Here is a 50,194-nt window from a genome sequence, read left to right on the forward strand (position 1 = left end):
TTCATGATAACTCTCTAAATTGAGATAAAGCTGTTTTTAGGGTACTAAAGTCTAAAATGAAAATTTATGAGGAACTGCAAAATTCTTAGAAGTTTTGTGATTTAAAAAACTTTTAGTCGGCTACTTAATGACTGGCTTTATCTAAATTATTAACGAGTTCAAGCGTATCATTGGTTCCTTCAGGAAGTTTAAAATTTGGGTTTTGATTTGAATAATCTATAACCAATTTGATCGCTGTTGAGAGGGGCAAAATTAGTGAAGCATCAATTTCATTACTAGCGTTATTAAATGCATCTACAGTGGTTAATTCTTTCCCTTCGTTGTTATTTTGTATTAGAGCGCCAATAGCTGTTGTTACATTGGTGATATTTACTGCAAAGAGTTCATTTTTTTTAAGTGTTCCGTCATCACCTGCTGACTTAATAGCACTATCTAAGCTTCCGAGGTAAGATATTAGTTTTACAGGACTGCCAGATTCGACTCCTGTTGCTGTTATTTTAATTAAATCACCAAGGTGAGAATCATCTAATGAAATTGGCAGGGAATAATTGCCGTCTTTATCAGCTTGTCCTTCAATCACTTTGTCATTAATTATGGCTTTCAGCTTCGCATTAGCAATAGGTCCATCCAGAACTTTACCCATTAAAGTTACTTTGACCATTTTTGCTTTTACTAAAACTCTACCTGTTGCTGAAGTCTTCGCCCCTTTATTATCGGTAACAGTGACCTTAAATGATAGCTCAGTGTCTTCAGTTACAATAGGAGTACTCAAGGCTAAGCTTTTTGATTTTGTATCTTTCAGTTCAACATTAGGACCAGAAACTTGTTCCCATAAATAAGAAGTGATGCTTCCGTCTGGATCACTTGCATCAGCACTAACATTGGTTGCGGTGTTTTCAGGAACAGAAATATCGTCTATAGATACTATGGGGGGCTTATTCGCAAGTGGTTTTGGCTCTTGCTTGTTATCAGCCCCCCCACACCCCACAAGCAAACTTAATATTACAATGCTTAATGCAGTGTTATTTACCGTAACAGTTTTAAATTTTGATAAATCCATTTAAAAATCCTTTTATTTCCGAACTTAACCCCCCGCCTGAAAAACGGGGATTACTTTAGCTGTATACATTTTAAACAGACTCATATAATTTCGTCTAGCCCATAGTCTGAAATACTGTAGTAGGGAAAACAAAGTTTCATATTGATTCGCTCTTAAAGTTGTGTTCATAAAAGAGGTGGAGTTATAAGAGTCATGCAGAACGAAACACGGTATGGGGCAAAAGCTTGATAGCGGAAAGGAAGTTCTTACAAATATGATGAACAGTGATTTCTAATTGGTTGAGTATATATCAATCCTTTTCCGCCCTTTCTCCTAGAAAATTCAAAAGTTGCACTTCACCCTCAAGAACAGCAATGATTATCTTGTTTGATTTGAAGCTGTCCGGCAACTTGACTCTATAACCTTGCTTTTGATACGGAAGGTTTTTAAGAGTTTCTGCCTTGATCTCAAGATTGGCCAGTTCTGAGTAATAAAGCACCGTTACTGTTTTAGTCTTCAATTTTTTATCTCTATCCATGAGAACAATTATTATTTACTTTTACTAAAAAACCTGACTAGAGCAATAGGTTAAAGTTTGATCGGTTGTTAATTGTACTTTTTCTTCGAATCGTTGCTCTTGGCATTCAAATGAGAGGAAGGTTGTTGGTTATTGAATGTGTGTGAACTTTTTATGGGGTAACAGGGGTGATCAAATATTCTGTGCAGTCATAATGGACTGAAAATAAAGAATTTATGTCATAACCTCTAAAAGGTGATGTGCAGTTACCCTAAAGGTGATCTTATTGATATTCATAGATTTTATATTTTACAGATATTATGTGTAGTAGGGTGATCTGATTACCTATATATTACCCTCAAGATTACCCTAAACTAATTGGCTAACAAGCTTAAAAAGCCAATCAAATCAGAAGATTACGTAAAGTGGTTAAATTCAATCACCCTAGTTACCCGAAGTCTATGATTTTCGAAAAGGAATCCGTCTAGATAGGAATATTCAGGCTTCGTATCTAAAATTTCGTGTAAGTTTCGAACTAATAGAGTTCATACCTTTTGAGAAAATTTACGTTGATGAAAGAGATAGGAGGGTGTAAGTTACAAATGAAGTTGCGCAAAACTGGCTGCTAACTGTTTGATTTATGAAATGTCTTATTTGTCGATTTTAACAAGTTTTTCTCTGAAAATTTTATATTGTTTTACTTTATTTTCAGTGTGTTACACGCCACGGCTAGAAATCATGGGGTGTCAGGGGTCGGAGGTTCGAATCCTCTCATTCCGACCATTTTTCTTCTTGTTTTATAAGCAAAAAATCCATCATACCGTACTCGTGATTTTTAAAATGCGCGAGATTTGCGCGAGATTCGCGCGACGCCTTATCGAGTTTTAGACCTTTTTCTTTTCCTGAGCGTGCTGATATATATTGAGTTTGTTATAATACTTCGTTGATTATTTTGATTATTAATTCATATCTCGATTGCAGTTATCCAGAAAATTTTTTTCGTTCCACTTTACTTTTAATAAGTTGTTGAATTTCTGATTTAGATGTAATCAAGTAAGTGTAGGTTTTTGTTTTGAAAATACTTTTTGATCTAGGTGTAAATTTCTTATTAGTCATAATTTTTACTTTTCTATTTACTGATTTTTTTACAGGAAAGGTGAGTAACTATCCAGTGAAGTATTACAATGTACATTTTATTAATAATGACTCTGGAGGCAGAAGTGGCAGTGTTTCTATCTTTAAAGATATTAAGACGGGCTCTAGAGTAGTTGTTACCAACAACTTGTATTTGTCTGATGTTTCGGATTTACATGGCAGTGACAATGTTCGAATCGGTGTTTTGTGCCCTCCAACCTTTATTAAGTCTCGATGTGAGCTTGCATATGTGTCTGAAGGCGGGAAAACCATTATAAGCCTTAGCGAAACAGTCGAAACTCTTTCTGATATAAAGAATGAAAGCGATTTCATCTATATTCTTTGTTTTTTCATATATTTATTGGCCTATCTTTATGGGAAAAGAATACTTTAACCATTTTCTCCTTAGGGCTGGTAAGCATTGAAAGTGAAGCTGTACTTTTGTGAAATTGTCGTGGAGTGATCATCTTGTATAAATTTGAATAGCCCTAAGAATTTCATTTTAAGTTTTGTCAATCTGTCTGCCTAATCGAACCTCCACAATCTTATCGAAAAAAGGTAACCTTGGTTTCACCATCTACAAAACAGCCCTAACCATTTGAGCAAACAATACAAATCTCAAATGCCCAAAAGTAACTTTTTAGGTAACCAATAAGGAACCAAGTTACTTTTTGCTTTTGTGTCCAATACCCGTTCCAACATCACTTAACTTTAATTTCAGCAAAGGGCACTTCAACCCATTGAACATGATTTTCAGTGTAGATTTTGGTGCTTTTGGCATCGGTGTGCGCCATGCGTGATTGTGGATCGATACCTTGCTTATCAAACAAGTGTGCGGCTAAGGCTCTGATCTCATGGAATGTTGGACGTTGTGATAGCGTGAGGTGATCACAGCAGCCGACTTGATCACGAACTTTAGAAAAAGAACGGCTGATGTAGTCAGGTGCAACTTGGGTTAAGTGTGATACTTCTTTACTGAGCGTGTTACTGCAGCGCTCAGGTAAACGGTGAACAACAAAGTTACTGATCAAACTGTCACGGCTACGATCAATAATTAGCTTTAACGTATCACCAATGGGTATGGCGACATGTGCCGCTTCTTTATGTTGTACTTTTTGCCTGTGAATATAGAGCTTGCCATAGACCAGACCGCTAGCAGTCAGTTCTGGCTTTTTAAACCAATAACAGCCACAGGTTTTGGAGTCAGGTGTTTTCAGGTTGTAGCGTATGCGTGAGATCTCTAGCCGTGCATGAGTGGTTTGCAAGCTTAAATCCATGGCGGTTTGTAGCCATAATGGTGCTGCTGCATGGATCTCGTGATACCAATCTAACTTTAATCGCTGGCGTTTCTTCTCATTGAGACGTTTTCGCTTTTTAAATGAAGCGGGATTCACCGTCATTAAGCTTTCGTCAATGGCGTAAGAAAACAGCTTTTTAAGCCATGCTACCTTGCGGTTCTGAACATTGGGGCTGGCTTCTGGGTGATATTCTGCAAGGTAGTCGTTAACGTGTTGCAAGCTGATCTCAGATGCTGGCACATTGATGAAGAACTCTTTAACTCTGAGTGCATCTTTTTCCATGGTACGTTTAAAATCATCAGATGGCTGTTCTTCTTTAAAAATCCGTTTTAATAGTCCATCCACATGATGACCAAAGTAGCTTTCTGTTTCACTGTCAGCATTAAGCAGCTTATCAACCGTGATGCCCACTTTAGGTCGAGCAATACGGTTGTATTCTTTAGCAACAGAAATGGCGACTTCTCTGTCTTTTCCTAACTGCTTGTAGCGACCGTCAACTAATTTAATGCGATAACTACCACGTCGAGCATCATAGTACACATGCTCTGGTAAATGTTTAGTTAGCTTACGTTTGCGAACATCAGCCATTACGCCCTCAACAATGCACTCACATCATCTGAAACTTTTGACATCATTCCGGCTCTTTCGTTGGCAAAGACGTAAGCTTTGCCATCGATAAAGCGTCCCTCAATAATGCCAGATTTTATCCAGCTACGGATAGTTTTTGCTGTTGGCATAGAGCCTTGATCAAATTCTCGTTTTGCCCATGCAGAAGCGCGCATAAGTTTATGGTTCATAGTAAATCTCCTCGTTGAAATACCCAACATTTCACACAGTTCGATTTTTTCATGGTTGGGAATGATTGATTTAAGCGATGGTTCACCGCACTGTTTACGGTTTTTTGTCCTATAAAGGAATGTATACGGCTTATTTTTAATAGCCTTTTTAGCTCACTAAGCAGCGGTATATGTTGTTTTCTTGCCGCAGCGGCTTCAGCAAATTGGTTCAGATTGATGGCGATAAGCTGCGGATCTCTTGCGTGATTAACAGAATTAACTTGCTCTGATTCTAAAAACTCATAAACGTCCCAAAACAATTGCAGTTGAGGGTGATCACGACTGGTCGCTTGCTGTCTTTCTTTCGCTATGGCTTCAAGTAACTGTTGAGTTTCTTCTACTTGCCATTGAGGGAGCTGAAATATGATTGCCATGGCTTCCATTAGTGAGCAGAGTTGAGCATGATTTTTAGCAATGCGATTACTGCGAATATTGCACTCTTGTTTCAGCCGCTTTCGATGCAAAGGCATTCTTTCTTTAACGATAGAAAGAACCTGATCTTCATTCAAAATGGCTTTGAGCATAAATCCTGATACTTGCTCGATTTCAGCTGACTCTAACCACTCAGCCGCTTCAAGGCTTTCAGCAGTTTGGCTTTTGCTATCAACAGATAGTTTTACAATCCGCTGCAATATGGCTTTGTCGGCTTGAACATCAAAGTTTTGCTCAATAAGAATGGCACCACGAAATTTAGGGTTACGAGTTTCATTGTCGTTACTTTTTATTCCACGAGTGCAAGTAGGTCGCCCGTTGTACAGCATTTTAAATTCTTCCCAATCAAAGCGAGCAAACTTGGAATCTTTAGCGGGATCTCTTTCAGCTTCACTGATCACCAAAGGAAGATTGCCCACTTGCGCTAATGTTCTTGCTCTACCTGATGGTGTGGCATTGTTGGGATCAAAGCCCTCGTAATCTGAGCGGCCACAACACTTCCATAAAAACTCAATAAGAGTGGTTTTACCGCCACCGGGTTCACCCGATAACTCGAAGAAGCAGTAAGTTTTTTGTAGTTTTCGGATCTGCTCAGCAAACAAACTGCCAAACCAAAACACCAGAGTGACAAATGCCTTTGCTCCAAAGGCTTGCCATAGCTTGTTAAAACAGTCTGAATTGAACTGCTCAAGGTCGGTATTAATATTTAGTTGTAGTGAGTAAATGGATTTAACAGTGAGCGGTGGAATGTCGAAATACTCATCTTCATTGAGGTGATAAATCCGTCCTTTTTTAACGGCAATATCATTAAAAATATAAGACTCGTGTTCAACGCTGTAGCCCATGTAATCGAGAGCTTGAACTTGCTTGATGTCATAAAGCTGCTTTTCTACTAAATGATCCAACTGGTGCGTATTTCCTCGAAAAATCGCACCTGATGCTACCGTTAATAAGCGCCTTTTAAACTCATAGCTGGAGCTGAGTTGGCAGCCTGAAAACGTCGTTTTAATCGAATAATTTTGGTGAGGAAAGTCAATTCGAAAGGCATAGCGAACTTCTTTGGTATCGTTGATTTGATATGAATAAAGCGCTTTAGGAAAGCACTTGGCTAGCATTTTTATTTTGCTGGATTCTCTCATTGCCTGAGCCTTTTTTTCAGCCTGATTACTTTTATTCGAATCATTATCTGATAGCTGTTCTTCTACCTTACGGCAGTTTTTCACATCAATGGTGAACCAGTACAAAGAGCAATTAAAATCAAAAGTAAATTCGGTATAGCTCTGCTTTTGATAAATCAATAACGCCTTATCCATTGCTGATCTTGCGACCAATAATTTGCCTAGGTGTCGGTAATGCTCAAGATGTTCAGCAGTCAATTTTTCTCTTAGCAGCAACTCATTCCAATCGAGCTTTATTTTGGCTGTGTAGGGTTGAGCTGCTGTGGCTTGCCAACCAAGTTTTCTAGCTCTATCAACAAATTTTTGAGTAAAGGATTCACCTGCATTACCCGTATCAAAGGCGAAGACTAAAGTAGGTTTGGGCTTACCAGCTAGTAACACCTCAAGATGTTGGAGTGCTTTTTCAGGAAAATTGTTACAGCTCATGGTGCTAACGGCAGTTAAGCCGGAATGGAGTAGGGCGATGGCATCAAATATTCCCTCAGTTAGCCATAACTCTTGCGGTAGGGTATCGACGCAAAAATTGGGTGCTTGCCACCATTCTCCTTGGTACTTGCCTTTAAATACCGCTTTTTTACTACCAAAACGATCAGGTTTATCAATTAACCTTTCCCAAGTGGTGCCATTGGTTAATGTGAATTTGACCGTAGAACTACTAAAGCCAGTAGTTTTATCAGTATAAAAACCTTGTTGATACCAACCTTTGATAAGGTTGAGTGTGAAACCTCGTCCGTATTTTAAGTAAGCATTAGCGGTATCAGTTGAACCATGATTTTCATCGTTGACAGGAAAGCGTTCGCTCCAAGAGTTAAATAGATCAGGATAAAGCTGTTTGATATGCAGTTCATGTCCGCATTTGTTTAATCGTCCACAGCGAAGTAACCAAGGTTCATTTTTAGAGGTGTAAAGCTCTCTTTTACCGCAGTTAGGACAAATGCCTTGTTGTAAAAAGTCGGTACTTTGCTTTTTGAAATCAAAGTCTCTCGGTAATCGGCGTAACACTTCTTGATATAACTCTGGATACATCTCAATACTCCACAGCTAACGATGAATGAAAATTACAACTTTGATTGTAAAAACAATTCAACTTTACGGACATCGTATCTAACAAGTCCAATATACTTTCCTTCGGGGCGAGGAAACTCTCTGTGTCTTTTCCAGCGCCACAGTGTTGCTCTATGGATACCAAAGTGATCACATAGCTGAGAATTAGTAAACCAAATTTGCCTGACGATAATTGTTGGTTTTGTTCTCATAAAAAACACCTTTATACAATTTAAGTTGTATTTGGTGGTTAATATGAGTACATGATGACCAATTACTTGTAAAGCCCACTTTTATCTAAAATGACCTCATTTACCCAAAAGTGCGCTAACTACTTGATTTACCGTGTAGAGAATGAGTTTTAGACAGCTTCTATTAAGCTTGTAGAAATTAGCCTTAATACCATCAATCAACGGTAGGTAAGGTATTAAAGCTATTAATCTTTTTGCGTTATTTAGATTAGGTGTTCGATTTAAAACCCACTTTGTCAGGGGCGTAACTCGTATTGTCTTGGTGGTGTTGCCATGGTGACATTTACTAAGTTGAAACCATCAGAATTAAAAGTGGTAGGCATTGCTGCACTTGGTGGCGCATTAGAGTTTTATGACTTCATGATCTTTGTGTTTCTTGCCAATACCGTCAGCCCACAATTCTTCCCTGCTACACAGCATATCAACTCACTATTAGGACTCTTTAGTGCCTTTACTGTTGGGTATCTTGCAAGGCCAATCGGTGGCTTGGTATTCAGTCATTACGGAGATTTACGAGGTCGAAAAAAGGCGTTTTATGTCTCCATTTTATTAATGGCTGTTCCATCTTTGCTGATAGCAATTCTACCTAATTATCAGCACATTGGATTCATAGCACCTGTCATTCTTGTTTTACTGCGCATAATACAAGGGCTAGCTGTAGGCGGTGAAATACCCGGAGCGATAACCTTTACGTTTGAGCATGTAGATGTAAACAAACGAGGTCGAGCAATTGTCATTGTGTTCTTTGCCCTAAGCTTGGCAGTTTTATTTGCTCAAGGTATTACAGCCTTGCTGCATTCATTGTTAACTCAAGAGCAATTTTACCATTGGGGCTGGCGTATAGTCTTTCTAATCGGTGCGATTTTGGGTGTGGTCGGTGGCTATATGAGGAAGAACGTATCGGAAACACCTCTGTTTAACTCAATAAAAAGCCAGCGTAAAGAAAGCTATGTCCCTGCTGCGTATCTATTTAAAAATCATTTACCGCAGCTTGCTCAAGGCTTGTCGATCTTATGCTTGGATGCTGTCAGCATGTTCCTACTGTTTCTTTACATGCCCACCTTTTTAGTGAACTTCAAAGTGCATAATCCAATTCCGGCTGATGAGGTGCATGTAATAAACAGTATCAGCTTAGGTATATTCTCAGTATTTATGCTGCTGTTTGGCTACCTTTCAGATCATCTTGGCAGAAAAAAGCTGATCCTTATCGGCTCGATTCTATTAATTCTCTTACCTTATCCAATGTTTACTATTCTGCTAAGTGGTTCGACTAAAGCGGTATTGGTTTCACTCATTATTCTTGGCGTGTCCTTTTCTTTAGTGGCATCAAGCTATGGTGCAATGTTAGCCGAACTCTTTCCAGCCAAAGTTAGGTACACAGGCGTTGGGCTTGCTTACAATCTTGCCTTTGCTGCGTTTGGTGGAACCACGCCACTCATTGTCACTTACCTGATAAAAGTCACCAAGAACCCTTTAATGCCTGCGTATTACCTAATGCTACTTGCAGTGCTAGGTCTGTTAGGAACATTAACGATAAAGCCAAACAAGCTTTATTGAACCATCTTTTTTAGCCGTGGAGTCATCATGCTTCCTGTAAACGATATGATGCTGTTTGTTGATGTGGTTAAGTACAAAAGCTTTACCGCAGCGGCAGAGAAAAATGAAAAAACGGCAGCGGCTGTCAGTAAACGCATTTCACAGTTAGAAGCTTCTCTAGGTGTTGAGCTGTTAAAGCGCACGACTCGAAACTTAGCACCGACAGAAGCGGGTGAAATTCTCTATCGGCAATGTGCGAATATTCAGTTAGAACTTGGCTCTGTGTGCGATCAAGTCATTGATGTTCACAACAACCCTAAAGGCAAGATCAAGATATCAGCGTTACAAAACTTTAGTAACTTAGTGCTATCCGACATACTGGAAAAGTTCTTAGCTAAGTACAGTGATGTTGAACTTGAAATCACACTCGATGGCGCACTCGGACCTCTACCACCCATAGGTGAATATGATGTTGCCTTTAGATGTGGACGGTTAGAAGATTCATCAGCGATATCAAGATTGGTTTTTACACACGACTATACCGTCTGTGCCAGTCAGTCATACTTGCAGCGAAATGGAACGCCGAAAACCCTCAATGAGCTTACAAAGCACAATTGCCTTGATTGTCATCATGGTATTCAACCAAAGGAAAGAGTTTGGACATTTTTTGATGGTGATGAAGCTTATAATATTCCAGTCAAAACCAATGTGTTCACCAACAATGCTCTCTTTGTAAAACACCTTGCTTTGAGTGGTGTGGCTTTAATCTATGCTCCGACCTTTATAGTTGCCGATGCCATAAATGCTGGCTTGTTAGTACCATTACTGAGTCAGTATAAAACAATCACAAACTCAATCTATCTGATCCACCCTCATACCAACAAGAACTTACCCAAACGAATACGATGCTTTATTGATTTTGTATTCGAGAACTTATCAGTGCCGTCTATACAACGTGACCAACAAGGACGATGAGAAGTTTATGCCTTTTTTACTGGATCATGTATTAATTTGGAGTCGCTCATTTGATGAGTACCAAAAGATATTTTCACTTACTATTGATGACCTAGGTAAAAAGATCTTAGGTTGTGCTGATGGCGCGGCATCATTCAATGTGACAGCAACATCATTAGGGTTTGATGTTACTTCTTGCGATCCCTTGTATGGCTTAGAGCCAAAGGATATCGCTAACAAAATCAGGACATCTTGCGAGTTAATTTATCCCAAAATTGTCAGTTGTGCAGATGATTTCAATTGGAGCTACTTTAAAGATCCTCAAGAGTTAAAGGCCAAACGGCTATTGGCATCAAAGACCTTTTTAGATGATTTTTCGAAAAGTGGAGATAGTGGAAGATACATTAATGCAAAGTTGCCAAGACTGCTGTTCAAGGATAATAGTTTTGACCTAGCACTATGCGGAAACTTCTTATTTTTATACTCAGAAATTTTGTCGACAGACTTTCATATCAATTCAGTATTTGAGTTGATAAGAGTCGCAAAAGAAGTTCGCATCTTTCCGTTGATTGGCAATGATAGAAAAACACCTATACAGCTAAAGCAGGTTCTTAAAGCACTGGATAAGCTGCCCGTTGAATATCGGATTGTTAAGGTCAATTATCACTTTACCAAAGGTGCAGATCAGATGTTGCAAATCAAGAAAAGACTAAGGTGATCCAAATGCCACAAGAAATGCTAGATGAAAGCACAGGCATCAATATTGTCTACCAATACAATCAGAATGCAATTGCTGATATGTGGCTGATACATGGATTCACAGAGTGCAGTGATAGCTTATCGGGAGTATTCGAAACATCAATCACTGAACAACTGAACATATTCATTCCCGATCTCCCCGGATTTGGTAAAAGCCGATTCGAAGAACAATATCGAGATCTAAACAATGTCGTCACTTTGCTTGAGCAACTAATTTCAAAGTATTCAGCAGGTAGAATGCTCATTATCCTAGGTCATTCATTAGGAGCAACCATAGCCACTATTCTTACATCTAAATTAGATAATGCAGTGTTATTTTTGAATGTCGAAGGGATGCTGGTTGAAGACAAAATTAACGCCCGCTCCCTAACCAAAGCTTGCGAGTTCGAGTGCTCAAATATATTTGTCGAATATATGTGTTCTCGATTAAAAGCAGGCACTGAGTCAGATAGGTTTATCAAACGGTATCTGGAAAATGTTAAAAAAGCCGACCCTGATATTATTCATGCTTGGGCAAAATCTTCTACAGAGTTATTAGTCGGAAATGCCATTGATTCTATCTATAGGGATTTGAAGTGTGAAAAGCTATACGTTTATGGCGAGCATAGTATGTCTAGGCTTGAGGTAGCTCATGTTGAAAAGGCTAAGTATAAGAGAGTTATAATTCAAGATTCTGGTCATTGGTCAATGCTGGATCGACCTGAATCGTTTTGGTTAGTTATTAGTGAAGCTGTTTGGGTTTTAATTTGCTGATATTATTGCAAAAAGTAATGATGGTTATTCTCTCTTTTGGAGAATAATATCTTAACCAGCATTAGTACAATCATATTCAGTAGGACATAACTTGTTCGCTATTCTGTCTAGATCTGAAGCAGCGCTAGCCAAGTTTCCATCTATATTATTTAAAATATCCATTTCATTCTTGTGGCTGCCATCGTATCCATTTGAGCCTGAGTTATCACAGGCTGCAACAATAAGAGAAACCAATAAAAAAATGATTACATATAAAGCATGTTTTATCGCTTGAGCTTGTTTGTATGTTATTTGATTAGGCATAAGTTTATTCCAGAAAAAGTCATCACTATCTTGTTATGTTCGGTAGAATGTATTCTCAATGTTTGGGATTATCAGGGGCTTTGCTTAGCCAGTATTGCATTCTTTTTTTTGGATTAATTGATAGTTGGTGACACATATCACCATAATGTTTAGTTAAGAAATCAACTTCAATGTTTGTTGCATTTTCAGCTCCACCAAGATCATCAACACCGCCACTGATATCTTTCATTACTTGTTTTGGTTTTTCATGGCTGAGCATTCCATAAAGTTGTGCGTAATATTTTAAATTTCGATAAACGTCACGACCTAACGACAATGAGGCGGATCTCATGCCTTTTGATATTTCTTTTTGATCTTGGTATTGATTATAAACACCATTCAGATAGCCAATCATGTACGTGCTGTAAACTGCACAATTTAGTGCATCACTGGCTAAGTGCTTAGGGACTTCTTTTTTAGGTATGGCATAAATAGAAATTGAACAGAAAGCCATTGAAACTATAAAGATAAAGTTAGAAATCACCTTTTTCATTAGCTTGGCTCCAAAGCTTCCAAGTTATGTAACTCTGTGGGGACAGCCTTGGATGTATAGCAGAACATATCTTTGTCTTTAAATACTATGTTCTATTCACTTATGCATTAATGATATATCTAAAAGAAATCACGTCGGGCAATATCAAATATTATTTATACTGCTCTTAACAGCGAGCTTCATGCGCAAAACCCAAGACAAACCAAGGCAGATGATCTGAACAACAACTGGCAGCATAAAACTCACTTTATAGCTGCTAGCTAAAGAGAGGTACTGATTTGATAAAGTGACGATTAACCCAATAAGGTATTGGAGCAGAAAAACCGAAGTAAATACCACAACATTCAATGCCGTATTTGCCCTACCGGAATGTGTCTTTTGAAAGTGTTGAGTTAGTGCTGCATAGGATAAATTAAAAATTTGTGATACCAAACTTAACAGTACCCACCATATCCACTCATAACGACCATGCATACTGATAATCATCAGCTCAATAACGATGTAAACGATCACCAGAGCAGCCAATATATTCTCAAGTGGTTTTTGATAAAAGTGGGCAACTCTGGCTATAAAACCAGTCGATAATAGGCTTACGGTCATTGCTATGCCCATTAGCATCAAGTAATCATCAATTGTACTTTGCTTAGCATTTGAAACTGTCTGTAGCCAGTTCTCAATCCAAAGCCCATGAACCGCCATAAAGCTCGGTAAAACACCTGCGGTGATAAGGGCTATCGTCCAAAAGTAGTTAGATTTAAAAATTATGGAGATGCCTTTGAGTTGGCTAGAAAAACTGGATTTTTCAGTAGCAACTTTGCTCTCGGGCACAATGAAAAAGATAATTAAGGTAACAATGAACGCCAATAAGCTAAAGCCGATGTTTAAAGCCTGCCAACCCAAATTCGTTACCAGATAATCAGTGGGAGTGGCTGATAAAAGGATTCCAGCTCCACCAAACGTCATCATGATGCCGTTCAACATCGGGATCTTTTCACTTGGAAACCACTGCACGATCATTTTAAATGCAGCCATTAATCCACCTGACATTCCAATGCCGAGCAAAGCGTGGCCGATAGCGATTACCTCAATGTGATTTGTGATCCCAGATAGCAACAACCCAAGCCCACCGATAACGAATAGGCAAGACTGAACGTTCTTTGCACCATAGTTATCAAGCAATGTGCCTAGCGGGATCTGAAATAGGGCGTAAGCAAGAAAGTAAGTGGCATTTAATAACCCAAGCTCAGATGGATTGGCTTTAGTTAATTGCAGCAGGGTAGGCATTAAAACCGCATTCATTGTTCGAAACAGGCAGCTGAGGATAAAGGCGAGAGCAAACGGTAAAAAAACGATAGCAAAGGCTTTTTTGAAAGTGATGTTTTTAGACTCGTAAGCAGCGTTTAACTTCAATGCTGTCATAACTATTACCTTGTTTTTGTTAAGAGTCTTATTCCGTCAATCACCTTAATCTTGATAACAAACTTAACTAACATAGTTTTCAATGGCTTATAGAACAGTTGGTTTTTATAAATAAATTCATTCAACGAATTAATAGGTTATGAATTAAATCTAGCCATTGTTAGTGAAATTCAGTCAGCTTAAAAGCTAGCGTTCCTTTTAGTCAATGAGCTAGAAATTAATCTTTGGTTAACTTTGATTGTGAAGTGGTAAGAAAAGAGTTAACAGCAGAAACAGAATGGACTCACTATACGAGGTGGTCTATGACTCAAATTATCCAGTTGGCACTATCAACCAGCAGCGTTGATGAAATACTAGAGCAATGGCGAATAACATATCCAAATTTATCGCCTAAACTAACCCTATTTTTAATCGAATACCCAGAAGCCGAAATCCCTCTAAAGCTGTTTGCCTATTACCTTTCTGATGCCATTAGAGTATTCGATGAACCACTGTTTGGGATCTGTTTAGCTCAAGCAATCAAAAGCTGTGAACGTTCAGAACAGCAAGACGATGAACTTGTTTACGATAGATTTTTTGAAGCCTTAACCTACATAGCCGCTGATCTCTTACACAATATAAAAATAGAAGATCTGCAAGGTTCAGAATGGCGAATAGCTGATGGCAATTACTTCACCGATTGGTTTGTATTGAATCCAATAAGGTTAAAACAGCATGAGCTGCGACAGATCTGTATTAAGCCTTTGTATTCAGAAAAACAGACCGTCAGGCGCGCTCAGCAGATGTTAAATAACAAGATGTGTTTGACAATTGAGTAACTCCTAAACTCTGAACGAAACTTGCTTATAACAATGTGTTTTTATGTTTTCGTTATTGGCTTGATAGAGTATTAAAATCTGTTGTGCTGAAGAAAGGTTGGAAGTGAATACTATGTCGCTTAGTGATGAAGCTATCAGGACTTATGTAAAAAACTCATTTGAGTATGGTCTATTTGAGCCATGTAAACGTAAGAGTGAATTAAAAGTAGAGGATAACGTTTTTACAATTCGGACTTCTTGGATTTTTATGAGAGTTACATTCAAGGTAATTCCTCTTGAAAAAGGCACCGAAGCCACTGCTAAGGCAATCGAAAAATTTTTAAACAAACCGTTACCCGGAACACATAAGAAGTCTTTTAAACTTTTTACAAAAAAGGGTAGTTATCAGATTTTGAACTAATTTTTAGCGAATTTCTAAATTAGCTAGCAAATGAAGTAACGCGTTAATAATACTCATAAATAGCTTGCTTAACGACACCTAGCACTTGTCCATCTTCAAACTTGATCAACGGGTAATTTGGATTAAAAGATTTCAAGTAGGTGGCATCAGCTTCATCGACGATTTGCTTAAAACAAGCAGATGATGAGGTTGGTAGTTTAGCGATAACCAAGTCACCCGATTCGTATTCTGATGTGGATTCAACAATGAGAATACAGCCCTCAGAAATACAGCGATGCCCTTGACCTTCCATTCCGTCACCACGAACTTTAATCGCGTAGCCATCCTCACCGACATTGGTACTGGATACTTCCCACCAAGCATCAATCATATCATCTGTGATTTCAGCTTTGTTATGTGACCAATTTATGACTTGCTTGAGCGTTAATAATGGAACACGACGGATAACAGAATCGGTTTTCAGATCTCTTGAGTAAGTTTCACCAATACCTTCCATCAACCATTTAGGGCTAACGCTTAGTTCATTACATATAGGCAAGAAGTAACGAGAATTTTTAGTAATGCCAGTGAGCATACGGCTGATTGCTTGTTGCCTGATCCCAATACGAGATGCAAGTTCAGACTGATTAATACCAGCCTCTTTCATGACAAAATCAAGCCGTTCTGCAAGTGTATTCATACTCAAACCTAACATCATCTAAACAAGTGAAAGTGTAGAAAAATGGATAGCTACTCAAAAAATAGTAAAGATTAAACTTTTGTTTCCCGAATCGAGATAAATTATCACATAACGTGGTAATTCACACATTTAAGAGTCTTAATCTTGGTTTAAGAAAGCTCATTTCACCTGCAGACTTTACTTGCTGGTGGATTGTTTATGTTCTTCACCCAAAAAGAGATAAATACGGTAAAAGTGAAAAGCCCTTTCTAAAAACTAGTGCAGGATTCGCAAAATGATGGCGTTTGCATGCAAACCTGCTGGCGTATGCGCGCAAAGTTGCTGGCATTTGCATGCAACACCATTTTTAGCCTTATTTATCTAAAAAAACGCCTTTCTCGCTCTGTACATTTTTTATTCATGGCGATAAATTAAATCCATGAGTTTCTGAGGGTTGAAGTTTATGCCAAAAACAGAAGTACATTTAGAGCCGGATGAAAAATCCCATTGGCAAGAGTATTGTCGTTCTCACTCAATGAGTGAAGCCCAAATGCTCCGTATGCTCATCAATAAAGCCTCCCCTCTTGCTGCCAATACCGATAACTTCAAAGAGAGCAGAACCAATAAAGTGACCATAAGGCTCGACAGCCAAAATCACAAAAAGCTATCAATGCTCGCCAAAGAAGAAGGCTACTTTTCACAAACTAATTGGGTCACCTCTACTGTACTCGCTCACCTGCATAGATCACCCGTTTTATCAGTAGAGGAAATGCAAGTTTTAAGAGAATCCAACCGCCAATTATCGGCCATAGGTCGCAATCTCAATCAAATAGCCAAAGTGCTGAATATCGAATTTAGAGAGAGTGACAAAATCACCAAAGAAATGATTGAAATGCTCAGTCATAGAATTGATAAGCATAAAGACAAAGTTTATAAATTACTCGACAAAAACCGTACTCGTTGGAGCATTGATCATGAGTCAACTACTGAATGACAGAATATCAGGTTTACTCAATAATGACGTTTGGCACAAGGCCAACCGCATCAAATCTTCAAAACGATATACTCGCAAGCCGCCAGAAGTCATGGTCAAAATCAGCGGCCATTGTAAAAGTGCTGCCCACATCCAAGCCCACTTCGATTACATCAGCCGAAAAGGACAGCTGGAAATAGAAGACGAACAAGGCAACAGTTACCAAGACACCTCTGCCCTACATCAACTCGCCCAAGAATGGGGAGCCGATACAAACAGCAATAAAAAGAATGCCCGTCACAGTACTCACATCGTTCTATCCATGCCTGATGGAACCGAACCTAAAGCTGTTAAAGACGCAGTAAGATCATTTGCTAAAAAGACCTTTGCCCACAATCATCAATACGTTATGGCGTTGCATACAGATACTGATAGCCCTCATGTTCATCTAACGGTTAAGAATTTAGGGTTTGATGGAAAGCGACTGCATGTTCGTAAAGGGTTGCCGCAAGTATGGCGTGAGCGTTTTGCTAAAGAAATGGAAAGGCAAGGTGTTGCAACTGAGGCAACTAGATATTTTAGCTCTTGGCCTTCTTATATCAATAAAACAGAAATTCAAGAGTGTAATTATCTTGAGTAGTAGCAACTCAAAATTATTAAACTCTTGAAGTTTTCTCTATTTTAATACAATCTACTGTGTAAGAGTGGAAATTCATAATAGCCTGAATTTTTTACGATCATAGTCAGACGAAATAGCCTGACCTCTGGATTTTAAATAAATAATAATCAGTCAATTCTGTTATGGATTTCTAATGGGATGACCTTTATTAAAACTTGTATTTTATGATGTATTTATGGATGATTTAAACAGCATTAAAAGATTGATTTCAAAATTAAAACCGATTGAGACCTTAGGGGTTCTAGCTATTTACTCTGGCGTGTTTCGAAAAAAGAAATTGCAAATTACTGAACCTGGTCTGGAATTAATTCAATACCTATTTTTAACAACCAAACAAGTTAAATCACCACAACTACCAAGTAGTGAACAGATAATTAAACTTATTGATTATTCAAATTGTGTTCTAGAAAGCTTCGTGAGCAATCGAGCACAAGATGTTATAGAACATAAAAATACCAATTTAAAAATGGCTGCAGAGCTTGCTCGATTAGGAGCCCAAAACTATAGAAACTGGAGCTACACCTCTGAAACCATTGAAATAATTAGTGAAATGATAAATCCTATTAGTGATTATGTAAATAAACAATCAGGTTACAATTTAGAGGGCTTATCGATTATAGTTAAACATATATTCACTAGAAATATAGGTGAAACACACTTTTTTTCAGACCTGAAAGAAAATCACCTAGATGATTTATCCGAAGATGAATTCATTAATTTGATATTACTAGATGAAAATCTATATCGGCTAATAAATAGGTATTGGCTAGATTTAAATTTACTATCTAAAAATTCAAAGGTAAACAAAGAAGAATTAGTAAAATTAGCTGATGCTCTTTCCTTCTGCTTTGATGGTAATTTAATGTCGCTAGAAGATGTTTACAATAAAAACATAATAACATTAAAACCATTTGTAAAAGTATCTCAAGATAATTATGTTTTGTTTTCTATTACAGCTATAAATAGCTTTTACATGGAAATTATAGGTGATCTAGTTAGCGGTGAAAGAAAATCACTTGAGTGCTTCAATAGACGAAGATCTAAATATATTGAATTAAAAACATTTGAAGTTTTTAAAAAATATTTTCCATCATGTGAAGTTTATAATGATTTTCACATTGATAATATGAGCAGCAATCAAAAAGATATCATAGTTAAGTTTGGTGATATTATTATTCTTATTGAAGTTAAGTCGAATGGAATAAATAAAGGCGTAAGAAACTCAGGTGTTTTATCATTAAAAAAATTTTTGGATGATACAATTGTATCTGCTCATCACCAAACTTTAGAGTTAAAAAATAAAATAGAAAATCAATCAATTGTCAGGTTAGCCGATACTAAAGATATTCGGTTCATAATAGATCCTTTGAAGACAAGAAAAATATATAGACTAGTTGTATTATTTAGAGAGCTAGGTGGGCTTCATACTAATCTTAGAAACTTTAAAGAGCTAACTGGTGATCTAGGAAATGATATTTCTGTGATTACTTTGACTGATCTTATGGTTGTGTTTGATATTTTATCCAGCCAATCTGAAAGACTTGACTATTTACTACAAAGGTTAAAATTAGAATCAAATGTAGATTACATAGGAGATGAAGTTGATTTACTAGGATATTATTTATTGAATAGATTCGACATTGATTTTAGTAAGTATCAAGGAAAAAAAGTTAAATTTGAAGGATATAGTGAAAGTATAGATAGATATAAGTCATCAGCCCTTACAAGTTCAAAATTAGAAAAACCGAGATTTGAGATTTCACCATACTGGAAAAAATTAATTGCAGAAATTGAACATAGTCTTGGAGTAAATTCTAGACCGATTATCAGCCAGTTATATCGCTTTAATGTCTCTGATCAATTAAAACTCTATGATGAGTTTAAATTAATATTTACTGATGTAAAGTTTCATATAGATCCTCAGCATTATCAATGTATTGATGTTGTTGACGAAAAATCTAGAGTGTTAATTCGTTTTATTGCTATTAAATTTGAAAAAATGTCCTCATTCAAAGAAAGTGAAAAAATGATAGAACAAGTTCGTTGTCAAAGTTATTCTAAAATTTTTGTTTTGTATTTAAATTCAATGAAAAATGGTGAATATGCTGGAGGGATTGCATTGTCAACCAAAAATAATAAAAAACGAAAGACCAAACCATTGATAATTAAATAAAATTTAATATGTTGATTAAGTCTATTTTTTAGATAAAGATCACTAGGTTTTAACATTTACTGTGGATTTAATTGATGGAAATATGCTACATCTTTTCGTATTAAAGCCATACATACGAGATTAAAATAAATACTCTCCACAGCAATCTGCGGGGAACTGAACCCTAAGAGATTAAATCACATGATTGAAGTTTGATTTAAAACACGTTTAAATTTAGATTGAAATTCAACCAAATTCAGATTCAATATGTTGTGCATGCTTTGTCTCTTTGATAAGAACATTATTTTTTTTATTATCTCTGGTTGTTACCGTTTTACTAGCATTTTTTTCATACTCCAACCTCATCAAAAACTGCTGAATTTTCTCTGCATCTCTTGAGGTTCTTAGGATTTCTTTGGGATCATCTTGTAAGACTTTAATCCACGCATCAACATAAGCAGCATGCTGCCCGAAATCATGGCCGATTTGAAGTTCATCACCGATCATGAGTGAGGCTATTTCGGCTCTGAGTTCTTCTTTGGCATAGGACTCGTCACCGAAGCGGCCTGTCATATCTCTAGCTAATCGGCTGGAGTGGCCTGTGCTATGGGCTGTTTCATGAAAAATGGTCGCCAGATAGCGGTCTGCTGTTTCGAATTGAGCTTTGGCAGGTAAATGAATGCTATCGGTTGAAGGGCTGTAATATGCGTTATCGAACTGATCATGATGAATAGCCACACCGACATTATTCAGTATTTTCTCAGCTCGTTGGTGACGTTGCCAGTCGGGTTCTGTTTTGATTTCCAGCTCTGGTAAGCCTTCTATCTGGGCTGCATTGCAAACCACAGCACTGAATACTCTTGGCCTTTCTAACTTAACGGTTTGTTTTAGTGGCTTACCGTCAGCACTTAAGATCTTCTTGCCGTTGTTGTCGGTTTTATCTACCTTGTCGAACAGCTTCCAATATTGGACTATGGTGCCGTGTTGCCCTTTCATCACCTTGGCATCAAGGCTGTTTGCTTGCTTAAAGGTCATCCTCCTTGGATCTTCACGACCTTGCATGGCTAACCATATCGCATTTGAGCCTTTGTATTTAGTTCCGCTAACTGGATTGTGTGGCATTCTTGGTTCGCCCGACTTCCACGGTAATTGCCACGGTGCAGTCCCTTGTTTGAGTTGTTCAATCAGTTTGTTGGCTATTTGTTCATGATACGGGACTTTGTTCTTGGTTGATGATTGCGACATGGTTTACTCCTAATCAGTATCAACTTCTGTTGCTTCCCATGCGTCTTGTTCGGATAGCGCATCTTCCTCAAATGCACCCAATTCCTCGGCTTCGGCTGCTGTTACTTCAACAACTTTCTGAGGTTTGTTGAGTAGAACTAAATTTTCATCGAGTCTAGCGTTCGAGTTGGTGTTCATAGTGGGTTTCCTTATTTTGTGTAAAACGGGATTTGGCAATTGAATTTTGTGGAGTAAACCTTTGCTTAAATCGCTCTAATGCGGATTGTGGTTTAGCTTGCGTAGAAGCTTGCTGCTTTGGTGGTGAAGAGGTTGGTTGAGCTTGAGGCTTTACAGTTTGAATTTGTTGAGATTGCTTGTCTATATTGACCACTTGCTGTGCCAAACGTTGATAATCCAAGGGTTGAGGTTTGTAACCTGTGACTTCCATGCCTTTGATTTTGGCTTGCAGCCATGCTTCACGTTTAAAGTTCTGACTGCCCCTAAGTTTGATTTGTTGCCAGCCTCGATGCTCGGCAATCGCTAATAAATCCATAATGATTTTGCTGTGTTCAAGTCGTGTTTGGAGCTTGTTGCCTTTGTCGATAAAGGCCAGTGCTGCCGAATTTCGATTTGGAAAATAACTTTTACCGTTAGCAGAGGTATAGCGCATATACAAATGCTTAGGCATCGGCATTTTTGTTGTTTCTTTTTCAGGTTGTTCCTTGTTTGGTTTCGGAGGGTGTGTCGGATTATCTGGCTTTGTCTTTAATTCAGCTTCTGGTGCTTTTACTTGTTCATACTGAGGCTTATGCTGCTTTACAGCTATGGTTTTGATCGTTGGGCTTACAGGCATAATGCTATTAAGCGGTGGCTGTAATCGTTCTGGTTTTTGGTACTTTAGCTCTGGCCAGCAGCGTTCAATATAACTTTCGATTTGTTTTTTTACCCTGAATACACTGTTGCTCATATGTAGGTCATTAAAGTCGCTTAATCCATGTTGAATTTGCTCAGTAGAAAATTTAGGTGTTAGCCAATGACCGCCAACTAGGTTGGCAGCTTCTCTGGCTTTTTGTATGCCTTTATTGATTTGGTTTTTATGATCATTATCAGCAAGGAACAGATGTTTGGCAATGGGATACTTGGCACTGATCTTTTCGGCGACTTTAGGCATGTTACCTGCGTCGACCGTCATCACTACGCTGCGACCTGTAGCTTCCGCAATACTCGCTGCTGTTGAGTAGCCTTCAGCGTAGAGAATGGGTTCATTAGCGTTTAGTGGCCTATCGCCTACCACAAAGAAGTGACCTGACTTTTGTGCGCCTTTTTTAAGGCACTTGAAGTCATTAGTGCTGATCCGCTGAAGACTATGAATACTCTGTTCAGTGTCATAAAGCGGGATTACCAAACGGCCTTCCTTGTCCTGACAAACACCAGGATAAGCTTGTACGCCTTTGCGACTCAAATAGCCTTGACCAGAGTTTGCGTTTGGCAGCTGTCGATATAATTGAGCGCAGCGTTTGGCGTGATGTTGCTGCTTTTGATTAAGGCTTTGCTCTCTTTGGTAACGAATATTGGCCATATGCGCTTTTTGGTGGAGTCTTGCTGTCGGATCGGCCTGCTCAAAGCTGGCATGCCATTTTTGTGGCTCACTGTGATTGCGGTGGTCTTGATACCAGCCAACAGGGTGACCATCATTAAACACTGCATAGACACCACTCTTTTGACCTCGTTTATCGTCCTGTGTCGCTACCCGATGAATTTGCCCATCCATCATAGGTGGCTCTTTCAGTAAAAAGCCTGCGGTTTCCAGCACATTGTTAAATTCAAGCAGAGGATCAGTATCGCTGTGCTGTTTCATCATATTGGGATCGGGCAGCCAAGGTTGAACTTTGCGTTTATCAGTGCCCGCTTTGGCGAACCACAAGCCTTGTTCACCATCAAAGCTGATAGCCGAAACACCATTACTGAGTCTGCCGATTTCTCGTTGGGCTTGCGCTCTATCGTCATAACCCACGGCCAGATAGGTTTTGTGCTTCAATTGTTCGTTACTCATAATTTTCATCTCCCACTACGTTTTTGAAATCAGTAACCAAGTCGTTCATGGCGGTTTTTTGTGGTTTGGATTCAGGTATAGGTTTGAGTTCGGCTTGGCTCGGTTGCTCTGCAGCACTATTGTCAGCTTCAGATTGCTCAACACTTGTTGTATCGCCATCCTCAGCACAGCGAATTTGAGTAATGATGATTGAATGCTGTTTGGGCGTGACCTTGGGAATGTTTGGTGTTGCGTAGTAATTTTTATCTGGATGATTACCACGAATACTTAGCTGTTTGTCTTGATACCAACGTAGCTTTTGGCATTTCACAGGAGGGCAGTTTTCAAGGAGTAAGATGGCATTATCAGCGCCCATTTGCATCAGCTCTTGTGGCAGCATTAAAGCTCGTCCGTGATCGCTCACACTCTCACTTTTTCCGCCTTTGCCCGATAGCTGTCGGCTACGACTTCGGTTGTTGATGGTGGATGTGCCTAGGCTATCTGAGATTTCTCTAGCAACTTTGGGATTTTTCGGTGCAAAAACGATTTGCAATGCATGGTTATCCACTAAGGTTTCAGCGCCATCGTGACCGTAGATTTCACGAAGCTGGGCAGGCGATTGAATGATGGTGAGTAGGCGCAAGCCGTAGCCTGCTACATAGCTAATCCCTTTGCTTAAAATGCCAACTTTGCCAATGGCGGCAAATTCATCGAGTAGCAATAACACTTGGTATTTAAGCTGTGGGTTTTGCTCAGGCAGCTCTCTGGTATTAAGATCAATCAGCTGTTGAAAGAACAGATTAACCAGTGGCGATAATCGGCTTAAATCATCAGGGGTAACGCCGACATAAATCGACATCTTTTGCTGACGAATTTGGCGTAAGTCAAAGTCATTACCTGCAGTTACCGCATCTATCACAGGGTTGTAAAACAGCTCTAAAGCTGAAGTGAAACTTTTCCGCACTGAACCACGAGTACGCTCTGGTGTGTCGAGGTATTCTTTTAGGGCTAACAGGCATTGGTTGGATAAACTAACATTAGAATCCAATCTCAACTCCAATTGTTGTGCTAGGTATTCATCACCTTGAGTGAGCAGTCTTAACACTTCTCCCATGGTTACAGGTAAAGGTGGCGATTCAATCAGATACAACACCAAGCCTAGCCATAAAGAACGAGCAGAAGCTTGCCAAACCGGAGCTTCGTTATCGATATTAGGAAACAGCATTTGTCCGATTTTTTGAATATCGTTAATGCGAAAGCTTGGATCATTAGAAATGTAATACAGTGGATTCCAGCGATGACTTTGGTAGTTTCTTGGAGCGAGGTTTAACAAGAAACATTGCTGACCGTGAGCGTGACGAAAACCTGCGCTGATGTGCCAATTCTCTTGTTTGATATCCAACACTACCACTGAATCTTGCCAGCTAAGTAAGTTGGGAATAACCACCCCAACACCTTTACCACTGCGAGTCGGTGCAGACATTAATACATGCTGCTGACCTGAAAACTGTAGATATTGCTCAGATAATCCAAAGCGTTTTTTGCCAACGACGATGCCAGATTTAGCCAGTAGGCCAGCCTGTTTGATCTGTTTGGTATCGGCAAATTTGGCATCACCGTAGAGTGACTGCTTTTTTGTTTTAAGCTTCTTGGCGATAAAAGCGATAACAGGTGCAAAGCCAATGGTAACGGACAGAATGAGATAAAACTGAGTGATACGTTGATGGCCAAAATAGTAAGCGTATTTGAAGACGGTTATCGGGCTGGATTGTTTTACATCGAGGTTGGCAAACCACAAGAACAATGCACCGCTAAGCCACAGGCTTGCGATAAGGAAGGTAATGATGCTTGATGATATTAACCAGCCACGCTTGTTCATTCTGCTTCCACTGACTTTGAGTTAAAGAAGACTTCACTGACAAAACGCCTGCCATTGACCACTTGCAGCTGCACAATCACATCGACGCACAAATTCAAAAGATACTTAATCTCCTCTCTGGATAATGATGAACCTGCTTGGCTTTCTTTTAGCAGTAACATCAACTGCTCTAATGCCAGCTTTGGGCTACCAGCGTGCATGGTGGTAATGCTACCCGGATGCCCTGAATTGATATTACGCAGAAAGTAAAAGGCTTCATCACCACGAATAAGTTCAGCCACAAACACTCGGTCAGGCTTCATCCGCAGGCTGGCTTCTAACAGCTGCTTTTGGGTGATATTGGCGATGCCTTGATTGCCTGCTGAATAGAACAAACTGACGGTATTGGAATGGGTGTTATAAAGTTGCAGCTCATCGACATTTTCAATGGATATTAATCGCTCTGAATCTGGGATTTGTTGAAGTAAGGAACGTAAAAATGTGGTTTTACCTGAGCCTGTTGCACCTGAAACGATAATGTTTTTTCGAAGCTTGATGGCGAGTTTTAAGAAAGCGGAAATATCACCATCTTGCTTAAAGGCCAACAGCTGGGCATCAGTTTCAGGCTGACTGCCATTAACTGGGCTTTGTTGTGAAAAATATCCCTGTCGTTGATATTCGTCCAAGGTAAACACGGATTTGGACGGCTTGCGGATGGTAATGCTGATCTTACCTACTGGAGTAACTGGAGGAATGGCAATTTGTACTCGCTCACCATCAGGCAAAGTGGCGGATAGTATTGGATGTGCCGCATCCAGCTTTTGTCCTGAATAAGTTGCAATTAACTTACTTAAGCGTTGGCAGTATTCTAAGGTCAGTGATTTAACTTTATGTTGTTTCCAGCCACTTTCTCTTTCCGTTAGCACTTGCAATGGCTTATTGATCACTACTTCCGTGATCTGTGGTGGATATAAATAAAAGTTGAGCACGTTAAGATGCTCGTTTAAAGCAACAGCACGATTGGGTTCAATTGGCTCTTCAAGTGCAACTTCACTGGCTAAGTTTAAGCTCATAAACGCTCCTAAAATCTAAGTCTCTTGCCACAAACACATTGATGTGTTCGCCTTGGTTTTTATACAAAGTCGGTTTGATATGAATCGAGTCTTGAAGTGCAATAGAAGCGAGATCTTTTGTGCCGCCAATGGTGTCACCGAATTGGATTTTATTGGTATTTCCTTTGGATTTATTGGCGTAATAGGTGCCAACATCACCAATCAGACTGAGTAACATGGCACTGCCAAATCGCTGACCAAAATGACCGTCAACATAACCACTGTGACCACTGCGCCCAAGGCTATCGGTTCCCGGTGAAGCTAAATCTAAAATCACACCCGTAGGGGTTTCTATGCGATCCCACAATACAAAAATTCGAGCTTGTCCTTGTCCTTGTTCTAATCCGGCTTGATACTCACCGACAATATGACTGCCTTTTTCCAATAACAGCACCTTGCCATTGGTGGAGTAGATATCTCGACTTAGTTGGCAACGAGTCATACCAGCCACATCACTGCTGATGGCTGTTTCTAAAATGCAGTCGAGAAAAGCCCCTTTAGTGATAAACAAGTTAGGATCAATGATTCGACTGGCGATACTGCCTTGAATTTTGGTGGCTTGCAGCTGTTGGTTTAGAGAATGTTTATCTGGTTGCGCTTGGTTTATGTCTGGTAAGGGATCTTGTTGTTGAATTTGGTTTTGAGTCTCTTGCTGTGAACCGTTATTCAGCACCAATAAACCATCTAACTGCTTACGTTGTTGCGGTGTCAGTGTTTTCTTCTGACCGCTTAAACGAGCTAAATGACCAAATTGCGGAGAGTTCGGTTCATCCAATTGCCCTGTATGAATGATTGAGCTTTTATTTGAAGTCGATGCTGTGGTTTTAGTGGGTTTTGAGTGCATATCAGGCTCAGGTGGCGCACCGAGATGATCGGCAATGGTGTAATGATGTTGGGCTGAGCTGGTATCAGACTTTGCGTGACTAAAACCACCATTGATAGCGACTAACAGCACAATCATTAATCCAGCAATAATGATCATAACCGCTTTAGTCAACCATGAGTTGCTGTTAACTCGATTACCCAGTTCTGGAACAGGGGTGCTGGAAAGTTCTGGTTCTTGGTTAGTGTGTTGCTCAGCCATGCGAACCTCCACGCCTTTTAGCAATTCGCTGCACTTGTGGGAACTGTGTTTTTTGATAGCTTGCTGGCTGCTCTGCATCAAAGGATTGGTTAAACAAGCACAAGACCAGTTGACCTTGTCTTAGTACCAGCCTTCTAACCACTCGCCTGATCACTATGGTGTTGGGAAAATCTGGATTAATATGGCTATTCACTAAGCTTTCGCTGTTATCGCTGTTGACGGTATACGCCGCTGGTAAGTCTTGTTTTGGATTAAATTTGAGGTAAGTAAAGCGGCCATCATCAAAGGCTGTTACAGGCAGAATGGCTTTATTGCCTTTATAGAAATAGTTTTGATTGTTCACCTGTGGCGTGATGTGACGATTAAGTTGATCGTCAAGTAACTGTTGTTGATTTTGTAGGTGTAGCTGAGCTTTAAGATCATCAGGATAGATAAAATCTATCGCAAACATCATGCTTCGGCTTGTGGCTTGGTAAGTGTTTTTGAGCAGTGACGCATTTAACTCAAATTGATACACATGGCGATTAGTCAGTACTGTCATATTGGTGATAGCTTGCTGTGCTTTAGGTTTGATAAAGATGTGGTTATCAACGGGCGTGACACTCCAAGCAGCACTGTCACCCATCGCAATTTGTTTGATGGACTCCCCGCTGCCAAAAGCAATATCGGTCGCAAAACCATAATGACCGACTAACTTCACCACTTGCTGAGGATTAAAATTGATATGGCGAACTCGTCGGTCAAAGTGGCCAATATGGGGCGTTTCTATAGCAAATGAAGTAGAAGAAAACAGCATTAACGTCATGCCTGAGAAGGCAGGCATCCAGCGACTTTTACTTATATTCAGTCTTAAAGGCACTAGGCACCTGCCTTCGCAGGTGCGACGATGGAAGGTAGATAGTTTTCTCATCTTAATCCCCTCCCGTGGCTTGATCATTGCGATAACTCAGCACTTGAAAACCAAGCGGATTAAGTTGCCTATCAGCTACCGACATAGGGGCATTACGGTAAGTGAAGATGATGGTGGCAACCCAATGAGTTAAAGGATGATCTTCACCGACTTGTTTAACTTGCTTGGTATAACGGACTAAAGCGGTAGTGGTTTGCTCACCATTATTCTTGTCGTGTCCAATAAAACTGATGGCATTCACTTTGATCAGCACTTGCGCTGATTGACCATAGAGATTGATCGGTGCATTTGAGTTGGATTTAGGATCGGTTTGTAAGCCGTAATCTTGTTGGACGTTTTCATCGGACATAAGCCCGATAAGCTTTCTGTCATAACTTCGGGTTTGCCACTGGTAGCCTTCTCGATGGCGCAGGTATTGCGCTAAGAAATATTTATCCAATACTTCTTGAGCTTTTTGTTTGATTTGTCCTTTGCTGGCTAAGCTGGAAACCACATCTACAAAGCCTGTGTTGTTATCAACTCGAATAACAAAAGGTTCGATGGATTTTAGCGGCATTAAAGTAATAAGGCTGATAGCCAAAAGTGAAGTAAGTAGAGCCAGTAACAAACAGCATTTCCAAGCACGTTGCTCAGATTGTTTGATTTTGACATTCAGCTCAGCGTCCCAACCTCTGGCTTCAGCAAAGTATTTTTGAAGTAGCTGCTTATCGGTTAGTTGCTGCTCAAGTTCAGCCATGACGTACCTCAATAGGTTTGATAACAATAGGCTGAGTGTTCACAGGTTTTAGTCCTTTACCATCGTCTTTACAATGCGGTGGTTTGGGCAAACTTGAGCAATGAGTGAGAAATAGGATGAAGCACAGAGATAGAAATTTTTTCATTGTTCGCTTTCTCCTGAAATGCTGTTACCACCAAAGCGTTGTTGATAAGCCCGATACCCTGAACCAACAGGCTTTATTGGTGCAGATAAGGCTTGACCTGTGTAATTCAAATCTCGTCTTAAAGTTCGATATTGATGTCGTAAGGTTGTTGGACGCATAGCATGAAGACTGTTTGAAATCGCCCCATGAGCGGCAATCGCCACACCACCACCAAGGGCTGAGGCCATTGCAGGAATTTGTTTCATCACTAAAATGCACAGACCCATGACGATGCACAGCATCGAGCTGTCGCTTAACGTGGTTAAAGCGGCATGGTTATGAGATATTTGCGCCAGATACTTGGACGCCACTGCAGTCATCAGCTGCCCAGACGACACCCCCAGTAACAAGATAAAACCAAAGTTGAGTACCATTCCCAACCAGCTTTCAAAGAAGCGTTGAGTGGCTTGAAATAGAAGCAGCACAAAGAAGGCCGGACCGATGGCCAACAACACACTGACCATGACTTTGCTGAGTAAAATAAAGAAGGCCACTAGTAAGGTCAGGCAACCACCAATGGTTAATATCCCCATTGCCAAAATATACATGCCAAAGTTGCCATTCATCACCCCACCTTGTCTCCATGCATTATCGGCAAGGATGAGGATTTGGCCGAATAGGTGATCTAATAGCTGCGCTGCATTTTGGGTTTTGGTGTCAGACACAACCGCTGCTAAAAACTGTGGTGTTTCACTTAAAAAGCGCACTACGGTTTGGTTGTAGTGACCAACGGTTAATCCCAAAGTCAGAATGAAACCAATCCGAATGATACGAAAAAAGCCTTCTTGTAGAGGTTCCTGACTGCGACCAAACATCATCGAATAGCCCCAGATCACTACCCACAAAATCATCATGCTGGTAAACACGGGGATCAGGTATTGGATCAGCCTTGCCGAACCTTGCTGAACATAGTTGTGCAGCGCTTGATCCACCAAGCTGAAAATACTGCGATACAGGTTACTGGTAGCCGCCATCTTGATTACTCTTTGGGATGAGCCATATCTGCAGGTAGTGGAACTGGATCACCAGCTACAATGTCATTTGCGGCTTGTTGAGCATTGATGCACTCAGGATGATTGCGATACTTAGCAGGATTGTTGCTGCATTGAGTTAGAGTTTGCATCAGAATTTTTTGATGCTGTTTAAACCATGCCACATCGTGAGTTTGGTTTTGCAGGCTATGGTGACTACTCATTTTTGAACAGCCTGTCATGACACAAAACAGGCTTGAAATTAATAGGATATTGATAAGTTTCATGCAGAGTCCTCATTGGTGTTAGAGTTGAGTGATCTGCCATCCTTGGTAGGTTAGTTCCAATTCACATTTATTGGGTGCAACTCGCCAGCCGATTCAATGGCCATTTGAGTGATACGTTGCTGTGCTAATGCATCACTTGCTTGTGCTTGAGCTTTCATTAGCTGCAATTTGGCTTGTTCGTTGGCAAGCATGGCGTTTTCGGCTTGAATTCGGGCTTGTAAATCTTGAATGTCTTTTTGTTTTGGTGCTTGACTGATCTTGTTGATAAGCCTTGTTAATTGGTCATATCTCACTTGAGTTTCTTGCAGCGATAATTGGGTTTGACCTAACCAACGTCCACGATAACGATTTATGTCATCGAACAAACTTGCGCTGTCACCGCCAAGTTTTAGCCACTCGCCGTTATGTAAGCCTTGTTGTTTGAGAGTAAGGTTGGGATCGACTTTGACTGCTATATCGTAAACAGAATCAATGGCATCGCTCATTCCAGTGATACCGTTGATGCTACTGAGCTGGCGTTTCGCAGTATCAAGCTGTTGTTTGAGCGTGTCGATTTCTTCCAATAAATGACGTATTTCAATGATCTTTTGATGCAGGTTAGCAATGTCAATCACAGGGAAAGCCAAGCTGGGTAATGACAGTGAAAGCATTGTTAGTATCAATAATCGTTTCATGCTTCACCTCGCTGATCATGCAAGGCATTGAAGTATTCAGGTAGCCAGTCTTTGGGATCACTGCCAGCCGTTTCCACAATTCTGTACATCAGGTTCACTTTGTCTGTGGTGCCTGAGATCACCGCCAGTTCATCATCAAAGCCATTTAAATCTAATTTAGCGACAACACTTTCATGACCTTGTTTAATGATGAATTGGCGAGAAATGGGTTGCAGTTCAGTGCTAATAAGCTCAAATTCACGTTCAGTCAGATGAAGACCATTGATGTAATCATCACGTCGAGCTTTGGGATTGGGCATTAAAATTAGAGTGGCGCATTGCTCAATCAGGGTATGAGCAATGGCTGAGTTCAGCACGTCCCTGACTGATTGAGTGCCATACACCATAATGCCGTTTTGTTTACGAATCACTTTCTGTTTGTTTTGGGCTAAATCCTCAAAGTATTCGTCGGCCAGTAACTTCCAAAATTCATCCATAAAGATCTGCAACTTGCGACCATCAATCAGCTTTTCAATTCGATAAAACAGATACATGACAATCGGTGTGCGGATCTCTTCAATATCCAAAAATTCCGTTACATCAAAGCCAAACAAGGTTTGATTAGCAATAAATAGCTCATCAATTTCATTATCCAAAACCCAGGATAGTTCACCGCCAAGACACCACTTTTGTAGCCTTGAGCTACAACCATTTGGGTCAACCGGATCAAGAAATTCCAAACAGCGACTTAAACGGCGTTGCGGTTTAGGTAAACTCATTACGCCTTTAACCGCATCAGCCAAATCTTGTTGATGTTGATGCGGTAGCTCACCACCGCAAAGTTTGGCGACTAATGAAGTGATAAACAAAATATTGTCGGTTGTGGGTTCTAACTGAAACGGATTAAAACCTGTGGGCTTACCTATTTGCAATGGAAGGTATAAACCTTGGGTAGCACGAACGTAGATTTCTAACCCACGGTCTTTATCGAAAATGATTTGAGTTGGCTGATACTTCTTACTTTGAGAAATCAAGAAGCCTTGCAGCACAGTTTTACCAGAGCCAGAAGCCCCAATGATTAAGGTGTTACCTAAAGCGTGATGCTCATCCTTGAGCTTGTCATCCTTACCCGTTTCACGATTTACATGAGCCTGAAGGACTTGGTTATGCGTATTAGACTCATGGAAATTAAAGTAATAGGGGCTACCAGAAGCCGTTTGTAATACTGTAACTGCATCGCCCCATTGATTGCCGAAAACTTGTCCGGATGGATAATTATGTAAACTGCAAAATCCAGCAAAGTTACGAGAAGAAATACGAGCTGGACGAGGACGAAAGCGGCTGTTTGCAGGAAGCTGTGAGTAGAACGCTGATTGAATCGATAAATCATCTCGGGTGAGAATAATGGCTTGGTCGGCGAGCTCAGACTTTAGTGCCGATAGATGCTTATCAAGTGCTTCTGTTGTGTTAGTCAATACGGTTAACACTAAATGATGTTCACCATAAACCATGCGCCCAGCGGTTAAATCATCAAGACCAATATCAATGGCATCCACTTGGGAATGAGCATAGTCCCCTGTAGCTGTTAGGCGTTTTTGTTGGCGCAGTAAAATCTCGGTTGCCACAGGTTTCGATAAAAACTGAAAGCTTTGGGTTAACACCAATTCAAAAGGTGCTGATAAAAGGGTATTAAGCAAACCCACTTCGGTGTGTTCAGGGTACTCCTTAATACTTAAACACGCGCCTAAACGGGTTTGCGTAATGCCTTTCAGGGCGAAGGTGTTATCAGAAAATAATGGCCTTGCTCTGGGCAATGATTTTGACATATCAGTAGTGGTAATAGCTCTGGGTTGCCACTCGCCATTGATCAGGTAGTCTAAGAGTGTGAGTAACTCGCTATAGAATATTTTTCCTTTCACTTTTCCTTTATTGATATCGTTCTTGGTGTAGATTCCTAAGCGTTGAGGTTGATAGCTTTCAAGTGATGATAAAACCGTACTAACGACATCATTTAACGCTGATATAGCTTGTTTTTGCTCAGTAAGAAATTGCTTCACTGTAGGAGATTTTATCTTTAGCTTTGATTTAAGCGGCACATTGGCATCACGGTAGATAACGGTTAGGTAAAGCTCATTGACCATTAACTGGCTTTGGCAAATTTTATTGATATATTTCTGATTAAACTGCTTATCAAACTCCGAATTAAACTCGCCTTTTGGAACAATCTTGGATTCACGACGAATAAGATGTGTCCATAAACACACATGAGGGCTGGCGATGTTACGTAGCATCAAATTGAATTGCTCTTTCCATAAGTTCACTTGCTCAGGTTCAGCCGACTCATGCGCCACACCTTGCAGCTTGATGAACTGCAAATAATCGCCGCTATGAGTTTTGATGGTGTGTTCGTCTACGTGCGTTTGATAAGGAATAAACTCGTCAACTGAATTTTCTTTCTGCCACTGCTTAGTGAGCTTTTCGATGGCTATAGCACTCATAGCATTCTCTCCTTAATGCGGGTATTAACAACAGGGCTGGCACTGGCGTAGCCCAAGCATCGCCAATATACGGATTTAGCTTTAGTGTTCATCCAAAGCTTGAGCAATCGAAACATCAGAGGATCACGCTGGCACAATGAATACATGAGCGCATGGAAAGGAAAGTACAGCAGTAAAATAAATGGATTTTTAGTGGCTATCATCAGCACTGTGACCATTGAAGCCGCAATGATAATACCATCCAAAGTCACGCCCCATTTCATCGCAGGACGAGTGACAGCCACAAATAAAGGATCACGAAAGTCAGTAGAAGACATAGTAGCTCTTCCTTCTACTTAACAGCTGAAATGATTAAATCGACAATAGTCGAGCCACCAAAGACCAATACAATTCCGGCAATATACTTACCGCAAGTCTCGCCAGTAATGCGGCCGAACCATGCCAGATAGCCCAAAATGGCAATCCCGATAATCGCAGCACTGCGAGCAATACCATTGGTAAGAAGTTGCATTACCCAATCGACGCCTTCAGAAATTGGATCGGCAAAGGCGAGTTCGGGAACCAGTAGCAAAATAGAGAATAAAAAAAGATGGGCGACCAGCGCCCTAAGTCTGCTTGATGAAATCGAATTTGTAGCAGTTGTGTTGAGTGAATTTACTTTCATTGTCTACTCCAAGCATATGCCCAAAACTAGGGCTAGAGTTGTTTATGAAAGACACCTCATATCCATGAAGCATCAAGATAAAAATGGCGTGCTAGCAAGATTGCATGGCAAGGCAGGGCTGTAAATGCTTTAAAGCAAAAACACTTCGAAATGCAACGTAATGCAACGTAATGCAACATAACAAAATGGCATATCAAACTTGTTGAGTAGAGAAATTGCTAAAAGGTAATTTTGGTGAGTAAATTTGTTTAGATTTGTAACTTTATAGCTGAGATAAAATTCATTATAAAACAATGTAATGGTAATTTGGGGAGGATTATTTACCATGGTTACCATTTTCCGAGTTGATGTTGAATTTTACACGTTAGACATCACTGCCTTGGTGGACTAAGAAGAAATCTACAGTTCCCTTTTTATTCATGTGAAACATATCAACCTAAGTTTAAGTTCTATGTTTTGGCTTTTGCGAAGAGTATTGTGTTGGAAGTAGGCTAAGAGTTATTTAAATGATGCTTATAAGTTATTAAAAAGTGGTTAATTGTATCGATACGTGTTAAATTTTATCTTGCTAAATTTGAATGTATATTGCCTAGTTTGGGATAGTAAGAAGATATAATCAGGCTAATTTAATCTCTTAGGGGGCAATTCCCCCCAGCTAGCTGCGGGGATTATTTATTAGCGTTTATTTGCTTGATTTTCCCGCTAAGATAGCGCTTCAAATCATAAGCTACCTCAAAAAAGCCCAATATCTTTTTAGTGAAATATTAAAGATAGATAAACAAAGTAGTGGACAGATCTACATGTAGGTAGATCTGTTCTTTTAATGGACTGTTTTCTAGTTGTACATTGATGTTATCCAATAATAAAAATCACATAATCGATAGTGTTTTATTCTGCACCAGAACACTGTTAAGACTTTCTAAAATAGAAAGTGATATTGCTTTTAGCAGTACAGAGATAGATAAAAAGAGTTTAAAAAGTTACCTCAGTGTTGTTTCAAAAAGCCATAAGGTTAAAGCTCGTCTAAAAAAGTTGAGTTTCTCAAAGTTAAATACCCTAAAAGCTCCAATCTCATATGAAAGGCTTGACGGAAGCTTTTCGATATTGGCGGGTATCTCTGAAGGAAAAGCACTAGTTCAAAGAGCTGATGAGATTGCTCCACAAGTCATTACCGTTGAGGAGTTAATTGCCGATGCGACAGGTTATGTAATAACGATAGAAACTAAAGCCTTTAGTTTTGATATAACATGGTTTGTACCGGAGTTTTTAAAGCATAAAAGTGTTCTTAGCGAAATCATAATTTTTTCCTTGTTTCTGCAAGTGTTAGCCTTGATCTTGCCGCTATTTTTCCAAGTGGTGATGGATAAGGTATTAGTTCACAATGCACTATCAACACTGGATGTTTTAGTCTTTGTTTTAGTCATTGTTGGATTATTTGAAGTTATTTTAAAAGGGCTTAGAGAATATTTACTTGCCCAAACAACCACAAAAATTGACTTAAAGCTTGGCTCCAAGTTATTAAACCATTTAGTCAAGTTACCTTTAGCCTATTTTAAATCGAGGCAGGTTGGCGCGATAGTTACTCGGGTTAGGGAACTAGACTCTATTCGAAATTTGATCACGAGCTCTGCCCTCACTTTATTAGTCGATGTGAGCTTTTTGTTTGTTTTTATTGGTGTTATGTTCTATCTATCCCCGTTTTTAACAAGCATTGTTCTTGCATCATTCCCCATCTATTTTTTGATTGGTTATGTAACTTCTCCTTTGCTAAAAAAACGCATCGAAAAGCAGTTTGCATGCGGGGCAAAAAATATTGCTTTTTTAACTGAATCGGTTAGAGGGGTTGAAACCGTTAAAAGTTTAGCCGTTGAGCCATCATTCAATGTCAAATGGGAAGGCCAAACAGAGGAATTGGTAACTGCTAATTTTAAAAGGCAATCGTTGCAAGCGGCGACAAATCAAAGTGTCACCCTTATTCAAAAAGTTATTTCAGCATTAATAATTTGGTTTGGTGCAATGGATGTTATTTCATTAGAAATGACAATTGGTCAGCTAGTTGCGTTTAATATGATGGTGAGCCATATCAATCAGCCAATTTCGAAGCTTATTGAACTTTGGCAGGAATTTATTCAGGCTAGAGTGGCTGTAGATAATCTGGCCGAAGTTGTTAACCTGCCGACTGAAGTAGAACAAGAGCAAAAGATGTTACCAGTCGAGCTAAAAGGCAATATCCAATTCAAAAATATTTGTTTTCGATATCAGCCACAATCCCCATTGGTTATTGACAGCTTATCTTTTGAAATAAAATCAGGTCAGTCAATTGGGATTGTCGGAGCGTCTGGCTCAGGGAAAAGCACAATTAGTCGACTAATTCAAAAGCTGTATGTTGCTGAAAGCGGTGACATCGCTATTGATGGTTATTCATTAAGTGCTCTAGATGCATCACAATTAAGAAAAAACATCGGAATTGTGATGCAGGAGAACTTTCTATTCAATCAAACTGTTCGTGAAAATATTTCAGTGCGTTTTCCGTCTGCCAATTTAGAGCAAGTAATTGAAGCGGCAAAACTTGCTGGAGCTCATGAATTTATCATGAGGCTTTCTAGAGGATATGACACGGTGCTTGCTGAAGGTGGAAGCTCTTTATCTGGCGGTCAAAAGCAAAGAATTGCAATAGCTAGAGCTTTATTAATACAACCATCAATCTTAATTTTTGATGAAGCAACCAGTGCTCTAGATGATGAATCGCAGGAAATTATTCAAAAAAATATGGCGAAGATTGCAGAGGGAAGAACTGTCATTACCATTGCTCATCGATTATCAACAATTAAAAACTGTGACCAAATAATGGTTATTAATCAAGGTCAACTTGCTGAGCAAGGCAATCACTCATATCTGTTGTCATACGAGAGTCAATACAAGAAGCTTTGGAGCTTACAGCAAGAATTAAAGGCAGAGTGCTAGGATGAAACTCATTTGGAAAAAATTGTTGTCAAAGCGCAGCAAAAAAATAAATTACGACTTTTTACCCGTTTATTTAGAAATAGAAAAAAATCCAGTTTCTCCTTGGGCGAGAAGAACCGCACTAGTTTTGACAGGATTTATTGTGATCAGTTTGTTGTGGTCAATCTTTGGCAAATTAGATATACATGCGAGTGCAACTGGGAAAGTATTAATTTCGAGTCATAGCAAAGTGATCCAATCTCTGCAAAAAGGAGAAATAATAGAGATCAATGTTAAAGATGGGCAGTTAGTAAACAAAGGGGATGTGTTGATCAAACTTAATCCTATTACCCTTAATACGGATTATCAAAAACTAAAAAAGCAGGTCGAGTTCTATCTATTGGAAGAGGCCAGACTTAAAGCATTATTAACAACTGACCCTACTTTAAATTTCGTAGCACCTGAAGGCGTTGCTAAAGCGGCGCGAAGTACAACACTTGCCTTCTTGAAAAGTCAGTTCAATGAATATCAATCGATGCTTAAAAGTATAAATGCAGAAATTGAAGTGACAGAGCAAGAGTTAGCTGCAAATAAAACAGATCTCCGCTCTTTGAATAACCTTAAACAAAACATTTCATCAAGAGTTGAAGCAAGCAAAATGCTTGCCTCAAGCCAAGCGATTTCTCGTGTTGAGTTTTTGGAAAGAGAGAAAGAACTATTAGAAACGGAGCGTGCTATCAGTGGGATCACGTCCCAACTAAAAGTACTAACCGCGAAGAAAAGTAGTTTAACTCAGCAAAAGCAAAATTTATCGGCACAGAAGCAACGAGAATATTATGAACAGTTAGGGCAAATACAAATAAACCTCTCGCAGGCAAAACAAGAACTAATCAAGGCCAAGGAACACCACCGAGCTACCTCAATTATTTCGCCTGTTGATGGTGTAGTACAGCAACTTACTGTTCATACATTAGGTGGCGTTGTAACAGAAGCGCAAGCGCTGATGGTGATTGTCCCTCAAAATCAGCACCTAGAAGCCGAAGTAAAAGTGCTAAATAAAGATGTTGGATTTGTTGTGAGTGGGCAGAGCGTTGAAACCAAAATCGATAGTTTTCCCTACACAAAGTACGGGACAATTAAAGGCAAGGTGCTTTATGTATCAAAAGATGCGGTGGAAGATGAAAAGTTAGGACTAGTTTTTCCTACTCGTATCCAGTTAGACGCTAATAAAATTCTGATTGATGATAATTGGACTTCACTTGCTCCAGGAATGAGTGTTACGACTGAAATTAAAACGGGTGAGAGAAGAGTCATAGAGTACTTACTGAGTCCTCTGAAGAAGTATCAGTCTGAAGCGATTAGAGAGCGGTAATTAAGATGAAAGTTATGGAAAACTCCAGTGTCACTGACTCTGGTTTAATGGCATTGACTGAAGCAGCTCGATATTTTGATTTATCAGTAGATTTCAAATGGCTTAAGCATAAAACAGGGAACGCATCATATCATGATGAAACGCTGGTTCTTTGTAAGTGTGCAGGGTTGATAGGGCTTGAAGCTAAAACAATTGATATTTCTAAGCTCAACTCTTTCGAGATATTACAGCCTTGTTTGATTAGACGTGACTCTACATATTATGTAGCCCAAAGGAGAGAAGATGATGAATTATCTCTCTATGACTCTTCTACTAAGCAGTCAGTTAAGCTTTCAATGGAAGAGTTGCAAAGAGAACAATCTAATAGAGCGATTCTGTTAAGTGAAAAAAAGGAGCAGCAGAAGGTAAATAAGTTTGATTTTAGCTGGTTTTTACCTTCTTTAAAAAAACATAAAAAATTGGTGAAGAATGTCTTCCTACTGTCGATGTTCATTCAACTTATTGGACTAGTGACTCCTTTTATATTTGAAAATGTTATTGATAAAGTTCTGGTTAATAGAGGGTTATCGAGCCTTGAAGTGCTAGGTATTGCGCTATTAGGGCTAGCGGTATTTGCTCCACTAATGAGTTTCATGAGAAGTTGGTTATTTGCTAACTTGTCGAGTAAATTGAATGCAGATCTTAATAGTAAGTTATACAAGCATTTAATAGGACTTCCTCTTAATTACTTTAATCATCGTCAAACAGGGCAAATCACTGCAAGAGTTGGAGAAATGGAGCAAATAAGACAGTTCTTATCTGGCTCTGCACTGACAATGGTGTTAGATCTCTTATTCTTAGGCATATTTATTTCGGTGATGTTTTTCTATTCATCTATTTTGACTTGGATCATTCTGGGCTCACTGGTGTTGTATTTTTTGTTCTGGCTAGTGATCGGTTCTGCCTTAAGAAAGAGAACTGAGCGAGAGTATGAGGAATCAGCAAATAACAGTGCTTTTTTGACAGAGTGTATAACTGGCGTAGAAACCATCAAGACACATACACTTGAAAAGCGATTCATTCATAAATGGCAAGAATCATTATCGACTCGTCTTAAAGTTGGTTTAAAGGCAAGAAAAACGTCAATTGTCGCAGAGCAGGGGATTGGATTAATAAATAAGCTCACTAGCGCAATTGTTTTATGGTGGGGAGTGAATCTTGTCATGGAGGCAAAACTCTCCCCCGGGGAGTTGATTGCATTTAATATGTTGGCAGGGCAAGTAACACAACCCATTATTCGGCTAGCACAAATTTGGCAAGATTTTCAGCAAACGCTGATTTCACTCCGTCGAGTTGGCGATATACTTGACGAAACAATTGAGCCTTCTTCTACAGGTGTGGCTTCAACTCCAGCTCTACAAGGAGAAGTTAAATTTAATAAGATTCGGTTTAAATATGATAGTGACTCTCCAGAGGTAATAAAAAACCTGTCGCTCAATGTGAAAGCTGGTGAATTTTTAGGAATAACAGGGCGCTCAGGTTCAGGTAAAAGTACACTGACAAAATTACTCCAAAGGTTATATACACCAAACTCTGGGGAAGTTTGGGTTGATGGGATGGATATTGCGATTGCAGATCCTGTTGAGCTAAGAAGAAATATGAGCATTGTACTTCAGGATAGTTTTTTATTTTCTGGTACAGTTTTAGACAACATTAAACAATGCTTACCTGAAGCAACTAATGAGCAAGTCATTAATGCAGCAAAGCTATCTGGAGCTCATGAATTCATTACACACCTTCCTGAACAATATAATACACAAGTTGGTGAAAGTGGAAGTTTACTCTCAGGTGGTCAGAAACAACGAATTGCACTAGCTAGAGCACTTATCACAGACCCACAAATTTTAATACTTGATGAGGCAACCAGTGCTTTAGATTATGAATCAGAAGCTGCCATTATGTCGAATATGCCGGAAATAAAGAAAGGCAGAACGGTGATCAGTATTGCCCATCGTTTGAGCACAATAAAGGGGTGTGATCGTATAGTTGTTATTGATGACGGGCAGGCCATTGAAGAGGGGGAGCATGCTGAGTTGGTTGAGAAAAGTATTCATTATAAAAAACTTTGGGAATTGCAAACTGGATTTTGAGGCCTAGATATCATGCATATTAAAATATTGTTTCTATTAATACTATTTTTTATTTCTGGAATAGGGCAATGTCAAGTTCTTTTTCGACCAGAAAAAGGGAAAAGTATTATGGATTATAAAGGTGTTTGCAATAGTAATGCTAAGACTGGAGAGTGGTTAGCTTTTCAATATAAAAATGAAATTAAAGTAGAGGAAAATGATTTTAAAAATACACTAAAGTACTTTTCTGAATGGTTTTCTCGAGAAATTAAAATTTTTTTAGAGCTTCCAATAATGGTTTCGAATGAAGAACTAATTACTTATCTTGGTAAACCTATGGAGTATTACCTAATGGAAAATTATTCATTTTTTGAATGGGAGTTTGTAAACGAACATAGCCCTTGGTATTTTCCATTTCTTAATTTTAAAGAGAGTTTGAAATTAGAAGTTGGATTGCTTGATGGATGTGTTTTTAGTATGGAGGCACGTTTAAATGATAAGTCTATAGGAAAGTATAATTATTTAGAGTTAAAGTCAGTTTTTAGATAAGTCTTAGATGTGTTTTTTAATCGGTAATAAATTTTGTTTTTATTGTGGGGGGATTTAAAAATAAAAAATTGTTCGTGATTTTTATAGTTGTTAATTTTTATGTAGATTAATTTTGTTTTTGATAAATCAAGGAAGTAAATAATGAACTTGTCTGAATTAGCCCAGTTGGCAAAAAATATTTATAATGATGATAAAAGTGGTGTGTTAAAATTACAATCTAATATTAACATATTTGCCAACGAGCTGAAGAATATTGCAAATGGAAATGGAGATCTAAACAGTACGACATTAGCTGCGGCAAGCGTGGTGGCATCGTTTGTTGATTTGTTAAATAAAGACTCTAACGTTGGTGTAGTTGTTAATTTTGGGGTGCTAAAAGCAAATTTTGATGCTGCTAAAAAGGAATATAAAGAGCACGGTGTTGTCAGCACAAAAACAAAATTAAATCTTGCTTCTTCAATATTAGATGTTACTAGTGATGTTACAGCTCAACTAGCTAAAAAGCGTTTTCCTAAACTTTATATAGTGACTGTTTTGGCAGATATACTAAGTGTCATATCAAAACATATCGCAGTAAATGCTGAATCTGCGGAGCAACTTCAACGTAGAACAGAACAAGAGTTCAGAACACAAGTTAAAATTATTAAATCTGAGTTAGAAAAAAGAACAATAGATTTTCATGAAAATTATGAAAAAATAGTAAGAAAAGAGGCGCTTATTCTTGGTGTTGATGTTAAGAAAATCCTTGAAGAAAATAAATCGAATGATGTCGAGCTCCTAATGCAGCGACTCGTTAATGAAATTCAAGATGAAGTTAACAAGATTTTAGATTTAAGAAGTGTCAAGAGATTAGAAGAGATTCAACAACTTTCAGATAAATATATTGGCGAGTTTGAAATTATATCTGGTGGGTATGGTGATGGAGGAGAGGTTTCTAAAAAATTAAAAGGTTATTTAACTTTCGATGTTCGCCGTGCAAGGGAAAAGCTGTTTCAAGCTGCAAGTGATAAGTTTAGTTCAGAATTAAACGATAAAGATAACCGTAAGCAAGTTCAATCATTTATAGATAAAATTAATATTGCTATAGGGCAAGCACAATTAAAAAATCTCTATGTAGAAGGATCAATCAAGACTTGGAAGAATGAATTGTTTGCTGCTCTGAGTGAAGAGCGTAAACAAGTGTTAGAGGAATTATCAAAAACCAAAAGTGACTTGTTAGGCTATCTTCCTAATTATGAAAGAGATATTGTTTCTCCCTTGGGAAATAAAATCAAAGAACTTACTAGAGAGTTTGCTATATATGAAAGGCAAGAAATTGAACGTCAACTTGTCAATAATGTTTATAAAGATTTAGCCGAATCTGTCGTTATTGACAGAAAAAACTTCATGGACAAAATTGCAGATATGCATCTTGAGTCGACAGGGTATTTGCAGAACAAAGCAGCTGATTTGGTCGAAAAGCTGAGAGGAAAAGATATAGCAATTCCTGACTCTATTCTTCGAAGGCTAGGAGAAATTACACCTGAAGTATCTAAAAAATTGAAGCAGTCCTTGGATGCCTTATATAATATTTTTGATTCACATTTAAAGGATTTTAAAGATTATAGTGTTTTTATAACTAATGTTCAGGGAGCCTTAAATGCAGAAACAGCTCGCCTTAAAACTGATTTTGCAACAATGAATTCTGAGCTAAATAGTATAATTAATACATTAAAAGGGCTGTTGGAAGAGGAAGAAGATCAAGACCAAGACCAAGATAAAGATGGTATTCCAGACAAAGATGATCCAGACAAAAATAATAACGGAATTCCTGATGGGGAAGAAAAAGGAACTGATGGTGGGGAAGGTGGCGAGCTAGGTAATTCAGCTATCGAAGGTAGCAATAATGCTAATAGGCGTAGACGTATTGATCCTTTGGTGCTTGACTTAGATGGAGATGGTCTTGAGTTTGTTAACCTTGAAACGACGAAAGCACACTTTGACTATAACAGAGACGGGTTTGCTACTAAAACATCTTGGTTAAAAGGTGATGACGGTTTCCTTGCTCGTGATCTAAATGGTGATGGGAAAATAAATGATATCAGTGAATTATTTGGAAGTGAGACTCAAACTGGTTTTGAAGAACTAAGTAAGCATGATAGCAACAAAGATGGTGTCATTAATAATAAAGATGAAATTTTTAAAAAACTGCTAATATGGCAAGATAAAAATGGCGATGGAATTTCGACCAAAGATGAGTTGAAGAAACTATCTAATTATAATATTTCAGAAATTAGTTTAAGCCGAAAAAATATCAATGTTGAAAAAGACGATACGATAATTGATGAGCAAGGCTCATATACAACAACAGACAAAGACGGCAACAAAAAAACACATATATTGGGTGATGTACAGTTTAGTACCTTACCGACTTATTCTCGATATTCTGGGAATGTCACACTTACTGAAGCAGCTAAAGCAGTTCGTAATATCAAAGGATATGGAGTACTTCCTGATTTACAGATTGCCATGAGTTTAGATAAAAAATTTGCAGGTGTCGTTAAATCAACGCTTCAAAATTTAACTAGTGAAAACTTATTTGAGCGATTTGATAATCTTCTTATCCATTGGGCAAAAGCTGATTCTGTAAAAATCCAAGACATAGATGTAACCCCCCCAAATCTATTTGTAGATAAAAACGGGATGATTGGCTTAGGAGGTGGCGTGGTGCTATCACTTTCTCAATTGGCTGTAATTAAAGCATATACTGGTATTGATAACCTTGAAATTAGTACCAATACCTTTAACACACCTTCTGGCACAAAAACAGTGGGTGAAGCATACTTGGAAGCTTGGAATAAGATTCGAAATAATCTACTAATTAAATTTGCGGTTACTCAAGGCTTAACAAATAAATTTTTCCATTCACTAAGTTATGACATAGGCAATGATAGTTTAAATGTTCCTTTTGAATTTTTATCAAGAAATGCAAAAGGTATTGTTGAGCTAATTGTTAGTGAGAATAACCCTTTAAATACAGCAGAAAAAGCAGCTAACTTGGCCATAGCTTTAATGGCCATGAATCAGTTTGACACAAAACTCGTATCAGAAGTTAAAGAACAAGTATTAAAGGCGTTGGTAAAAGCTAGTGGAAAAGCTTCTAAGTGGCTTGAAAATAATCATAAGAGTATACAAAACATTTATCCTGAAGTATTCATCGGTGACAGTTTATCAGGAACTCACGCAAATGAGCTTTTTTTGGGTACTGATAAAGATGATACGATTCAAACAGGCTTTGGTAATGATACCGTTTATGCTGGAGCAGGTAATGATAATGTAAGTGTTGGCTTTTATGACGACCCTGAAAGTGCTAGTCGTAATAGTGTCTACACGGGTTCTGGAGATGATATTTTAAAAGTATTCTCGAGTAACTCGAAGTTATATGCAGGTTCAGGCAATGATTTGATTGGTATAGCAAAGCGAAATAACAATACAGTACATGCGGGCTCAGGCAATGATAGAATTTTCATAGAAGGTGGAAGCAATAATACAGTTTATGCTGGCTCTGGTGATGATGAGCTTTTAACGAATAGTGTAAAATCTTTGGTCGTATATGGAGAAGGTGGTAATGATACTCTCAAAGCAGAAATTGAAAGCAACGGATCAATTAAACTTGATGGAGGAGATGGTAACGATACTCTTGTTGGTGGCATTTTGGGAACAAACCACCTACTTGGAGGTAAAGGTGACGACACTTTAGGAGTTGTTAATGATGGGTTTTTAATTAAAAGTAAGTACAGCAATACTTATGATGGTGGTAAAGGTGACGACACCTTAAGTGGCTCTAATGGTGAGGACACTTATATATATAACCTTGGTGATGGCAATGATACGATCATTGATAATGATAGATTTAAATCAAAATCAAATAGTTATAAAAGTCAAAATTTAGAAGATATCATCGTATTTGGTAAAGATATTTCTAAAGAAATGGTCAGCTTTACTCATGATCCTGATGGTAGTCTAGTTGTATTGATTACCGATCCAAAAAACTCTGATAATAATGGCTCTATAAAAATCAAAAATGCTTCAGTAATTGATGCTTATCGCATTGAATATGTAAAATTTGCTGATGGCAGTCGTATTACACTAGCAGAAATGCTAGCAGCTGCAGATTTACGTGCAGGAACAGATATTAACCGCACAATTAGTATTAATTCCTCTTCAGAAATAATTAAGCTGGGGTCTGGAAGTGACAATGTTTCTATAACAAAAGATAGAAACAAAGTATACGCAGGTGAAGGCGATGATACGATAATTTCAGGAGGAAATGGGAACACTATTTATGCTGGAGCTGGCAATGATACTGTTTTAATAAAAGCCGATAATACTCGCTCAGCCACAATTAAAACCGTTGTTTATGGCGAAGGTGGTGATGATGTTTTAACTAATCGCTCTTCAAAAAACGTTACATTGGATGGTGGTGGAGGTAATGATACTCTGATAGGGAACCATTATGCTGATCATACGTTAATAGGCGGTGACGGAAACGATGTTTTGAAAATAGATAATACTATTTCTAGTGCAAAAAATAATACTTTTGAAGGTGGAAAAGGAGATGACACGATAATAGGTGCTCGTGGGAATGACACTTACCTCTATAATCTTGGAGATGGAGATGATGTTATCTCTGAGGTTGGTTCGACTACGGAGGATAAAATCGTATTTGGAGATGGGATTACTGAAAAAATGCTGAGCTTTAGACGTGATCTTAAGGGAAATATTATTATTGAAATAACTGATCCAAATAATTCAGCTAATAATGGCTCTATTTCCATGAAAAATGCTTTTGTGGACAGTAAATATCGTATTGAGCGTCTTGAGTTTGCAAATGGAAGTGTAATTACTGAAAAAACAATGATTGAGGCAGCTAATAAGCTAGTCGGTACTGATGGCAATGATGAAATTAAAGGTTCCTCTCATTCTGAAATTATTAAGTCAAAAGCTGGAAACGATGTTGTCTATACAGGAAGTGGAAACGATGTAGTTTATGCTGGTGAAGGTAATGACAAGATTTATAGTCAAGGAGGAAGTGATGTTTTATACGGTGAAAAAGGGGATGACACATTAGTTGGCCATTATCGTTCAAATAATAAATTGTTTGGTGGTGATGGTAATGATGAGCTGAAGCTATCAGAAGTTAATGTTATTAGTAATACAAACTCGAATATATTTGAAGGTGGAAAAGGCGATGACAAAATAACAGGCTCATACAGTCGTGATACATATAAATATAATTTAGGTGACGGTAATGATGTAATTACTGATAGTGGTTTAAAATCAAAAGATAAGATTGTATTTGGTGAAGGTGTAACTGAAGAGATGTTAAGTTTCACCCATGACAGTGATGGTCACATAATTATAAAAATAGTTGACCCGAAAAATGCGGATAATAATGGCTCCATAATTATTGAAAATGCTTATATAAATATAGCATACCACATTGAAAGCATAGAGTTTTCAGATGGTAGCAGTATTGATTCATCTAAATTGTTAGTAGCAGCTAAAACAATCTATGGAACTAATAAAAATGAAACAATAAAAGGAAGTGAAGGAGACGAGATAATTAAAGCTAAAGGTGGAGATGACATAATCAATACGGGAAAAGGAAATCATACTGTCTACGCTGGAGTAGGCAATGATATTGTAAACTCACTAGATGGAAAAGATGTCATATACGGTGGAAAAGGTGATGATACGATTAATTCTGGTCGTGGAAATGACACCGTATACGGTGGAAAAGGTGATGATACGATTAACTCTGGGCGTGGAAATGACACCATATATGGTGGTGATGGCAACGATACAATAGATGTTACCTTTGGTGATGATATTGTCTACGCAGGAGAAGGCAATGATACAGTTTACGCTTCATTTGGAAGTAATACCATTTACGGTGAAAACGGCAACGATCTTCTGGTTAGCCGTTTCAGAAACGGAGAGAAAACGAGCGTATTAGACGGTGGCAAAGGAAATGATTTCATGATAGGTGGTGGCAGCCTAGAAACTTATCAATATAATCTTGGTGATGGAAACGATATAATTCTAGATGCCACTACAATTCCTGAAGAATCTTATTCCGAATCGTTGGGAATCAAAAAAGATAAAATTTTGTTTGGAAAAGGTATTACTAAACAAATGCTTAGTTTTTCACATGATAGTAATGGCCACCTTATTATAACTATTGTAGATCCAACCAACAAAGAGAATAATGGTTCAATAGTTCTTCAGTATGCTTATTTTGATAATCGCTACGGTGTTGGTCGCATTGAGTTTTTCGATGGTAGTAGTATGGATTCGGAAGAAATGTTGAACTCTGCAGTGATGAGTAAACTAGCTGACAAGGGGAATGTTTCTTTACTTGCTCAAGCTATGACAAGTTTTGATTCAAATTCAGAGGCTGTTTCAGTTCTAAGTTTAAATGAAACTTATAGTCATCAGGCTAAGCTAATTAATTCTATATTTGAGAAATAAAGAAAAGTTGAGCTTAGTTGTAGTAATTCTTAAAGGACTACAACTAGGCTCATAATTAAAAGGTTCAAACTATTGCAGCAATGCTATTTATTGAATAAATATTCTTAGGCTCTACGACACTGTCAAAAATGTCAGTGAGCAGGCTCGAAATACCCAAAAGTGCGCGAGATACCTATTTAACTCATTGTATCTAAAAGGACTCAAATTACTCCAAAGCCCTAATTTACCTCGCGGGTCAAATCAAGGTTTTTTGTTTATATACAGTAAGATAGGTATGACAGTGAGCGAGTGATGGGGTGTCAGGGGTCGGAGGTTCGAATCCTCTCATTCCGACCATTTTTATTAAATTTTACAATGAGTTAGCTTTCTTAGCCCCGCTGACATATTTTCTGAAATCTCGTGCAAATCTTGCGCATCGATTCACTTTTGCCATTTTAAAGCAGTGCCTTATGAGCTTGAACGCTGATACAAAAAAATCTCGCGCACTTTTTCTCGGTCATTTTTTCTAATTTGGTTTTCATCGATTTGAACCAAATGATCGAAGAGTACAGACGAAAAGTAATCGAATAACCTTAAATCAACGTAAAAAATTACGTTTGAAATAGTGATGCTTATCTTTAAACATCAATTAATTACATGATTTATCAACTGAGCATAACCAAGATTACCGTTTTCCGAAGGTGAGTTTGAATTGTGTGATTCAGGTAATCAAAGTGATGTGGTTACTATGGGGGTGTGTCTCAAGTAAACTTATCTAAAAGTTTGGTGATGTTCCTAACGTACGTCTTGTAGCTAAGTGCGACTTATAATACTTACGCAGAGCTACGGGTGACGTATTCATTTACAGGTACAGCTCTAAAATCATCTGCTTCAAGTACTTTGTTAGTTAATGGGTGACGTGCCGATTCAGTGACATCAAATAATTTCATTACATTATTTTTAGAAACCATATTCCAGGTATTGTTACTCATTTTTATTTGAATAATGTCTTCATTTTTTTCCTGATGGAGATCAAGCCCTGTGACACAGCACGATTTATCGCTTTCTATATCTTTATAGCTGGTAGTTCTCAAGCTCATCACAAATTCCTTTAAATTAGGAATGCTTTCTTTTTCACTTACCCTCTTTAGCAATTTTGTCTCTAGTTGATTTAAATTAAGCTGTTGATATTGCTGCGGTGGTATCTTATCTTTTAAAGCCTTCAATGCATTCAGACTATACTCTGGAGTATCATCTTCAAATCGGTAGATAGCTTCAAGGTGCCTGTGAAGAGGGGCAGTATCTGCTTCAATGTCTTCTTTTTTTATAGGATCATAAAATGACAAGGTGATTTGTTCTTCTTGAGTATCATCAAATTGGGTTAAGAGGGATAATAATTCATCAGGTAGCTGAACAGCGACTTGTGATTTGACTAATTCTATCTCTCGGCCAAGCATTGCGGCATTAAAACAACTTTGGTTATCTGGATTATTTAGCATTGATGCTAATTTCTCAGTTAAAACTTTTTGTCTATGGTGGGGCAAAAGAGATTGATTGACTGTAACAATATAAAAATCAGGAGTTGTTTGTGACATTGATATGGCTAATTGTGAGTTCCCACAAAAAAAATTTTCATGAGTTGCTTGCTTGCCACGAATTAGAAGTGACTGAATAAAAGCATCCCTTAATTCACCCACCGAAGAATCTGGACCCACATCAATACTGGCTATACTTACCTGTGTATAGCAACAAGTATTTTCGCAAGCTCTCTCATCTGTATGGTTGAGATGAAAATTTTCAAAGCTTGAAGCATTAGCTCTTACTGCAGGGCTGTTTATTACCGCAGTGAATCTTGAAAGTGTATCTTTGTCATGGGTTGCATGAAATTGCCTGTACCTTTGAGTTTTCTCTGAAGATAAAAATATTTGAAAGCTTGTTGGAGGTGATACAAAGCCTTCGACAATAGGTTGCAACAGTGTTGTTTGGTTACCTTGCCTACAATGACGAATTGAAAAATTAGTCTCATGTATCCAAAAGCTTTTATGAGTTTTTTTAACGCCATAATGAAGGATACTATGGTAATACTCGCTCTCTATTTGGGCAGAAGATAGAAATAAGTTTGTTAATGCAGTTGCCATTTTCATACTCAATTATGCGAACTGTATCAATATATTAGCTGCAACAAGTGTTACTTTCTGTTAAATCTTGTTAATAAGATTTTCATCAGATTCTCAGAGTCTTCTACAGTGTTCATTTGAAATCTATTCGCTCAAAACTGAGAAAAACGCGATGAGCTTGAGAAGTAAAGTATTACATTATTATAGATAATGAGCTTGAGTTATATACCAAGTTCGTACTTTTATAGGCAAGGCTGAATTTGATACCTGTATATGAATAAGTATTCTTATACTCTACGACACTGTCAGAAATGTCAGTGAGCAGGCTCCAAATACTCAAAAGTGCGCGAGATACCCATTTAACTCATTGTATCTAAAAGGACTCAAATTACTCAAAATCCCTGATTTACCTCGTGGGTCAAACCAAGGTTTTTTGTTTATATACAGTAAGATAGGCATGATAGTGAGCGAGTGATGGGGTGTCAGGGGTCGGAGGTTCGAATCCTCTCATTCCGACCATTTTTTTCTTATTTTACAAGTGATTTTGAGCTCTTAAGAAATCTTGTAGCGCAATATTTCTCTCAAAAACCATTTTTTATAGCATATATGCATAGGTATCTACACAATGTGATCACTTTCTAAGCAATTAAACTTTTTCATGGAACTGTTTGAAAAAGTGGCGATCAGATCTGCAAATTCCCTTCAACTGACGATAAAAATGGATTTGTTTGCACA

General features: G+C 38.5%; 41 protein-coding genes. 15 read left to right on the plus strand and 26 right to left on the minus strand.

Annotation, left to right across the window (positions count from 1 at the left end; all coding sequences use genetic code 11):
- Positions 1–124: 124 nt before the first annotated feature.
- Positions 125–1,060 (minus strand): PKD domain-containing protein, encoded by a 936-nt coding sequence (locus tag D5018_RS11780; protein WP_121839207.1) that lies wholly within the window; start codon positions 1,058–1,060, stop codon positions 125–127.
- 289 nt (positions 1,061–1,349) lie between these two features.
- On the minus strand, positions 1,350–1,577 hold the full coding sequence (locus tag D5018_RS11785; protein WP_121839208.1) for a DUF2375 family protein: 228 nt from the start codon (positions 1,575–1,577) through the stop codon (positions 1,350–1,352).
- Positions 1,578–2,628: 1,051 nt separating this feature from the next.
- Between D5018_RS11785 and D5018_RS11790 the strand changes: the two genes are divergently transcribed.
- On the plus strand, positions 2,629–3,084 hold the full coding sequence (locus tag D5018_RS11790) for a hypothetical protein (RefSeq protein WP_121839209.1): 456 nt from the start codon (positions 2,629–2,631) through the stop codon (positions 3,082–3,084).
- 307 nt (positions 3,085–3,391) lie between these two features.
- Here the strand turns inward: D5018_RS11790 and D5018_RS11795 are convergent, their stop codons facing one another.
- The 4 genes from D5018_RS11795 to D5018_RS11810 are packed head-to-tail and all read right to left on the minus strand — an operon-like array spanning position 3,392 to position 7,690.
- Entirely contained in the window at positions 3,392–4,576 is a 1,185-nt protein-coding gene (locus D5018_RS11795; RefSeq protein WP_121839210.1) for a site-specific integrase, read from the minus strand.
- A complete protein-coding gene (locus D5018_RS11800; RefSeq protein ID WP_121839211.1) occupies positions 4,576–4,785 on the minus strand; it encodes a hypothetical protein in 210 nt (69 codons plus the stop codon). The genes D5018_RS11795 and D5018_RS11800 overlap by 1 nt, the downstream gene beginning before the upstream one ends.
- Entirely contained in the window at positions 4,782–7,460 is a 2,679-nt protein-coding gene (locus D5018_RS11805) for a toprim domain-containing protein (RefSeq protein WP_121839212.1), read from the minus strand. The genes D5018_RS11800 and D5018_RS11805 overlap by 4 nt, the downstream gene beginning before the upstream one ends.
- A gap of 32 nt (positions 7,461–7,492) precedes the next feature.
- Positions 7,493–7,690, minus strand: coding sequence for a hypothetical protein (locus tag D5018_RS11810; RefSeq protein ID WP_121839213.1), 198 nt, complete (start codon positions 7,688–7,690; stop codon positions 7,493–7,495).
- Positions 7,691–8,002: 312 nt separating this feature from the next.
- On the opposite strand from D5018_RS11810, the gene D5018_RS11815 reads away from it, so the two are divergent.
- From D5018_RS11815 to D5018_RS11830, 4 genes are read left to right on the plus strand one after another with little or no spacing between them, the layout of a single operon-like run.
- On the plus strand, positions 8,003–9,286 hold the full coding sequence (locus tag D5018_RS11815; protein WP_121839214.1) for an MFS transporter: 1,284 nt from the start codon (positions 8,003–8,005) through the stop codon (positions 9,284–9,286).
- 27 nt (positions 9,287–9,313) lie between these two features.
- A complete protein-coding gene (locus tag D5018_RS11820) occupies positions 9,314–10,240 on the plus strand; it encodes a LysR family transcriptional regulator (protein ID WP_121839215.1) in 927 nt (308 codons plus the stop codon).
- A 7-nt stretch (positions 10,241–10,247) separates the two neighbouring features.
- Positions 10,248–10,937: an SAM-dependent methyltransferase gene (locus D5018_RS11825; RefSeq protein ID WP_121839216.1), complete on the plus strand. Its 690-nt coding sequence runs from the start codon at positions 10,248–10,250 to the stop codon at positions 10,935–10,937.
- Positions 10,938–10,942: 5 nt separating this feature from the next.
- Complete coding sequence (locus D5018_RS11830) at positions 10,943–11,731, plus strand: alpha/beta fold hydrolase (protein WP_121839217.1); 789 nt, start codon at positions 10,943–10,945, stop codon at positions 11,729–11,731.
- Between the two features lie 51 nt (positions 11,732–11,782).
- Here D5018_RS11830 and D5018_RS11835 read toward each other — a convergent pair whose 3' ends face one another.
- The 3 genes from D5018_RS11835 to D5018_RS11845 all read right to left on the minus strand — a co-directional run bounded on the left by D5018_RS11835 (position 11,783) and on the right by D5018_RS11845 (position 13,985).
- Positions 11,783–12,034: a hypothetical protein gene (locus tag D5018_RS11835; protein WP_121839218.1), complete on the minus strand. Its 252-nt coding sequence runs from the start codon at positions 12,032–12,034 to the stop codon at positions 11,783–11,785.
- Between the two features lie 55 nt (positions 12,035–12,089).
- Entirely contained in the window at positions 12,090–12,566 is a 477-nt protein-coding gene (locus tag D5018_RS11840) for a hypothetical protein (protein WP_121839219.1), read from the minus strand.
- A 144-nt stretch (positions 12,567–12,710) separates the two neighbouring features.
- Positions 12,711–13,985 carry an MFS transporter gene (locus D5018_RS11845; RefSeq protein WP_121839220.1) on the minus strand — a complete coding sequence of 425 codons (1,275 nt, stop codon included), beginning with the start codon at positions 13,983–13,985 and terminating at the stop codon, positions 12,711–12,713.
- 302 nt (positions 13,986–14,287) lie between these two features.
- Here D5018_RS11845 and D5018_RS11850 point away from each other — a divergent pair, with 302 nt between their 5' ends.
- Both D5018_RS11850 and D5018_RS11855 read left to right on the plus strand, forming a co-directional pair.
- Positions 14,288–14,803, plus strand: coding sequence for a hypothetical protein (locus D5018_RS11850; RefSeq protein WP_121839221.1), 516 nt, complete (start codon positions 14,288–14,290; stop codon positions 14,801–14,803).
- 112 nt (positions 14,804–14,915) lie between these two features.
- Positions 14,916–15,203: a hypothetical protein gene (locus tag D5018_RS11855; RefSeq protein WP_121839222.1), complete on the plus strand. Its 288-nt coding sequence runs from the start codon at positions 14,916–14,918 to the stop codon at positions 15,201–15,203.
- Positions 15,204–15,246: 43 nt separating this feature from the next.
- Here the strand turns inward: D5018_RS11855 and D5018_RS11860 are convergent, their stop codons facing one another.
- Positions 15,247–15,882 (minus strand): LexA family protein, encoded by a 636-nt coding sequence (locus tag D5018_RS11860; RefSeq protein WP_165905050.1) that lies wholly within the window; start codon positions 15,880–15,882, stop codon positions 15,247–15,249.
- Positions 15,883–16,324: 442 nt separating this feature from the next.
- Between D5018_RS11860 and D5018_RS11865 the strand changes: the two genes are divergently transcribed.
- The 3 genes from D5018_RS11865 (at position 16,325) to D5018_RS11875 (ending at position 19,686) form a co-directional block, all read left to right on the plus strand.
- Positions 16,325–16,855, plus strand: a complete 531-nt coding sequence (locus D5018_RS11865; protein ID WP_121839224.1) for a plasmid mobilization protein — start codon at positions 16,325–16,327, stop codon at positions 16,853–16,855.
- Entirely contained in the window at positions 16,836–17,474 is a 639-nt protein-coding gene (locus tag D5018_RS11870; RefSeq protein WP_121839225.1) for a relaxase/mobilization nuclease domain-containing protein, read from the plus strand. Before D5018_RS11865 ends, D5018_RS11870 begins: the two co-directional genes overlap by 20 nt.
- A 214-nt stretch (positions 17,475–17,688) precedes the next feature.
- Positions 17,689–19,686 carry a hypothetical protein gene (locus D5018_RS11875; protein ID WP_121839226.1) on the plus strand — a complete coding sequence of 666 codons (1,998 nt, stop codon included), beginning with the start codon at positions 17,689–17,691 and terminating at the stop codon, positions 19,684–19,686.
- A gap of 225 nt (positions 19,687–19,911) precedes the next feature.
- Here the strand turns inward: D5018_RS11875 and D5018_RS11880 are convergent, their stop codons facing one another.
- Genes D5018_RS11880 through D5018_RS11945 form a run of 15 tightly spaced genes read right to left on the minus strand, consistent with a single transcriptional unit; the run spans position 19,912 to position 33,878 of the window.
- The gene (locus D5018_RS11880) at positions 19,912–20,910 is read right to left on the minus strand and encodes an ArdC family protein (protein WP_121839227.1); all 999 of its coding nucleotides are present in this window, start codon (positions 20,908–20,910) and stop codon (positions 19,912–19,914) included.
- A gap of 9 nt (positions 20,911–20,919) precedes the next feature.
- Entirely contained in the window at positions 20,920–21,087 is a 168-nt protein-coding gene (locus tag D5018_RS11885) for a conjugal transfer protein TraD (protein WP_121839228.1), read from the minus strand.
- Complete coding sequence (locus D5018_RS11890; protein WP_121839229.1) at positions 21,065–22,942, minus strand: LPD7 domain-containing protein; 1,878 nt, start codon at positions 22,940–22,942, stop codon at positions 21,065–21,067. The genes D5018_RS11885 and D5018_RS11890 overlap by 23 nt, the downstream gene beginning before the upstream one ends.
- Entirely contained in the window at positions 22,935–24,800 is a 1,866-nt protein-coding gene (locus D5018_RS11895) for a type IV secretory system conjugative DNA transfer family protein (RefSeq protein ID WP_121839230.1), read from the minus strand. The genes D5018_RS11890 and D5018_RS11895 overlap by 8 nt, the downstream gene beginning before the upstream one ends.
- Positions 24,797–25,852: a P-type DNA transfer ATPase VirB11 gene (virB11, locus tag D5018_RS11900; protein WP_121839231.1), complete on the minus strand. Its 1,056-nt coding sequence runs from the start codon at positions 25,850–25,852 to the stop codon at positions 24,797–24,799. Before virB11 ends, D5018_RS11895 begins: the two co-directional genes overlap by 4 nt.
- A complete protein-coding gene (gene virB10, locus D5018_RS11905; RefSeq protein ID WP_165905051.1) occupies positions 25,830–26,975 on the minus strand; it encodes a type IV secretion system protein VirB10 in 1,146 nt (381 codons plus the stop codon). Before virB10 ends, virB11 begins: the two co-directional genes overlap by 23 nt.
- Entirely contained in the window at positions 26,968–27,885 is a 918-nt protein-coding gene (virB9, locus tag D5018_RS11910; RefSeq protein ID WP_165905052.1) for a P-type conjugative transfer protein VirB9, read from the minus strand. The genes virB10 and virB9 overlap by 8 nt, the downstream gene beginning before the upstream one ends.
- A gap of 1 nt (position 27,886) precedes the next feature.
- A complete protein-coding gene (locus D5018_RS11915) occupies positions 27,887–28,621 on the minus strand; it encodes a VirB8 family type IV secretion system protein (RefSeq protein WP_121839234.1) in 735 nt (244 codons plus the stop codon).
- Positions 28,614–28,766 (minus strand): hypothetical protein, encoded by a 153-nt coding sequence (locus D5018_RS21695; RefSeq protein ID WP_165905053.1) that lies wholly within the window; start codon positions 28,764–28,766, stop codon positions 28,614–28,616. The genes D5018_RS11915 and D5018_RS21695 overlap by 8 nt, the downstream gene beginning before the upstream one ends.
- Entirely contained in the window at positions 28,763–29,779 is a 1,017-nt protein-coding gene (locus D5018_RS11920) for a TrbL/VirB6 family protein (protein WP_121839235.1), read from the minus strand. Before D5018_RS11920 ends, D5018_RS21695 begins: the two co-directional genes overlap by 4 nt.
- A 5-nt stretch (positions 29,780–29,784) precedes the next feature.
- Positions 29,785–30,063 carry an EexN family lipoprotein gene (locus D5018_RS11925; protein ID WP_121839236.1) on the minus strand — a complete coding sequence of 93 codons (279 nt, stop codon included), beginning with the start codon at positions 30,061–30,063 and terminating at the stop codon, positions 29,785–29,787.
- A 50-nt stretch (positions 30,064–30,113) separates the two neighbouring features.
- On the minus strand, positions 30,114–30,737 hold the full coding sequence (locus D5018_RS11930; protein ID WP_121839237.1) for a type IV secretion system protein: 624 nt from the start codon (positions 30,735–30,737) through the stop codon (positions 30,114–30,116).
- Positions 30,734–33,214, minus strand: a complete 2,481-nt coding sequence (locus tag D5018_RS11935) for a VirB4 family type IV secretion/conjugal transfer ATPase (protein WP_121839238.1) — start codon at positions 33,212–33,214, stop codon at positions 30,734–30,736. The genes D5018_RS11930 and D5018_RS11935 overlap by 4 nt, the downstream gene beginning before the upstream one ends.
- Complete coding sequence (locus D5018_RS11940; RefSeq protein WP_121839239.1) at positions 33,211–33,531, minus strand: VirB3 family type IV secretion system protein; 321 nt, start codon at positions 33,529–33,531, stop codon at positions 33,211–33,213. Before D5018_RS11940 ends, D5018_RS11935 begins: the two co-directional genes overlap by 4 nt.
- 14 nt (positions 33,532–33,545) lie before the next feature.
- Positions 33,546–33,878 (minus strand): TrbC/VirB2 family protein, encoded by a 333-nt coding sequence (locus D5018_RS11945; protein ID WP_121839240.1) that lies wholly within the window; start codon positions 33,876–33,878, stop codon positions 33,546–33,548.
- 849 nt (positions 33,879–34,727) lie between these two features.
- On the opposite strand from D5018_RS11945, the gene D5018_RS11950 reads away from it, so the two are divergent.
- From D5018_RS11950 to D5018_RS11970, 5 genes are all read left to right on the plus strand, one after another.
- A complete protein-coding gene (locus tag D5018_RS11950) occupies positions 34,728–36,842 on the plus strand; it encodes a type I secretion system permease/ATPase (protein WP_121839241.1) in 2,115 nt (704 codons plus the stop codon).
- Position 36,843: 1 nt separating this feature from the next.
- Entirely contained in the window at positions 36,844–38,193 is a 1,350-nt protein-coding gene (locus D5018_RS11955; RefSeq protein ID WP_121839242.1) for an HlyD family type I secretion periplasmic adaptor subunit, read from the plus strand.
- Positions 38,194–38,198: 5 nt separating this feature from the next.
- Complete coding sequence (locus tag D5018_RS11960; protein WP_207819287.1) at positions 38,199–40,322, plus strand: type I secretion system permease/ATPase; 2,124 nt, start codon at positions 38,199–38,201, stop codon at positions 40,320–40,322.
- Positions 40,323–40,430: 108 nt separating this feature from the next.
- Positions 40,431–40,850, plus strand: coding sequence for a hypothetical protein (locus tag D5018_RS11965; protein WP_133309284.1), 420 nt, complete (start codon positions 40,431–40,433; stop codon positions 40,848–40,850).
- A 141-nt stretch (positions 40,851–40,991) separates the two neighbouring features.
- Positions 40,992–47,363, plus strand: a complete 6,372-nt coding sequence (locus tag D5018_RS11970; RefSeq protein ID WP_121839245.1) for a calcium-binding protein — start codon at positions 40,992–40,994, stop codon at positions 47,361–47,363.
- An 812-nt stretch (positions 47,364–48,175) separates the two neighbouring features.
- Here D5018_RS11970 and D5018_RS11980 read toward each other — a convergent pair.
- Positions 48,176–49,480 carry a hypothetical protein gene (locus D5018_RS11980; protein ID WP_121839247.1) on the minus strand — a complete coding sequence of 435 codons (1,305 nt, stop codon included), beginning with the start codon at positions 49,478–49,480 and terminating at the stop codon, positions 48,176–48,178.
- Positions 49,481–50,194 lie beyond the last annotated feature (714 nt).

Origin of the sequence: Parashewanella curva (assembly GCF_003675895.1) — a bacterium.
Taxonomy (GTDB): Bacteria; Pseudomonadota; Gammaproteobacteria; order Enterobacterales; family Shewanellaceae; genus Parashewanella; species Parashewanella curva.

Coding starts and splice junctions, on each gene's coding strand:
- D5018_RS11800 (WP_121839211.1), bottom strand. CDS start 4,785: ATGAACCATAAACTTATGCGCGCTTCTGCATGGGCAAAACGAGAATTT.
- D5018_RS11780 (WP_121839207.1), bottom strand. CDS start 1,060: ATGGATTTATCAAAATTTAAAACTGTTACGGTAAATAACACTGCATTA.
- D5018_RS11835 (WP_121839218.1), bottom strand. CDS start 12,034: ATGCCTAATCAAATAACATACAAACAAGCTCAAGCGATAAAACATGCT.
- D5018_RS11925 (WP_121839236.1), bottom strand. CDS start 30,063: ATGAAACTTATCAATATCCTATTAATTTCAAGCCTGTTTTGTGTCATG.
- D5018_RS11855 (WP_121839222.1), top strand. CDS start 14,916: ATGTCGCTTAGTGATGAAGCTATCAGGACTTATGTAAAAAACTCATTT.
- D5018_RS11970 (WP_121839245.1), top strand. CDS start 40,992: ATGAACTTGTCTGAATTAGCCCAGTTGGCAAAAAATATTTATAATGAT.
- D5018_RS11940 (WP_121839239.1), bottom strand. CDS start 33,531: ATGTCTTCTACTGACTTTCGTGATCCTTTATTTGTGGCTGTCACTCGT.
- D5018_RS11885 (WP_121839228.1), bottom strand. CDS start 21,087: ATGAACACCAACTCGAACGCTAGACTCGATGAAAATTTAGTTCTACTC.
- D5018_RS11795 (WP_121839210.1), bottom strand. CDS start 4,576: ATGGCTGATGTTCGCAAACGTAAGCTAACTAAACATTTACCAGAGCAT.
- D5018_RS11840 (WP_121839219.1), bottom strand. CDS start 12,566: ATGAAAAAGGTGATTTCTAACTTTATCTTTATAGTTTCAATGGCTTTC.
- D5018_RS11950 (WP_121839241.1), top strand. CDS start 34,728: ATGTTATCCAATAATAAAAATCACATAATCGATAGTGTTTTATTCTGC.
- virB10 (WP_165905051.1), bottom strand. CDS start 26,975: ATGGCTGAGCAACACACTAACCAAGAACCAGAACTTTCCAGCACCCCT.
- D5018_RS11860 (WP_165905050.1), bottom strand. CDS start 15,882: ATGAATACACTTGCAGAACGGCTTGATTTTGTCATGAAAGAGGCTGGT.
- D5018_RS11875 (WP_121839226.1), top strand. CDS start 17,689: ATGGATGATTTAAACAGCATTAAAAGATTGATTTCAAAATTAAAACCG.
- D5018_RS11850 (WP_121839221.1), top strand. CDS start 14,288: ATGACTCAAATTATCCAGTTGGCACTATCAACCAGCAGCGTTGATGAA.
- D5018_RS11915 (WP_121839234.1), bottom strand. CDS start 28,621: ATGGCTGAACTTGAGCAGCAACTAACCGATAAGCAGCTACTTCAAAAA.
- D5018_RS11895 (WP_121839230.1), bottom strand. CDS start 24,800: ATGAACAAGCGTGGCTGGTTAATATCATCAAGCATCATTACCTTCCTT.
- D5018_RS11965 (WP_133309284.1), top strand. CDS start 40,431: ATGGATTATAAAGGTGTTTGCAATAGTAATGCTAAGACTGGAGAGTGG.
- D5018_RS21695 (WP_165905053.1), bottom strand. CDS start 28,766: ATGAAAAAATTTCTATCTCTGTGCTTCATCCTATTTCTCACTCATTGC.
- virB11 (WP_121839231.1), bottom strand. CDS start 25,852: ATGAGCTTAAACTTAGCCAGTGAAGTTGCACTTGAAGAGCCAATTGAA.
- D5018_RS11920 (WP_121839235.1), bottom strand. CDS start 29,779: ATGGCGGCTACCAGTAACCTGTATCGCAGTATTTTCAGCTTGGTGGAT.
- D5018_RS11890 (WP_121839229.1), bottom strand. CDS start 22,942: ATGAGTAACGAACAATTGAAGCACAAAACCTATCTGGCCGTGGGTTAT.
- D5018_RS11945 (WP_121839240.1), bottom strand. CDS start 33,878: ATGAAAGTAAATTCACTCAACACAACTGCTACAAATTCGATTTCATCA.
- D5018_RS11820 (WP_121839215.1), top strand. CDS start 9,314: ATGCTTCCTGTAAACGATATGATGCTGTTTGTTGATGTGGTTAAGTAC.
- D5018_RS11865 (WP_121839224.1), top strand. CDS start 16,325: ATGCCAAAAACAGAAGTACATTTAGAGCCGGATGAAAAATCCCATTGG.
- virB9 (WP_165905052.1), bottom strand. CDS start 27,885: ATGAGAAAACTATCTACCTTCCATCGTCGCACCTGCGAAGGCAGGTGC.
- D5018_RS11785 (WP_121839208.1), bottom strand. CDS start 1,577: ATGGATAGAGATAAAAAATTGAAGACTAAAACAGTAACGGTGCTTTAT.
- D5018_RS11810 (WP_121839213.1), bottom strand. CDS start 7,690: ATGAGAACAAAACCAACAATTATCGTCAGGCAAATTTGGTTTACTAAT.
- D5018_RS11815 (WP_121839214.1), top strand. CDS start 8,003: ATGGTGACATTTACTAAGTTGAAACCATCAGAATTAAAAGTGGTAGGC.
- D5018_RS11805 (WP_121839212.1), bottom strand. CDS start 7,460: ATGTATCCAGAGTTATATCAAGAAGTGTTACGCCGATTACCGAGAGAC.
- D5018_RS11870 (WP_121839225.1), top strand. CDS start 16,836: ATGAGTCAACTACTGAATGACAGAATATCAGGTTTACTCAATAATGAC.
- D5018_RS11825 (WP_121839216.1), top strand. CDS start 10,248: ATGCCTTTTTTACTGGATCATGTATTAATTTGGAGTCGCTCATTTGAT.
- D5018_RS11935 (WP_121839238.1), bottom strand. CDS start 33,214: ATGAGTGCTATAGCCATCGAAAAGCTCACTAAGCAGTGGCAGAAAGAA.
- D5018_RS11930 (WP_121839237.1), bottom strand. CDS start 30,737: ATGAAACGATTATTGATACTAACAATGCTTTCACTGTCATTACCCAGC.
- D5018_RS11845 (WP_121839220.1), bottom strand. CDS start 13,985: ATGACAGCATTGAAGTTAAACGCTGCTTACGAGTCTAAAAACATCACT.
- D5018_RS11830 (WP_121839217.1), top strand. CDS start 10,943: ATGCCACAAGAAATGCTAGATGAAAGCACAGGCATCAATATTGTCTAC.
- D5018_RS11980 (WP_121839247.1), bottom strand. CDS start 49,480: ATGGCAACTGCATTAACAAACTTATTTCTATCTTCTGCCCAAATAGAG.
- D5018_RS11880 (WP_121839227.1), bottom strand. CDS start 20,910: ATGTCGCAATCATCAACCAAGAACAAAGTCCCGTATCATGAACAAATA.
- D5018_RS11955 (WP_121839242.1), top strand. CDS start 36,844: ATGAAACTCATTTGGAAAAAATTGTTGTCAAAGCGCAGCAAAAAAATA.
- D5018_RS11960 (WP_207819287.1), top strand. CDS start 38,199: ATGAAAGTTATGGAAAACTCCAGTGTCACTGACTCTGGTTTAATGGCA.